The 56,892-nt window shown below is 73.5% G+C and carries 52 protein-coding genes and 1 pseudogene (1 of these 53 only partly in view); 27 read left to right on the forward strand and 26 right to left on the reverse strand.

Features of this window, described 5'->3' with window-relative positions; all coding sequences use genetic code 11:
* Together G5C62_RS04655 and G5C62_RS04660 are read left to right on the forward strand one after the other, a co-directional pair.
* The coding region (locus G5C62_RS04655; protein ID WP_164700096.1) for a DUF2237 family protein at positions 1-274 on the forward strand (274 nt) is incomplete at its 5' end.
* A 26-nt stretch (positions 275-300) separates the two neighbouring features.
* The gene (locus tag G5C62_RS04660; RefSeq protein WP_164700097.1) at positions 301-753 is read left to right on the forward strand and encodes a nuclear transport factor 2 family protein; all 453 of its coding nucleotides are present in this window, start codon (positions 301-303) and stop codon (positions 751-753) included.
* Positions 754-764: 11 nt separating this feature from the next.
* Here G5C62_RS04660 and G5C62_RS04665 read toward each other — a convergent pair whose 3' ends face one another.
* Entirely contained in the window at positions 765-1,553 is a 789-nt protein-coding gene (locus G5C62_RS04665; RefSeq protein ID WP_164700098.1) for an alpha/beta fold hydrolase, read from the reverse strand.
* A gap of 165 nt (positions 1,554-1,718) precedes the next feature.
* Between G5C62_RS04665 and G5C62_RS04670 the strand changes: the two genes are divergently transcribed.
* The 3 genes from G5C62_RS04670 (at position 1,719) to G5C62_RS04680 (ending at position 4,730) form a co-directional block, all read left to right on the forward strand.
* Positions 1,719-2,147: a hypothetical protein gene (locus G5C62_RS04670; RefSeq protein WP_156119136.1), complete on the forward strand. Its 429-nt coding sequence runs from the start codon at positions 1,719-1,721 to the stop codon at positions 2,145-2,147.
* Entirely contained in the window at positions 2,144-3,406 is a 1,263-nt protein-coding gene (locus G5C62_RS04675; protein WP_164700099.1) for a glutathionylspermidine synthase family protein, read from the forward strand. Before G5C62_RS04670 ends, G5C62_RS04675 begins: the two co-directional genes overlap by 4 nt.
* Positions 3,407-3,731: 325 nt before the next feature.
* Positions 3,732-4,730, forward strand: a complete 999-nt coding sequence (locus G5C62_RS04680) for a hypothetical protein (protein ID WP_164700100.1) — start codon at positions 3,732-3,734, stop codon at positions 4,728-4,730.
* 682 nt (positions 4,731-5,412) lie between these two features.
* Here the strand turns inward: G5C62_RS04680 and G5C62_RS04685 are convergent.
* The 3 genes from G5C62_RS04685 to nhaA (G5C62_RS04695) form a co-directional block, all read right to left on the reverse strand.
* Positions 5,413-6,030 (reverse strand): hypothetical protein, encoded by a 618-nt coding sequence (locus G5C62_RS04685; RefSeq protein ID WP_164700101.1) that lies wholly within the window; start codon positions 6,028-6,030, stop codon positions 5,413-5,415.
* A 454-nt stretch (positions 6,031-6,484) separates the two neighbouring features.
* A complete protein-coding gene (locus tag G5C62_RS04690; RefSeq protein WP_164700102.1) occupies positions 6,485-7,480 on the reverse strand; it encodes a DUF2332 domain-containing protein in 996 nt (331 codons plus the stop codon).
* Positions 7,477-10,134, reverse strand: coding sequence for a Na+/H+ antiporter NhaA (gene nhaA / locus G5C62_RS04695; RefSeq protein ID WP_164700103.1), 2,658 nt, complete (start codon positions 10,132-10,134; stop codon positions 7,477-7,479). Before nhaA (G5C62_RS04695) ends, G5C62_RS04690 begins: the two co-directional genes overlap by 4 nt.
* 116 nt (positions 10,135-10,250) lie before the next feature.
* Here nhaA (G5C62_RS04695) and G5C62_RS04700 point away from each other — a divergent pair, with 116 nt between their 5' ends.
* Positions 10,251-11,015 carry an SDR family NAD(P)-dependent oxidoreductase gene (locus G5C62_RS04700; RefSeq protein WP_164700104.1) on the forward strand — a complete coding sequence of 255 codons (765 nt, stop codon included), beginning with the start codon at positions 10,251-10,253 and terminating at the stop codon, positions 11,013-11,015.
* 57 nt (positions 11,016-11,072) lie between these two features.
* Here G5C62_RS04700 and G5C62_RS04705 read toward each other — a convergent pair whose 3' ends face one another.
* Entirely contained in the window at positions 11,073-14,447 is a 3,375-nt protein-coding gene (locus tag G5C62_RS04705; RefSeq protein WP_164700105.1) for a pyruvate carboxylase, read from the reverse strand.
* Between the two features lie 113 nt (positions 14,448-14,560).
* Here G5C62_RS04705 and G5C62_RS04710 point away from each other — a divergent pair, with 113 nt between their 5' ends.
* A complete protein-coding gene (locus tag G5C62_RS04710; RefSeq protein ID WP_164700106.1) occupies positions 14,561-15,481 on the forward strand; it encodes an SDR family oxidoreductase in 921 nt (306 codons plus the stop codon).
* A 22-nt stretch (positions 15,482-15,503) separates the two neighbouring features.
* Here G5C62_RS04710 and G5C62_RS28985 read toward each other — a convergent pair whose 3' ends face one another.
* The 3 genes from G5C62_RS28985 to G5C62_RS04720 are packed head-to-tail and all read right to left on the reverse strand — an operon-like array spanning position 15,504 to position 17,406.
* Positions 15,504-15,785, reverse strand: coding sequence for a response regulator transcription factor (locus tag G5C62_RS28985; protein WP_346774111.1), 282 nt, complete (start codon positions 15,783-15,785; stop codon positions 15,504-15,506).
* Positions 15,755-16,174 (reverse strand): response regulator transcription factor, encoded by a 420-nt coding sequence (locus G5C62_RS28990; protein WP_346774112.1) that lies wholly within the window; start codon positions 16,172-16,174, stop codon positions 15,755-15,757. The genes G5C62_RS28985 and G5C62_RS28990 overlap by 31 nt, the downstream gene beginning before the upstream one ends.
* On the reverse strand, positions 16,171-17,406 hold the full coding sequence (locus G5C62_RS04720) for a sensor histidine kinase (protein ID WP_164700107.1): 1,236 nt from the start codon (positions 17,404-17,406) through the stop codon (positions 16,171-16,173). Before G5C62_RS04720 ends, G5C62_RS28990 begins: the two co-directional genes overlap by 4 nt.
* A 142-nt stretch (positions 17,407-17,548) precedes the next feature.
* Here G5C62_RS04720 and G5C62_RS04725 point away from each other — a divergent pair, with 142 nt between their 5' ends.
* Genes G5C62_RS04725 through ilvA (G5C62_RS04735) form a run of 3 tightly spaced genes read left to right on the forward strand, consistent with a single transcriptional unit; the run spans position 17,549 to position 19,325 of the window.
* Complete coding sequence (locus tag G5C62_RS04725) at positions 17,549-17,821, forward strand: DUF4190 domain-containing protein (RefSeq protein ID WP_164700108.1); 273 nt, start codon at positions 17,549-17,551, stop codon at positions 17,819-17,821.
* Complete coding sequence (locus G5C62_RS04730; RefSeq protein WP_164700109.1) at positions 17,821-18,027, forward strand: hypothetical protein; 207 nt, start codon at positions 17,821-17,823, stop codon at positions 18,025-18,027. The genes G5C62_RS04725 and G5C62_RS04730 overlap by 1 nt, the downstream gene beginning before the upstream one ends.
* A 38-nt stretch (positions 18,028-18,065) precedes the next feature.
* Positions 18,066-19,325: a threonine ammonia-lyase IlvA gene (gene ilvA, locus G5C62_RS04735; RefSeq protein WP_036335882.1), complete on the forward strand. Its 1,260-nt coding sequence runs from the start codon at positions 18,066-18,068 to the stop codon at positions 19,323-19,325.
* On the opposite strand, the gene G5C62_RS04740 is transcribed toward ilvA (G5C62_RS04735), so the two are convergent.
* Together G5C62_RS04740 and G5C62_RS04745 are read right to left on the reverse strand one after the other, a co-directional pair.
* The gene (locus G5C62_RS04740; protein WP_036335883.1) at positions 19,322-19,591 is read right to left on the reverse strand and encodes a DUF2277 domain-containing protein; all 270 of its coding nucleotides are present in this window, start codon (positions 19,589-19,591) and stop codon (positions 19,322-19,324) included. The genes ilvA (G5C62_RS04735) and G5C62_RS04740 overlap by 4 nt on opposite strands.
* A 148-nt stretch (positions 19,592-19,739) precedes the next feature.
* The gene (locus G5C62_RS04745; RefSeq protein ID WP_206330463.1) at positions 19,740-20,915 is read right to left on the reverse strand and encodes an acyl-CoA dehydrogenase family protein; all 1,176 of its coding nucleotides are present in this window, start codon (positions 20,913-20,915) and stop codon (positions 19,740-19,742) included.
* A 146-nt stretch (positions 20,916-21,061) separates the two neighbouring features.
* Here G5C62_RS04745 and G5C62_RS04750 point away from each other — a divergent pair, with 146 nt between their 5' ends.
* From G5C62_RS04750 to G5C62_RS04765, 4 genes are all read left to right on the forward strand, one after another.
* Positions 21,062-21,652 carry a TetR/AcrR family transcriptional regulator gene (locus G5C62_RS04750; RefSeq protein ID WP_164700111.1) on the forward strand — a complete coding sequence of 197 codons (591 nt, stop codon included), beginning with the start codon at positions 21,062-21,064 and terminating at the stop codon, positions 21,650-21,652.
* Positions 21,653-21,797: 145 nt separating this feature from the next.
* Positions 21,798-22,865, forward strand: coding sequence for an iron ABC transporter permease (locus tag G5C62_RS04755; protein ID WP_206330462.1), 1,068 nt, complete (start codon positions 21,798-21,800; stop codon positions 22,863-22,865).
* Entirely contained in the window at positions 22,862-23,956 is a 1,095-nt protein-coding gene (locus tag G5C62_RS04760; RefSeq protein ID WP_164700112.1) for an iron chelate uptake ABC transporter family permease subunit, read from the forward strand. Before G5C62_RS04755 ends, G5C62_RS04760 begins: the two co-directional genes overlap by 4 nt.
* Positions 23,957-23,958: 2 nt before the next feature.
* Complete coding sequence (locus G5C62_RS04765; RefSeq protein ID WP_277424755.1) at positions 23,959-24,792, forward strand: ABC transporter ATP-binding protein; 834 nt, start codon at positions 23,959-23,961, stop codon at positions 24,790-24,792.
* Positions 24,793-24,890: 98 nt separating this feature from the next.
* Here G5C62_RS04765 and G5C62_RS04770 read toward each other — a convergent pair whose 3' ends face one another.
* Positions 24,891-25,787 (reverse strand): hypothetical protein, encoded by an 897-nt coding sequence (locus G5C62_RS04770; protein ID WP_164700113.1) that lies wholly within the window; start codon positions 25,785-25,787, stop codon positions 24,891-24,893.
* Between the two features lie 148 nt (positions 25,788-25,935).
* Complete coding sequence (locus G5C62_RS04775; RefSeq protein WP_241175699.1) at positions 25,936-27,804, reverse strand: BCCT family transporter; 1,869 nt, start codon at positions 27,802-27,804, stop codon at positions 25,936-25,938.
* 211 nt (positions 27,805-28,015) lie between these two features.
* Here G5C62_RS04775 and G5C62_RS04780 point away from each other — a divergent pair.
* Positions 28,016-28,522, forward strand: a pseudogene (locus G5C62_RS04780) (mechanosensitive ion channel domain-containing protein); the annotation flags it as partial.
* Between the two features lie 166 nt (positions 28,523-28,688).
* On the opposite strand, the gene G5C62_RS04785 reads toward G5C62_RS04780, so the two are convergent.
* Positions 28,689-29,618 carry a mechanosensitive ion channel family protein gene (locus G5C62_RS04785; RefSeq protein ID WP_164700114.1) on the reverse strand — a complete coding sequence of 310 codons (930 nt, stop codon included), beginning with the start codon at positions 29,616-29,618 and terminating at the stop codon, positions 28,689-28,691.
* Between the two features lie 211 nt (positions 29,619-29,829).
* On the opposite strand from G5C62_RS04785, the gene G5C62_RS04790 reads away from it, so the two are divergent.
* Entirely contained in the window at positions 29,830-31,698 is a 1,869-nt protein-coding gene (locus G5C62_RS04790; RefSeq protein ID WP_241175699.1) for a BCCT family transporter, read from the forward strand.
* Between the two features lie 148 nt (positions 31,699-31,846).
* Positions 31,847-32,743 (forward strand): hypothetical protein, encoded by an 897-nt coding sequence (locus tag G5C62_RS04795; protein WP_164700113.1) that lies wholly within the window; start codon positions 31,847-31,849, stop codon positions 32,741-32,743.
* Positions 32,744-32,841: 98 nt separating this feature from the next.
* Here the strand turns inward: G5C62_RS04795 and G5C62_RS04800 are convergent, their stop codons facing one another.
* From G5C62_RS04800 to G5C62_RS04815, 4 genes are all read right to left on the reverse strand, one after another.
* Positions 32,842-33,675: an ABC transporter ATP-binding protein gene (locus G5C62_RS04800; RefSeq protein WP_277424755.1), complete on the reverse strand. Its 834-nt coding sequence runs from the start codon at positions 33,673-33,675 to the stop codon at positions 32,842-32,844.
* 2 nt (positions 33,676-33,677) lie between these two features.
* Complete coding sequence (locus G5C62_RS04805; protein WP_164700112.1) at positions 33,678-34,772, reverse strand: iron chelate uptake ABC transporter family permease subunit; 1,095 nt, start codon at positions 34,770-34,772, stop codon at positions 33,678-33,680.
* The gene (locus G5C62_RS04810) at positions 34,769-35,836 is read right to left on the reverse strand and encodes an iron ABC transporter permease (protein ID WP_206330462.1); all 1,068 of its coding nucleotides are present in this window, start codon (positions 35,834-35,836) and stop codon (positions 34,769-34,771) included. Before G5C62_RS04810 ends, G5C62_RS04805 begins: the two co-directional genes overlap by 4 nt.
* Positions 35,837-35,981: 145 nt before the next feature.
* Positions 35,982-36,572 (reverse strand): TetR/AcrR family transcriptional regulator, encoded by a 591-nt coding sequence (locus G5C62_RS04815; RefSeq protein WP_164700111.1) that lies wholly within the window; start codon positions 36,570-36,572, stop codon positions 35,982-35,984.
* 146 nt (positions 36,573-36,718) lie between these two features.
* Between G5C62_RS04815 and G5C62_RS04820 the strand changes: the two genes are divergently transcribed.
* Together G5C62_RS04820 and G5C62_RS04825 are read left to right on the forward strand one after the other, a co-directional pair.
* Positions 36,719-37,894, forward strand: a complete 1,176-nt coding sequence (locus G5C62_RS04820; protein WP_206330463.1) for an acyl-CoA dehydrogenase family protein — start codon at positions 36,719-36,721, stop codon at positions 37,892-37,894.
* 148 nt (positions 37,895-38,042) lie between these two features.
* Positions 38,043-38,312 carry a DUF2277 domain-containing protein gene (locus G5C62_RS04825; protein WP_036335883.1) on the forward strand — a complete coding sequence of 90 codons (270 nt, stop codon included), beginning with the start codon at positions 38,043-38,045 and terminating at the stop codon, positions 38,310-38,312.
* On the opposite strand, the gene ilvA (G5C62_RS04830) is transcribed toward G5C62_RS04825, so the two are convergent.
* The 3 genes from ilvA (G5C62_RS04830) to G5C62_RS04840 are packed head-to-tail and all read right to left on the reverse strand — an operon-like array spanning position 38,309 to position 40,085.
* Complete coding sequence (gene ilvA, locus G5C62_RS04830; RefSeq protein WP_036335882.1) at positions 38,309-39,568, reverse strand: threonine ammonia-lyase IlvA; 1,260 nt, start codon at positions 39,566-39,568, stop codon at positions 38,309-38,311. The genes G5C62_RS04825 and ilvA (G5C62_RS04830) overlap by 4 nt on opposite strands.
* Positions 39,569-39,606: 38 nt before the next feature.
* Positions 39,607-39,813: a hypothetical protein gene (locus G5C62_RS04835; RefSeq protein WP_164700109.1), complete on the reverse strand. Its 207-nt coding sequence runs from the start codon at positions 39,811-39,813 to the stop codon at positions 39,607-39,609.
* On the reverse strand, positions 39,813-40,085 hold the full coding sequence (locus G5C62_RS04840; protein WP_164700108.1) for a DUF4190 domain-containing protein: 273 nt from the start codon (positions 40,083-40,085) through the stop codon (positions 39,813-39,815). Before G5C62_RS04840 ends, G5C62_RS04835 begins: the two co-directional genes overlap by 1 nt.
* 142 nt (positions 40,086-40,227) lie before the next feature.
* On the opposite strand from G5C62_RS04840, the gene G5C62_RS04845 reads away from it, so the two are divergent.
* The 3 genes from G5C62_RS04845 to G5C62_RS29000 are packed head-to-tail and all read left to right on the forward strand — an operon-like array spanning position 40,228 to position 42,130.
* Complete coding sequence (locus tag G5C62_RS04845; protein WP_164700107.1) at positions 40,228-41,463, forward strand: sensor histidine kinase; 1,236 nt, start codon at positions 40,228-40,230, stop codon at positions 41,461-41,463.
* Positions 41,460-41,879, forward strand: a complete 420-nt coding sequence (locus G5C62_RS28995) for a response regulator transcription factor (protein ID WP_346774112.1) — start codon at positions 41,460-41,462, stop codon at positions 41,877-41,879. The genes G5C62_RS04845 and G5C62_RS28995 overlap by 4 nt, the downstream gene beginning before the upstream one ends.
* Positions 41,849-42,130: a response regulator transcription factor gene (locus G5C62_RS29000; RefSeq protein WP_346774111.1), complete on the forward strand. Its 282-nt coding sequence runs from the start codon at positions 41,849-41,851 to the stop codon at positions 42,128-42,130. The genes G5C62_RS28995 and G5C62_RS29000 overlap by 31 nt, the downstream gene beginning before the upstream one ends.
* Positions 42,131-42,152: 22 nt before the next feature.
* Here G5C62_RS29000 and G5C62_RS04855 read toward each other — a convergent pair whose 3' ends face one another.
* Complete coding sequence (locus G5C62_RS04855) at positions 42,153-43,073, reverse strand: SDR family oxidoreductase (RefSeq protein ID WP_164700106.1); 921 nt, start codon at positions 43,071-43,073, stop codon at positions 42,153-42,155.
* A 113-nt stretch (positions 43,074-43,186) separates the two neighbouring features.
* Between G5C62_RS04855 and G5C62_RS04860 the strand changes: the two genes are divergently transcribed.
* Positions 43,187-46,561, forward strand: a complete 3,375-nt coding sequence (locus tag G5C62_RS04860) for a pyruvate carboxylase (protein ID WP_164700105.1) — start codon at positions 43,187-43,189, stop codon at positions 46,559-46,561.
* A gap of 57 nt (positions 46,562-46,618) precedes the next feature.
* Here the strand turns inward: G5C62_RS04860 and G5C62_RS04865 are convergent, their stop codons facing one another.
* Complete coding sequence (locus tag G5C62_RS04865) at positions 46,619-47,383, reverse strand: SDR family NAD(P)-dependent oxidoreductase (RefSeq protein WP_164700104.1); 765 nt, start codon at positions 47,381-47,383, stop codon at positions 46,619-46,621.
* A 116-nt stretch (positions 47,384-47,499) separates the two neighbouring features.
* Between G5C62_RS04865 and nhaA (G5C62_RS04870) the strand changes: the two genes are divergently transcribed.
* The 3 genes from nhaA (G5C62_RS04870) (at position 47,500) to G5C62_RS04880 (ending at position 52,221) form a co-directional block, all read left to right on the forward strand.
* Entirely contained in the window at positions 47,500-50,157 is a 2,658-nt protein-coding gene (gene nhaA / locus G5C62_RS04870; protein WP_164700103.1) for a Na+/H+ antiporter NhaA, read from the forward strand.
* Positions 50,154-51,149 (forward strand): DUF2332 domain-containing protein, encoded by a 996-nt coding sequence (locus tag G5C62_RS04875; protein ID WP_164700102.1) that lies wholly within the window; start codon positions 50,154-50,156, stop codon positions 51,147-51,149. Before nhaA (G5C62_RS04870) ends, G5C62_RS04875 begins: the two co-directional genes overlap by 4 nt.
* Positions 51,150-51,603: 454 nt before the next feature.
* On the forward strand, positions 51,604-52,221 hold the full coding sequence (locus tag G5C62_RS04880) for a hypothetical protein (RefSeq protein WP_164700101.1): 618 nt from the start codon (positions 51,604-51,606) through the stop codon (positions 52,219-52,221).
* Positions 52,222-52,903: 682 nt separating this feature from the next.
* On the opposite strand, the gene G5C62_RS04885 is transcribed toward G5C62_RS04880, so the two are convergent.
* The 3 genes from G5C62_RS04885 to G5C62_RS04895 form a co-directional block, all read right to left on the reverse strand.
* Positions 52,904-53,902 (reverse strand): hypothetical protein, encoded by a 999-nt coding sequence (locus G5C62_RS04885; RefSeq protein ID WP_164700100.1) that lies wholly within the window; start codon positions 53,900-53,902, stop codon positions 52,904-52,906.
* Positions 53,903-54,227: 325 nt separating this feature from the next.
* Positions 54,228-55,490, reverse strand: a complete 1,263-nt coding sequence (locus tag G5C62_RS04890; RefSeq protein WP_164700099.1) for a glutathionylspermidine synthase family protein — start codon at positions 55,488-55,490, stop codon at positions 54,228-54,230.
* Entirely contained in the window at positions 55,487-55,915 is a 429-nt protein-coding gene (locus G5C62_RS04895; RefSeq protein WP_156119136.1) for a hypothetical protein, read from the reverse strand. The genes G5C62_RS04890 and G5C62_RS04895 overlap by 4 nt, the downstream gene beginning before the upstream one ends.
* Before the next feature lie 165 nt (positions 55,916-56,080).
* Between G5C62_RS04895 and G5C62_RS04900 the strand changes: the two genes are divergently transcribed.
* Positions 56,081-56,869 carry an alpha/beta fold hydrolase gene (locus tag G5C62_RS04900; protein WP_164700098.1) on the forward strand — a complete coding sequence of 263 codons (789 nt, stop codon included), beginning with the start codon at positions 56,081-56,083 and terminating at the stop codon, positions 56,867-56,869.
* Positions 56,870-56,880: 11 nt separating this feature from the next.
* On the opposite strand, the gene G5C62_RS04905 is transcribed toward G5C62_RS04900, so the two are convergent.
* Positions 56,881-56,892 carry the 3' portion of a nuclear transport factor 2 family protein gene (locus G5C62_RS04905; RefSeq protein WP_164700097.1) on the reverse strand. It continues 441 nt past the right edge of the window, so 12 of the gene's 453 nt are visible here — the last part of the coding sequence; its start codon lies beyond the right edge, outside the window; the stop codon is at positions 56,881-56,883.

A 56,892-nucleotide genomic window follows, 5' to 3' on the forward strand; every position in this document is an offset into this window, starting at 1 on the left:
CACGGTCTGTGCCGTGGTCTCCGCCGAGTTCCTGGAGATGCAGCGCGAGCTGGGCAACGACCTGGTCACCCCACGCCCGGAGTACGACTTCCCCGGGCTGCGCCCCGGCGACCGCTGGTGCATGGTCGCCGTCCGCTGGCTCCAGGCGCTCCAGGCGGGCGCACCGGCCGGGGTGGTGCTGGCCGCGACCAACGCCCGCGCCCTGGAGGTGGTGCCGCTGGAGGCGCTGCGGTCCCAGGCCGTCGACGTCCCGGACGACCTCTCCTCGCTCTGAGCTGCAGCCCGGGCCAGGATGGGCGGGTGACCGACCGCCCGCCGCTGCCCCCGTTCACCGCCGAGACCGCCGCCGCGAAGGTGCAGGCCGCCGAGGACGCCTGGAACAGCCGGGACCCCGAGCGGGTGTCACTGGCCTACACCGAGGACTCGGTGTGGCGGAACCGGGACACCTTCGTCACCGGCCGCGCCGAGATCGTCGACTTCCTCACCGCCAAGTGGGCCCGCGAGCTGGACTACGTGCTGCGCAAGTCGCTGTGGGCGTTCACCGACGACCGGATCGCCGTCCGGTTCCAGTACGAGTGGCACGACGCCGACGGGCAGTGGTGGCGCAGCTACGGCAACGAGAACTGGGAGTTCGACGGGCACGGGCTGATGCGACGGCGGGAGGCCAGCATCAACGACGTCCCGATCACCGAGGCCGAGCGGCGGCTGACCGGCCCCCGCACGCCGGACGAGCCGGAGGTCCCGCTGCACTGAGCCACCGACTGTCAGCGGCGCGCGGTCGCGGCGAGCACCAGGGCGACGGTCTCGCCGGGCACGTCCCACATCGGGAAGTGACCGGAGCCGTCGAACCAGTGCAGCTCGGCGTCGGGGAAGGCCGCCAGCGCCCGCGCCGCCTGGCGGGCCAGGGTCACCCGGTCTCGCCGTCCCCAGCCGATGGTCAGCCGGCCGGGCAGCGACCCGGCCGGGGCACCCTGCTGGCGGGGCCCGCGGGCGAGGTCGGTGAGCACGGCGTCGAAGGACGGCGAGTCCGCGTACCCGGTGAGCTCACGGGTCACCACCTCGCCGTCCAGGGCCCACGGGCGGGCGGAGAACTGGGCCAGCAGCGCCGTCCGCCCGGCCGGGTTGCCCAGCACGGCGGGGAGCGCCGGCCGGATCCGGCGGACCAGCGCGATCGAGGCGCGCAGGCTGGCCAGGAACACCGCGGCCTCCCGGTCGGTCCAGAACCCGCCCGGGTCGAGGGCCACGGCGTCCCCGCCCAGCCCTCGCCGGGACAGCTCCAGCACCATCCGGGCGCCGAGCGAGCTGCCGACCAGCGGAGCGTCGGCCAGCCCCTCGGCCCGCAGCCAGTCGGCCACCGCGTCGGTCAGCGAGCCGAAGCCGGGGTCGGCCAGCGGTGGGGTGTCGCCGGCGAAGCCGGGCAGGTCCACGGCCACCACCTCGCGCGCCGCGGCCAGGCCGGGGAGCACCGGGTCCCAGGAGCGCCACGAACCACCCAGCCCGTGCACGAGGACGAAGGGGTCGCCGGAACCGGTCCGGTGCGCTGCGAGGTCCATCCCCGGCCCCTACCCCCGCCCCGGTCCGGCACCCGCGTGCGGCGGACGCCGCCTGGGCTGCGGATCCGGGGATGATGCGAGGGGTCGGGTGCAGGGCAGGACGCCGGGTCCGACAGCATGTGCGGTCCGGGGACACGGTGGACGCCCAGGTGAGGAGCGCGGACGGTGAGCACGTCGAGGAGCAACCGGGTGCGGGCGGCGATCGGCACGGTCAGCCTGACCGGGGCGGCGATGGGCTTCCTGTCCGCCTGCGGCGTCGCAGGTGAGGACGAGCAGGAGGCCGAGCGGGTCTACTGCGTCGACGAGCAGGACCAGGTCGTCGACGAGGAGCAGTGCGAGGAGGCCGAGCGCAACGGCGGCTTCATCGGCGGGGTGCCCTACTTCTTCCTGCTGGGCGGCTTCGGCGGCAACCGGTACGCGGTCGGCCAGACCATCCCGCAGCAGTACACCGGCGCGGCGACCCGGGTGAACCCCGCCGACACCACGGCGCGGTCCCGGGCCGGGCTGCCCGGCAGCGGCCGGGTCACCTCCGGCACCCGGATCTCCGGCGGCATCGGCTCGGGCCGGGTCGGGAGCGGGAGCGTCGGCTCGTGAGGCGGCTCTACGGCACGGCCCGGCTCGGCTGGGAGGCCGAGATCGAGAGCCAGGGGCTGGTCTACAACAAGACGACGGTCCCCGGCGGTGAGACCCGCTCGTACTGGCGCGAGGACGTCTTCTACGACTTCACCTCCGCCGAGATCGACCACCTCGCCGACGTCACCGACCAGCTCTTCGCCGCCTGCGTGGAGGCCGGCGACGTGGCGCTGGCCGACGAACGGCTGCTGGACCGGATGCGGATCCCGCACGACGCCCGGGAGGTCATCAAGGCCACCTGGGAGTCCGAGCCGCCCAGCGTCTACGGCCGCTTCGACCTGTGGTGGGACGGCGAGGGCGCGCCGAAGCTGCTGGAGTTCAACGCCGACACCCCGACCTCCCTGGTCGAGGCCGCGGTCGTGCAGTGGGCCTGGCACCTGGAGACCGGCCAGGGCCGCGACCAGTGGAACCAGCTCGACGACCGGCTGGTGGACGCCTGGCGGCGCAACCTGTCCCGCTGGGAGGCCGAGCACGGCCGCCGTCCCCGGGTGCACCTGGCCTGGACCGAGGGCGACCGCAGCGGTGAGGACTGGATGACGGTGGCCTACCTGGCCGACACCGTCCAGCGGGCCGGCTACGAGACGGTGGTGCTGACCACCGAGGAGCTGGCCCTGGACACCGGCGACGCCCGGTTCTACGACGGCAAGGGCAACCGGATCGACGTCGTCTTCAAGCTCTACCCCTGGGAGTGGCTGCTCGACGACGCCTACGGCCCCTCGGTGATCGCCGACCTGTGGACCCCCGACGGCACGACCTGGATCGAGCCGATCTGGAAGATGCTGTGGTCGAACAAGGGGCTGCTGCCGGTGCTCTGGCAGCGCTACGCCGACGACCCGGTGATCGCCAAGCACCTGCTCCCCGCCTACTTCGCCGACGACCCGCGCGCGGCCGAGCTGGAGCGCACCGGGTACGCCCGCAAGCCGCTGTTCGGCCGGGAGGGCAACAACGTCGAGCTGTTCGCCCCCGGCGGCGCGCCGCTGGCCTCGCTCGGCGGGAGGTACGGCGCGGAGGGGTGGGTCGTGCAGCAGCTGTGCGCGCTGCCGGACTTCGCCGGCCCCGACGGCCCGCACCACCCGGTGCTCGGCGCCTGGGTGGTCGACGGGGAGGCGGCGGGCCTGGGCATCCGGGAGTCCGACGGGCTGATCACCGACGACCTGTCCTACTTCGTGCCGCACACCATCGACTTCCGCCGCCCACCGAACACCACCTGGTCGGCCTGAGTCCGACTGCCGTCTCGGTTCGAGTGGGCACGCCTTCAAGGGCACGACGTCAGGCAGAGGCACCCGCAGCTCGAACATCGGCGGAGCACACAGGTTGCATGATTCATCCGCAGGAAAGGGTTCGATGGTCGGTCAGGTGTTGACATCACCGAAGTCGGGACGTCGTCGGGGGGACTGTCAACCCGCATACCGACAGAAAGGGCGCCGCGCCCCCATCGAGGTGGGCCAGGGATCCCACGAGTGACGGGCGCGGTGCACGAGGCGCAGGGGGCGGACCCGGCCCCTGCCTCCCGAAGTTGAACACAGCCCGCTGGGAAGGTCGTCGGTGGCGCGGATGCTGCCGGTTCTCCAGAGGAGCGAGATGTCGTCGACGACCGATCACGGGACAACAGTCCGAAGGCCCACGCGTCCCGACGCGGCCGCGGGCGATGCGATCGATGAAGTACCTGGGGACCCCACGGGCGGCGACGGCGTGCGGTACGAGTTCACGTCGGCGCAGGCGATCCGCGGCAACGTATCCAGGACGATCGCGAAGTGGCAGGAAGCCGGCTGGGAACTCGACAGCCAACGCCAGGGAGCACTGCGGACCGAGCTGACCTTCCGTCGCGTGAAGCCGAAGGGTCCCTGGCAGCAACTCCTGGCGTTCATTGCCACGCACTGGGCCGGCTTCGGCCGTCTGAGGCCGAGGACGCAGCAGCTCCTGCTGGCCGTGTTAGGCGGCCTCGTTGTGCTGACGGTCGTCGTGGGCATGGTCGTCGCGAACCAGGCCAGTGGCGGCACGAACGGTTCGGCCGCGCCAGCGACCGAGCCCGCAGCCGTGCCGAGTGACGTTCCGGTCGAGGTGCCGAGTCAGGCCGCGCTGGGGAGTGAGCCCGTAGGCGCGACGTATGCCTATCAGGGGCCGCAGTACGAGATCGTCGCGATCGACGAGGACCTGGGTCCGGCCGAGCTGGACCAGATCTGGGTGTACACGAGCCGGTTCGACTACTCGACGGATGAGTACAAGGACCAGGTGCGGATGATCTTCGAGGATGTCGCACACACCCGGAGCACGGCCAACCTCATCGTGCAGGTCGTCACCGACCGGGAAGTGGCCGAAATGGAAGCCTTCTCCACCATCGAGGACTTCTATGCGGAGCATGGGGACAGGTACGTCCTGGATGTCGTGCTCCCGAAGGAGGAGCTGCACTGGGTCGCGTGGTACACGGGTGGTTACGACTCCGATGCCGGACGGGCGAGCGAATCCGCCGACGCTTTCGAGATCGTCTGGCGGCCGGCTGCGACCCCAGAATTCGAGACATGGAAGCCGTCGCTTCAGCCTTGAGATAGATCACGGGAATGCGTCGATAAATCCGGGTGAGGCGTCGCCGCATCCCGGTGGTCACCTTCGGCAGGCTTCGCGGCGGAAAGATCGCCGAAAGGTGCACATGGACATCGCGGCCTACCTCGGACAGATCGGGCTGATGCCGGAGCAGGCCGCGGCCCCCGCGAAAGGCTGCACACGCTGAGTACGGGCCATCACGACGACGTGAAGCAGCGGAACGCGGAGCGCAAACCACCGCCCACTACACAAGTTCACTGTAGCCGAGCCCGCGGTCCACGCGGAGCCGGCGACGGGCGGGAACAGCCTGTCTGCTCCGAGCTCGACCAAGACCCGACGTTGGCGCAGGCGCAACGTCGGCCAGGAGTCGGCAGTGCACCATGGAGTCTTCAACACCGCTGCTGGCTCAGCCATATGACGGTCGGCACCTGATAGTTGTCGCCGACGAGGCGAGACCGCCCGAACATGCCAGTGAGCCTGGAGTCGCTGAGTCGATGTTGCGTACCGCCCTTGCGCTTCCCGGCGCGGTATTGCCGATCGCGGGCGGCGGATCTGGTCGCCCCATTGGCCTCGTGATGAGGGAGGTGCGCCAAAAGGAGTGCCTGGTTCTGGCGCAATCGACCTGGTCGTCTACTGGCCTGCGCTACGCGAGTGTCACTGGCCGGGCCATGCCCTATTCAGACCGTCAGGCGATGCCGATGGTCCCGGGCGGAAGGCCGATCGGCTCAACGGCCCTTCTTATCATGCCGAGCCAATCTCCGATTACGGAACCGAAAGCTTCTTGGCCAACACCCGCCAGGTAGACCGTCAGGTACAGCAGTCCTTCACGGGTTTTAGTAACAGCCGCCTGCTTGTCCTTCTTGGGTCGCGCAGTTCTTATCTGCACTAGCCGCCCAAGCAGCTCCTTGAGCTGATTTCGCGCCACGGTGACGTCCGTAGCCTTGAGATGCGCCCTTGAAATTGCACCCCTAGTGTTGCTGAGGATCGTCTGGGCCTTCGGCGGGGGCCGCCATTCGAGCTGCGCCAGCACTTGCCTGGACCTGCTGTCAAACAAGCGTGAGGCGGCAGTAGCCAAATCTAGAGTGGGCTGGAAGGTGAGCATCCCCTCCCGCAACTCGTGAGTTAGCAAAGACTCGAGGGCTTCAATGATTGCATCTAGGGCTTGATCGAGCGCATCGTCGGAAGGGTCCAGTCCGTCGATGACAGCTTCGACAGCGCGCACTGCGCGCTCAAGCTTTAGGCCTGACTCGGTCGCCCGGTAGCGCGGTTCCGTCACACCGACCTCCGGCTCAAGACTGCTCACAATCTAAGGTCCCGTGCATGGTGGGCCTCGCTGGCCACCGCTGCCAGTCGACGAAAAGATCGAGTCGCTAGCCCCAGGTGGGCGCCGGGTCCACGGGCCGGGCGGTGCTGTCGTCGGGGCGGGGTGCTGGGTCAGGTGGCGAGCGCGGGGGCGCCCGTAGCGTTGTGACCTCGTTGACGAGCAGGCTGGCCAGCGGCCGGTGCTGTTCAGGTGCAGCACGGTGCGCCGGCCGCTGCGGGCCAGGCGTCCAGCGGTGCTGAACATGCGTAGCTGGAGCCGCTTGGGGGTTCCCAGCGCCGGGCGGCATGACCGACCAGAGCCAGCATCCGCAGCTATGCGGTGAGCTCGCAGCGCTCACTGAGCCACCGCGGGCTGGCCGCTTGACGTGCCCGCTCCGCATGCTCGCCCGTCCGCAGTCGGCGACCAAAAGTTCGTGGGGTCACGGTCGCGCGATTCAGGTGTGGGCAGCCGCGGAGAGGAGCCAGTCGATGCGGCCGCCGTGGGCGGCGGTGTACGCCAGTGGCTCGCCGTCGAGGGCCAGCAGGAACCGGGCCTCCTCCGGGGCCGGCGGCTCGGTCAACCGCGCCCGGACGGCGGGCAGCACGCCCACGCCCTCCTGGGAGACCCAGCGCACCGGCAGCCCGGTGACCAGCTCGGTGAACGCCTGCTTCGCGGCCGCCGGCAGATAGGCCAGCACCGCGGTGTGGAAGACGACGACGGTGGCCTCCGCCGGCATCGCGGCAACCAGCCCGGGCAGCTGCTCGACCAGGTCGCCCTGCCGGATCTCGGCCGGTTCCCGGGCGGCGATCGCGGCGGCGGCGGTGAGCCGGTCGCGTCGCTCGTCCATGCCCGGCCAGATCAGCGCCTGCAGCCAGGCGACGTCGTCGGGGTCCGCGGGGTCGAGCGGGTTCACGTCGATGCCGGCCCGGCGGACCACGGGTGGCACCTCGGTCGGCACCGGCCCGCGCCCGGTCACCGTGCACCGCAGCTGCACAGTGCTGGGCGGGCCGACCCGGACCCCGGAGTACTCGTAGCCGTAGCGGTCCGGGTACAGGCACAGCCCGGCCGACGCGCCCACCTCGATCAGCGCCAGCGGCCCCGGCAGGCCGGCCAGCACCGGCAGCAGGGCCGCGCAGCGGGCGGCCTCGTTGGTCTGGGTGGCCCGGGCCAGCATCGTCGCCCGCAGCCGGTCGGCGTCGCCGGTGACCCGCTCGCGCAGCTGCCCGCCGTCGGCCGGCGGGCCGCCGTGCAGGTACTGCAGCGCCCCGAGCAGCAGGTTGGCCTGCCGCTTCGGCCGCGGCAGGGTGCCCAGGAAGTCCAGCACCTCGGCGTCCTCGGCGACCTCGGCAGCGAGCTCGGCGTACCGCGGGGAGACCGGCGCGGCCTCCACCTGGGCGAACCACCGGTAGTGGTCGGCCAGGTCGGTCAGCTCCTCGTCCAGCGACCTCATGTGGTGGTCAGGTCGCGCGGGGCGGTGGCGAAGCGGGCCAGGTCGTCGCGGGTCGGCTCCACCAGCACCCGGCCGTCGGGGGTGAGCACCACCGGCGCATCCGCCTCCTCGACCCCGAGCTCGGCGAGCAGCCGGGCGGCGGCGTCGTCCTCGGCCGGGTCCAGCCAGGTGTGCGGGACCCCGTCCTCGGCCAGCTGGGCTCGCAGCTCCGTGCTGGCCGGCCAGCGCCGGTCACCGACCACCCGCAGCCCGCTCGCCTGCCCGATGAGCATCGCCCGGCGCAGCAGGAACGACCGGGTGATGACGTCGGCCAGTCCCCGGTCGCGGGTGAAGACGGCGCGCAGCTGCTCCAGGCTGAGCACCAGCACCTCGCCGTCCTCGGCGGCCACCAGCGAGCGCACCGGCCGCTGCCCGGCCAGCATGTTCAGCCCGCCCAGGAACCGCCCCGGGCCGTGGACCGCCACGACCCGCTTGCCGCCGTCCGGGCCGCCGTCCAGCGGCCCCTCGACCACCGCGACGGTGCCGGCGAGGACGACGAAGAAGTCGAACTCCGCCTGCCCCGAGCGCAGCAGCACCTGCCCGCGGGTGGTGCTCAGCCGGCGCCCCACCCGCCGCAGCACGGCGGTGTGCACGTCGGACAGCCGTGGCGAGGCGCCGTCCTCCGGCGTCTCGGCGAGACGCTCGCCCGGCAGCACGTCGATCGCGGGCAGCTGGGCGGCCGGGGAGAGGGTGACCGACGACCGTGCCGGGGTGACCAGCTCGGCCGACGGGAGCAGGCTGCCGTGGCCGGGCCCGCGCGGGTCGGAGGTGACCAGTGCGGCGGCGAGCGCCTCGGTGGTGGTCGGGCCGTCGTGCCCGACGCCGTTGACGAAGAACGTCGGGGTGCCCTGCACCCCGCTGGCCTCCGCACCGGCGACGTCGGCGCGGACCCGGGCCGCGTGCGTGCCGCTGCCCAGCTCCTCGGCGAAGCGGCCGAGGTCCAGCCCGAGCGCGGCGGCGTGGTCGAGCAGCTGGTCGGCCTCGAGCTGGTCCTGGTGGGCGAAGAGCCGGTCGTGCATCGCCCAGAAGGCGCCCTGGGCACCGGCGGCCTCGGTGGCCTCGGCGGCGAGCTCTGCGTGCGGGTGGACGTCGGGCAGCGGCAGGTGCCGGAAGACGTAGCGCAGGTCGTCGCCGAACCGGCGGCGCAGCTCCTCGACCACCCCGCTCGCCCGGCCGCAGAACGGGCACTCGACGTCGCCGTACTCGACCAGGGTCAGCGGCGCGTCGACCGGGCCGCGGAGGTGGTCGACCTCCGGGTCGACCGGCGAGTCCAGCTGCCGGGGCCCGGCGCTGGCCACCTGGGGCTGACGTCGTCCCAGCGCCCAGAACCAGACCGCGCCCAGCGCTGCCGCCACCACGCCCGCGGCCAGGACGCCGACCATCGCCTCCTCGCGCAGCACCGCGTCGTCGAAGGCCAGGTCGGCGACGAACAGCGACACGGTGAAGCCCAAGCCGGACAACGCCGCCCCGCCCCACACGCTGGCCAGCGACACCCCGGGCGGCAGCGAGCCCATCCCGAACCGGACGGCGAGCGTGGACGCCAGCCCGATGCCGACGAACTTGCCGACGACCAGGCCGACGAAGACGCCGATCGTGATCGGGGAGGTGAGCGCGCGGTCCAGCAGCTCGGTGTTGAACTGCACCCCCGCGTTGGCCAGCGCGAACACCGGGACGACGACGTACCCGCTCCACGGCACCAGCAGCGCGCCGATCCGCTCGTTCGGCGAGATCGCCCGCTCCACCGAGAGCTTCGCCCGTCGGGCGAGAGCGACGTCGGGGGCCTGCCGGAAGGCGCGGGCGAGCGTGCCGGCGGACTCCACCTCGTCCCGGCGCGGCCGGTAGGCGCTGACCAGCAGGCCCAGGACGACGCCGCCGATGGTGGCGTGCACCCCCGAGGCGTGCATCGCCAGCCACATCACCACGCCGACGGCGAAGTAGGCCGGCCCGCGCCACACCTTCAGCCGGGTGAGCAGCCCGAAGGCGACCACGCACAGCGCGGCGACGCCGAGGGCGACGAGGTCGATGTCGTCGGAGTAGAAGACCGCGATCACGGTGAGCGCCCCGATGTCGTCGACGACGGACAGCGAGAGCAGGAAGACCCGCAGCTGGGTGGGGCAGCGGGAGCCGACCAGCGCCAGGGCACCGAGGACGAAGGCGGTGTCGGTGGCCATCGGGATGCCCCAGCCCTGCGCGCCGGGGCCACCGGCGTTGATCGCGAGGTAGAGCCCCGCGGGCACCACCAGCCCGGCGACCGCGCCGAGCGCCGGCACCGAGAGCCGACTGCGCTGGGTCAGCTCCCCCATCGACAGCTCGCGGCGCACCTCCATGCCGATGAGGAAGAAGAAGAACACCATCAGGCCGTCGTTGACCCAGTGCCGCAGGTCCATGGCGACGGCCATGGAGCCCAGTTCCAGGCTGAGCTCGGTGTGCCACACCCGCTCGTAGGAGTCGCCCCACGGGGAGTTGGCCCACAGCAGCGCGAGCAGGGTGCCGACGACGAGCAGCGCCGCGCTGGACGCCTCGGTCTGCAGGAACCGGCGGGCCGGGGTGGACAGCTGGGCGAGCAGGTGACCGGTTCGGGAGGCTCGGCTGGAGGTGCGGGACGGGGACGTCACGCGCTGTTCCTACCCTGCCGATGTGACGGCGCGGAATCCGCCGGACGACCCGTCCGGCGGAACCGGCCTGCCCGCCGGACGACCGTGCGGCGGCACGGACCAGCAGGAGGACCGACATGGCGGACCACGGAGCTCTCGAGGGCAAGGTCGCGGTGGTCACCGGGGCAGCGCGGGGGATCGGCCGGGCGATCGCCCTGGAGCTCGCGTCGACCGGCGCCGACGTCGGTCTGGGGCTCCGGGACGTCGCCTCCGACGGCGGGCTCACCGGGGAGATCGCCGCGCTCGGACGCCGGGTGGTCGCCGTCCCGATGGACGTCACCGACCTGGACCGGAGCCGGGCGGCGATCGACCGGGTGGTCGACGAGCTCGGGTCGGTCGACGTGCTGGTCAACAACGCCGGCGGCGGGGTGATGGCCTCGGCGCTGGAGCTGACCGAGGCGGACTTCGACGCCGTCTGGTCCCGCAACACCCGCTCGACGTTCTTCCTCTCCCAGCACGCCGCCCGGCACATGGCCCGGGCCGGCGGCGGGGCCATCGTCAACGTCGCCTCGCAGGCCGGGTTGGTCGCGCTGCCCGGCGAGTCCGCCTACTGCACCGCCAAGGCCGCCGTCATCCACCTGACCCGGTGCCTGGCCGTCGAGTGGGGCGAGCTGGGCATCCGGGTGAACGCGGTGGCGCCGACCTTCATCGAGACGCCGGGCACCGAGCCGGCGCTGTCCGACCCGGCGTTCCGGGCCGACGTCGTCGACCGGATCGCCGCGCTGCACCGGATCGGCCGGCCGGAGGAGGTCGCCACCGCGGTGGCCTTCCTCGCCTCCCCCGCCGCCTCGCTGGTCACCGGCCACACCCTGACCGTGGACGGCGGCTGGACCGCCCGCTGAAGAAGGACCCCGTCCTCCTCACCTCGCGCGAGCTCGGGGCGAGCCTTTGGAAGGGGCCTAACCCAGGACGACGAGCAGGTCGCCGCCCTCGACCTGCTGGACGGCGCTGATCGCCACCCGGGAGACCGTGCCGGCCCGCGGCGCGGTGATCGCGGCCTCCATCTTCATCGCCTCGATGGTGGCCAGCTGCGCGCCCGCCTCCACGGTGTCGCCCTCGGCGACGGACAGGCTGACCACCCCGGCGAACGGTGCGGCCACCTGCCCGGGGTCGCTGCGGTCGGCCTTCTCGGTGGGCTGGACGTCGGACGTGACGGACCGGTCCCGCACCGACACCGGCCGGAGCTGGCCGTTGAGCGTGCACATCACCGTGCGCATCCCCCGCTCGTCGGCGTCGGAGATCGCCTCGATCGCGATGAGCAGCCGGACGCCGGGTTCCAGGTCGACCGAGTGCTCGACCCCCTGGCGCAGGCCGTAGAGGAACTCCTTGCTCGGCAGCACCGAGGTGTCCCCGTAGGCGTCCCGGTGCTCGGTGAACTCCTTGGTCGGGCCGGGGAACAGCAGCCGGTTCAGCGTCGACCGCGGTTCCTTCGCCAGAGCGTCGAGGTCGTCGTCCGAGAGCTCCGCGGGCGGCTCGGCCGGGCGCCGTCCCTCCAGGGCGCGTGACCGGAACGGCTCCGGCCAGCCACCGGGCGGGTCGCCCAGCTCGCCGCGGAGGAACCCGACCACCGAGTCGGGCAGGTCGAAGCGCCCCGGGTCGGTCGCGAACTCCTCGACGTCCACCCCCGCGCCGACCAGCTGCAGCGCCAGGTCGCCGACCGCCTTCGACGACGGGGTGACCTTGACCAGCCGGCCGAGCAGCCGGTCGGCCGCGGCGTACATCGCCTCGACCTCCTCGAACCGCTGCCCCAACCCGAGGGCGATCGCCTGCTGGCGCAGGTTGGACAGCTGCCCGCCGGGGATCTCGTGGGTGTAGACCCGCCCGGTCGGGGCCGGCAGCCCGGACTCGAACGGCGCGTAGACCCGGCGCACCGACTCCCAGTACGGCTCCAGGTCGTTGACCGCGGTCAGGTCCAGGCCGGTGGCCCGCTCGGTGTGGTCGGTGGCGGCGACGATGCTGCTCAGTGCCGGCTGCGACGTCGTCCCGGCCAGCGCCGCGCTGGCGCCGTCCACCGCGTCCACCCCGGCCTGCCAGGCCGCCATCAGCGTGGCCAGCTGCCCGCCGGGGGTGTCGTGGGTGTGCAGGTGCACCGGCAGGTCGAACCGCTCGCGCAGCGCGGTGACCAGGGTGGCCGCCGCCGGCGGGCGGAGCAGCCCGGCCATGTCCTTGATCGCCAGCACGTGCGCCCCGGCCTCGACGATCTGCTCGGCGAGGCGCAGGTGGTAGTCGAGGTCGTACAGCCGCTCAGCAGGGTCCGACAGGTCGGCGGTGTAGCAGAGCGCGACCTCGGCGATCGCCGTCCCGGTCTCCCGGACGGCGTCGATCGCCGGGCGCATCTGACTGACGTCGTTGAGCGCGTCGAACACCCGGAAGACGTCGATGCCGGTGCGCGCCGCCTCGGCGACGAACGTCGTCGTCACCTGCTCCGGGTAGGGGGTGTAGCCGACGGTGTTGCGGCCGCGCAGCAGCATCTGCAGGCAGATGTTGGGCACCGCTTCGCGCAGCGCGGCCAGCCGCTCCCACGGGTCCTCGTGCAGGAACCGCAGCGCGACGTCGTAGGTCGCCCCGCCCCAGGCCTCGATCGACAGCAGCTGCGGGGTCGCCCGGGCCACGTGCCCGGCCACGGCCAGCAGGTCCTTGGTGCGCACCCGGGTGGCCAGCAGCGACTGGTGCGCGTCCCGGAAGGTGGTGTCGGTGACGGCGAGGGCCTTCTGCGCGCGCAGGTCTGCGGCGAACCGCTCGGGCCCCAGCTCGCGCAGCCGGTCCCGGGAGCCGTCCAGTGGGTGCAGCGCCAGGTCCAGCCGCGGGAGCTTCTGCACCGGGTCGACCAGGTGCGGGCGCTCACCGTGCGGGGCGTTGACCGTGACGTCGGCCAGGTAGGTGAGCATCTTGGTGCCACGGTCGGCGGAACTGCGGGCGGTGAGCAGCTCGGGCCGCTCCTCGATGAACGACGTCGTCACCCGGCCGGCCTGGAAGTCCGGGTCGTCCAGCACCGCCTGCAGGAACGGGATGTTGGTCGACACGCCGCGGATCCGGAACTCCGCCACCGCCCGGCGGGCCCGGGCCACCGCGATGTCCCAGGTCCGGCCGCGGCAGGTGAGCTTGACCAGCATCGAGTCGAAGTGCGCGCCCACCTCGGCGCCCAGGGTGGCGGCGCCGTCCAGCCGCACGCCGGCGCCGCCGGGCGAGCGGTAGGCGGTGATCCGGCCGGTGTCCGGGCGGAAGCCGTTGGCCGGGTCCTCGGTGGTGATCCGGGTCTGCAGCGCCGCCCCGCGGAGCACGATCGACTCCTGGGTCAGCCCCAGGTCGGCGAGGGTCTCTCCGGCCGCGATGCGCAGCTGGCTGCCCACCAGGTCGACGTCGGTGACCTCCTCGGTGACCGTGTGCTCGACCTGGATCCGCGGGTTCATCTCGATGAAGACGTGCCGGCCCTCGCGATCGACCAGGAACTCCACCGTGCCCGCGCAGCTGTAGCCGATCTGCCTGGCGAAGGCGACGGCGTCGGCACAGATCCGCTCGCGCAGGGCCGGGTCCAGGTTCGGCGCCGGGGCGATCTCGATGACCTTCTGGTGCCGGCGCTGCACCGAGCAGTCGCGCTCGTACAGGTGGATGACGTTCCCCTGCCCGTCGGCCAGGATCTGCACCTCGATGTGCCGGGGGTCGATCACCGCCTGCTCGAGGAAGACCGTCGCGTCCCCGAACGCCGACTCCGCCTCCCGCATCGCCGCCTCGATCGCGCTGCGCAGCTGGTCGCGCTGCTCGACCCGGCGCATGCCGCGCCCGCCACCACCGGCGACGGCCTTGACGAAGACCGGGCCCTCGATCGCGTCCGCGGCGGCCAGCAGGGTGTCGACGTCGTCGCTGGGCTCGGTGCCCTGCAGCACCGGCAGCCCGGCCTCGCGGGCCGCGGCGATCGCCCGGGACTTGTCCCCGGTCAGCTCCAGGACGGCGGCGCTCGGGCCGACGAAGGTGATCCCGGCCCGCGCGCACGCCTCGGCCAGGTCGGGGTTCTCCGACAGGAAGCCGTAGCCGGGGTAGACGGCGTCGGCACCGGCCCGCTGGGCGGCCCGGACGATCTCGGCGACGTCGAGGTAGGCCCGCACCGGGTGGCCGGGCTCGCCGATCTCGTAGCTCTCGTCGGCCTTGAGCCGGTGGACGGAGTTCCGGTCCTCGTGGGGGAAGACGGCGACCGTCCCGGCGCCCAGCTCGTAGGCGGCGCGGAAGGCGCGCACGGCGATCTCGCCGCGGTTGGCGACCAGGACCTTGTCGAACACGGGTGCCCCTCTCGGGTCGGTGGGGGGCCGACGCTAGCGGCGCACCCGGCCACCCGGTGCTCCCGTTGTGCACAACGTGCGTGCCCGGCGCAGCACTGGGTAGCCCCCCGGGCGTGACCGCCCAGACCCCGGCAGACGACCTCTCCTCCGCCCGCGAGCTCACGGAGGTCGTGCTCGTCACCGGCGCCTCCAGCGGCATCGGCCGGGCCAGCGCGATCGGGTTCGCCCGACGTGGCGCCTCCCTCGTGCTGGTGTCCCGCAGCGCCACCGCGCTCGCCGAGGCCGCGGCCGACTGCCGGGCCGCCGGCGCCCCGGCGGTCGAGTGCGTGCCGGCCGACGTCCTGGACGCCCCGGCCGTACGGTCCGCCGTCGACCGCGCGACGGGCACCTTCGGCCGGCTGGACGTCGTCGTCCACTCCGCCACCGTGATGGCCTACGGCCGGATCGAGGACATGGACCCCGCCGTCTTCCAGCGCGTGGTCGACACCGCCGTCCAGGGCACCTTCAACGTCGTCCAGGCCGTCCTGCCGGTGCTGCGGGCCCAGCGGCGCGGGCACGTCGTCGTCGTCAGCTCGCTGCTCGCCTCGATCACCGCCCCCACGATGGGCGCCTACGTGGCCGCCAAGTGGGGCCAGCTCGGGTTGATCCGCACCCTGCAGCAGGAGTTGCGCGAACTGCCCGACGTGCACGTCTCCGCTGTCGCCCCGGGTGGCACGACCACGCCGATCTACGGCCAGGCCGCCACCGTGCTGGGCAACACCGGGCACCCGCCGCCGCCGGTCTACACGCCGGAGCGGGTCGCTCGGGCCGTGCTCGACCGGGTGTCCGCCCCGCGCCGGCTCAAGCAGTCCGGCTTCGCCAACCCGGTGATCATCGCCGGGTTCCGACTGTTCCCGCCGGTGTACGACGCCCTGGTCGGCCCGCTGCTCAAGGTCTTCGGCATGGCCCGCGACTCGGTGGCGCCGACGACCGGCAACGTCTTCGCGCCGGTGCCGGAGAAGGAGTCGACGCGGGGCCGCTTCCGGGGCATCTGACGCCCCTGGTCACCCGGCCCGGTCAGAGGAGCCCGGCGACGTGCGCCAGGATCGCCACCTGGACGCGGTTGGCCGTGCCCAGCTTGGTGAAGACCCGCGACACGTGGGACTTCACCGTGGCCTCGCTGAGGAACAGCTCCTTGCCGATCTCGGCGTTGGACAGGCCCCGCCCCACGGCCAGCAGCACCTCGCGCTCCCGGTCGGTGAGGGTCTCGATCCGCCCCCGCGCCTCCTGGCGGCGGACGTCGGCGCCCGTGTCGGTGTAGCGGGTGATCAGCCGCCGGGTGGCGGTCGGGGAGAGCATGGCCTCACCGGCGGCGACCACCCGGACCGCCTGGACCAGCTCCCGCGGTGGCGTGTCCTTCGCAGGAAGCCGCTGGCCCCGGCCTGCAGCGCACCGAAGACGTGCTCGTCCAGGTCGAAGGTGGTCAGCACCAGCACGCGGGGGGCGTCGGGGCGGGCGGTGAGCGCGGCCGTGGCGGCCAGCCCGTCCATCCGCGGCATCCGCACGTCCATCAGCACGACGTCCGGCCGGTGGCGCAGCACGGCGTCGATCGCGTCCGCGCCGTCCCCGGCCTCACCGACCACGCGCAGGTCCGGGGCGCTGGCCAGGACGGCGCGCAGACCGGCGCGCACCAGCGCGTCGTCGTCGACCAGCAACAGGCGCACGGGCTCGGCTGCCGACCCGCTCATGTGAGGTCTCCGTCTCCTCGATCGGGCCAGGGCAGGTCGGCGTGCACCAGGAAGCCGTCGGGCTGCGCTCCCGTGCTGAGCCGGCCACCCACCAGCTCCACCCGTTCCCGCAGCCCCAGCAACCCCGGGCCGGCCCCGGGCACCAACGGTGCCGCCGCCGTCGCCGGGGCGCTGTTGTGCACCCGCACCTGCAGGCCGCCGCCCGGCTCCCCGGCCAGCAGCACCGTGGCCGTGCCACCGGCGGCGTGCTTGTGCACGTTCGTGAGGGCCTCCCGCACGACCCGGTGCGCGGTGCGGCCGACCAGCGGGGGCGGGGTCTGCCCGGTCGGCAGGTCGGTGTGCAGCTGCACGGCGACACCTGCCTCGGCGCTGGCCCGGACCAGCCGGTCGACGTCGGCCAGGGTGGGCTGCGGCAGCAACTCCGCCTCCGCCGGGTCGACCGGCTCGGGCAGGGTGGTGTCGGCGCGCAGGACCCCCAGGACCGTGCGGAGCTCCTCCAGGGCCTGCCGAGCGGTCGTGCGGATGAGCGCGGCCGACTCCTCGACCTCCGCCGGGCCGGCCGCCGGGTTCACCTCCAGGCCGCCGGCGTGCAGCGCCACCAGGGACATGCGGTGCGCCAGCACGTCGTGCATCTCCCGGGCGATGCGGGTGCGCTCGGCCTGCCGGGTCTGCTCGACGCGCAGCCGCTGCTCGGCCTGGGTCTGGGCGACCCGCTCCTGCAGCGACTGGACCAGGTCGCGGCGGGCACCGAGGTAGGCACCCAGCAGCGCCGGGAACCCGATCATGACCACCGCGAAGGCCGCCGTGACGACGGCGTACAGGGGATCGGCGAACACCAGGTCGAGCCCGATCTCGGTCGCGCCGTTCACCACCAGGGCGACCAGCGCCGCGGCCACCACCAGCGCCAGCCACCGGTCGCGGTGCCGGATGGCCACGGTCAACAGGGCCAGCCAGAGCGGCAGCCACGGGCCCCCCACGGCCACGACGACGCAGCCCAGCAGCGCCACGTGCACCGGGTACCGCCGGCGCCACCACAGGGCGACGGCGACCGTCAGCGTGCCCAGGACCTGCAGCCACGTCCAGCTGGGGATGTCCGCCACGGGCCCCTCACCGATGACCAGGGTGGCCGCCCCGAGCACACCGAGCGCCACGAAGGCCAGGTCGCGCAGCCGCGCCCAGGGCCACCGGCGGCCACCGGCCACCTCGACCACCGACCCGTCACCCGTCTCCACGGGCAGTGAGCCTAGAGATCATCCGGCTCCGCGACGTCCCCCGACGGGCTGAGGAATGGGCCGATGACCTGCGACTTTCGTAGCAGAGAGCCGTGTACCTACGGGCGATGCCCGCACCCCCGGCGCCGGACAGGCTCGTGCCATGCACGACACGCAGACGTCCACCGTCCACCTCGACCCGGAGAACTGGCCCGTCCGCGCCGTGGGCACCGACGCCATGGCCGTCCTCGGTCTGGTCTTCGCCTTCGCCCTCTTCCCGCTCGGCATCGTCTTCAGCGCCCTGGGCCTGCGCAACACCCGCCGGGACGGCACCCGCGGCCGCGGTCTCGCCCTCGCCGGGATGACCGTCTCGCTGCTGCAGGTGGTCGCGGTCGTCGGGCTGGTCCTCTGGGCCGCCTTCGGCGCCGGCTCCTGATGGCCGGGTACGACGCGGCCTGGAGCGGCGCCGAGAGCGCCAGCGTCCTGGCCGCCCGCCAGCTCGCCGAGGAGGCCCGGCAGCAGCGGCACCACCCTCGCCGCCGCCCGCCGCGCCGTCGCCCGCTCGGCCGGCCGGGGCTCGGCGAGTGCGCAGCCCTGGTCGTCACCGCCAGTGGGCACGCGGGAGCGGGCAGCCGGTACTGACCGCCCGGCACCGGCGGGACGTCGGGGAGGATGGCCCGGTGACCTCCCTCCGCACCGCCTTCTCCGCCGAGGTCACCGCCGCCGCCAGCCGGCTGGCCGGGGTCGCCGAGCGGACGCCGCTGCAGCGCAACGCCCGGCTGTCCGAGCTCACCGGCGCCGCCGTGTGGGTCAAGCGCGAGGACCTGCAGGTCGGCCGCTCGTACAAGGTGCGCGGCGCCTACAACACGATCAGCCAGCTGGACGCCGCCGGGCGGGCCGCCGGCGCGGTCACCGCCAGCGCCGGCAACCACGGCCAGGGCGTCGCCTACGCCTGCCGGGTGCTCGGCGTCCGGGGCCGGGTCTTCGTGCCCGGGACGACGCCGCGGCAGAAGCGGCAGCGGATCGCCGCGCTCGGCGGGGACATGGTCGAGCTCGTCGTCCACGGCGACACCTACGACGACGCAGCGGCCGCCGCGACCGAGCACGCCACGATGACCGGGGCGACCCTGGTGCCCGCCTTCGACGCGCTGTCGACCGTCGCGGGCCAGGCCACCGTCGCCCTGGAGCTGCTGGAGCAGCTGGACAGCCCGCCGGACGTCGTCGTCCTGCCGGTCGGTGGCGGCGGGCTGCTGGCCGGCTGCGGCACCTGGCTGCGCGAGCACGCGCCCGGCGTCCGGCTGGTGGGGGTCGAACCTGCCGGGGCGGCGAACATGGCCGCGGCACTGGCCGCGGGCCGGCCGGTGGAGCTGGCCGAGATCGACACCTTCGTCGACGGCGCGTCGGTGCGCCGGGCCGGTGACGTGACGTTCCCGCTGGTGCGCGACTCGGGTGCGGAGCTGGTGACGGTGCCCGAGGGGCAGGTCTGCACCGAGATGCTCGACCTCTACCAGGTCGACGGGGTGATCGCCGAGCCCGCCGGCGCCCTGGCCAGCGCCGCGCTGACCGGCGGTTCGGTGCTCGTCGAGCCCGGCCAGACCGTCGTCGTCCTGCTGTCGGGCGGCAACAACGACGTCAGCCGGTACGCCGAGGTGGTCGAGCGGTCACTGGTGCACCGCGGGCTCAAGCACTACTTCCTGGTCGAGTTCCCGCAGGAGCCGGGGGCGCTGCGCCGGTTCCTCGACGAGGTGCTCGGCCCGGACGACGACATCGTGCTGTTCGAGTACGTCAAGCGGGACAACCGGGAGACCGGGGCGGCGCTGACCGGCATCGAGCTGGGCAGCGTCGCGGGCCTGGCGCCGCTGCTGGCTCGGATCGAGGCGGGCCCGCTCAAGATCCAGCACCTCGCCCCCGGCACGACCGCCTACCGCTTCCTGGTCTAGCGGCCGTAGCGGGCGGCGGCGCGCTCGCGGGCCTGCGCGGCGAGCACCTCGCGGTCCTTGGGCGGGGCGGTGGTGACCAGGTCGGCGAGCAGGTGCTCGGTCGCGTGCGCGATCTCCTCGACCGCCCGGTCGAACGCCGCCTGGTTGGCCTGGGAGGGCTTGGTCGACCCGCTCACCTTGCGCACGTACTGCAGCGCCGCCGCCCGGACCTCGTCGGAGGTGGTGGCGGGCTCCAGGTTGTGCAGGACGTGGATGTTCCGACACATGCCCGGCAGCGTAGGCCCGCCCCCCGACCACCAAAATGGCCATTTTGGTGGCCGGGGGCCAAAGTCGCGGTTTTGGCCCCACTCGGCCCCGCTCGACGCCGAGTGGCAGCTGAACGGGCTTCCCGGCGGGCGGATGCCCGCTCGACTGTCACTCGACGAGGCGAGGCCCCTGGGGGACGACGGTGGTGGTGGGGGCGCCGCCGCGGGCCAGGGCGCGGCTGATCACCAGGCGCTGGATCTGGTTGGTGCCCTCGAAGATCTGCATGACCTTGGCCTCGCGCATGTACCGCTCGACCGGGAAGTCGCGGGTGTAGCCGTACCCGCCCAGCACCTGGACGGCGTCGGTGGTCACCTTCATCGCGTTGTCCGTGGCCACCAGCTTGGCGATCGAGGCCTGCTGGCCGTAGGGCTGGCCGGCGTCGCGCAGCCGGGCCGCGGACAGGTACGTCGCCCGCGCGGTCTCGACGGCGGCGGCCATGTCGGCGAGCAGGAAGCCCAGGCCCTGGTGCTCGATGATCGGCTTGCCGAAGGTCTCCCGTTCCTGGGCGTAGGCGACCGCGTCGTCCAGCGCGCCCTGGGCCAGGCCGGTGGCGACGGCGGCGATCCCCAGCCGGCCGGCGTCCAGCCCGGCGAGGGCGATCGACAGCCCCTCGCCCTCCTCGCCCAGCCGGCGGTCGGCGTCGATGCGCACGCCCTCGAACCGCATGGTCGCCGTGGTCGAGCCGGTCAGCCCCATCTTGCGCTCGGCGGTGTCGGCGGACAGCCCGTCGCTGTCGGCGGGCACGAGGAAGCAGGAGATGCCGCGCGCGCCGTCGTCGGAGGTGCGGGCTATGACCTTGTAGAAGTCGGCGTGCCCGCCGTGGGTGGTCCAGGCCTTCTCGCCGGTGAGCACGTAGGAGTCGCCGTCCCGGACGGCGCGGGTGCGCATCGCCGCGGGGTCGGAGCCGGCGTGCGGCTCGGAGAGGCAGTAGGCGCCGAGCAGTTCGCCGCCCAGCATCTCCGGCAGCCACTGCTGCTGCTCGGGCGTGCCCCGGGTGGCGAGCCCGAAGCAGGACAGCCCGTGCACGCTCACCCCCACGCCGACGCTGGCCCAGGCGGCCGCGATCTCCTCGAGCACCTGCAGGTACACCTCGTAGGGCTGCCCCCCGCCGCCCAGCTCCTCGGCGTAGGGCAGGCCCAGCAGCCCGGCCCGGCCCAGGGTGCGGAAGACGTCGCGGGGGAACTCCTCGGCCGCCTCCGCCGCGGCGGCCCGGGGCGCGAGCTCGTCGCGGGCCAGCTGCCGGGTGAGGTCGAGCAGGTCGGCGGCCTCCTGCGTGGGGACCAGGCGACGGACGGGCACGGTGCACCTCCAGGCGGGCCGGGACGACGCCGTCCCGACCGGGTTGCAGTACTCCCGGACGGTACGCAGTACTGGACTCCGTACTCAACCGCAGTGCGTTGTTACTGTCCGGCACTCCCGAGGAGGGCCCGATGACGTCGCTGGAGAACCGCAGCACCCGCACCCGGGTGCGCCGCGAGGAGCTGCTGGACGAGCTGGTCGCGGTCTTCCTGGCCGAGGGGTTCGCCACCTTCACCCTCGACGAACTGGCCCGCCGGCTGCGCTGCTCCAAGAGCACCCTCTACGGGCTGGCTGCGAGCAAGGAACAGCTGGTGGTCGCCGTGGTGAAGCGGTTCTTCCAGCGTGCGACGACGGCGGTGGAGCAGCAGGCCGCCGCGCCGGACGACCACCGGGAGCGGATCACCGCCTACCTCCTCACGGTCGCCGAGCAGCTGCAGCCGGCCTCCCCCGCGTTCTTCGCCGACCTCGCCGCCTTCGCCCCGGCCCGGGAGATCTACCAGCGCAACACCTCCTCCGCCGCCGCCCGCGTCCAGCAACTGGTCAGCGAGGGCGTCACCGCCGGCACCGTCCGGCCGGTGCACGCCTCGTTCGTGGGCGTCGCGGTGGCCTCGGTGATGAGCGCCATCCACCGCGGCGAGGTCACGGCCACCACCGGCCTGGACGACGCCGCCGCCTACCGGGAGCTCGCCGACCTCGTCGTCACGGGCCTCGCTCCCCGCTGAGGAAGGACCCCGTCCTCCGCACCCCTCGCGCGCCTCGGGACGGGCCGCGAAGGGCGACGGTGCCGAGGTGGGCCAACGCTGGGTAAGGTGAGCCTCACCTGCTCGGCCGGCGACCCGGCCTGCCCGCCGTCCCCAGGAGTCGCTCGTGGTGCAACGCACGGCGACCCGGCCCGCCGGGGAGGTGAGCCCCCCGCCGCACCGGGGTCTGCTGCGGGGGGCGGCCCCGCGCATGCTGGGGCTGTGGTTGCTGCTGGCCGTCGTCGTCGCGGTCTGCGCACTGAGCATCGCCGTCGGCACCAGGCCGATCGGCCTGGGCACCGTGTGGCAGGCGCTGATCGACCCGAGCACCCCCGGCGACGAGACGGTGATCATCCGCGAGTTGCGGGTACCGCGGACCCTGCTCGGCGTGCTCGCCGGCTCGGCCCTGGCCGTCTCCGGGGCGCTCATGCAGGGCCACACCCGCAACCCGCTGGGCGACCCCGGCCTGCTCGGCGTCACCGCCGGCGCCTCGTTCGCCGTCGTCCACTCGATCTGGCTGCTCGGCATCACCACGGCCGGCGGGTACGTCTGGTTCGCCTTCGCCGGCGCACTGCTGGGCAGCGTGGCGGTCTTCCTGATCGGTTCGGCCGGCCGCGGGGCGCCGAGCCCGGTGAGCCTGGCCCTCGCGGGGGCGGCGATCACCTACCTGCTCTACGCCCTCGTGCAGGCGATCACCATCCGCGAGACGACGGCGCTGGACGCCTACCGGTTCTGGGTCGTGGGTGCACTGGCCGGGCGGGACGTCCAGGTCGTCACCCAGGTCGCCCCGTTCATCGTGGTCGGCCTGGCGCTCGCCCTGGTCAACGCGCCCGCCCTGAACCTGCTGGGCCTCGGGGAGGACGTCGCCCGGGGGCTGGGCCAGCGGGTCTGGCTGGCCCGCGTGGTCGGGCTCGCCGCGATCACCCTGCTCACCGGGGCCGCCACCGCCGCGTGCGGCCCGATCGCCTTCGTCGGACTGGTGGTGCCGCACGTCGCCCGGGCGATCACCGGCCCCGACCACCGCTGGCTGATCCCGTACTCGGCGCTGCTGGGCGTGGTCTTCCTGCTGCTCGCCGACGTCCTGGGCCGGGTGCTGGCCCGGCCGGGTGAGCTGCAGGTCGGCATCGTGCTCGCCGTCGTCGGTGCGCCGTTCTTCATCGCGCTGATCCGCCGCCGCCGGCTGGTGCAGCTGTGAGCACCACGGCGCCCACCCGGGCCACCGCCCCCCGGTCGCGGCCCCGTCGGCCGCTGCGGATCGGCCCCGCCTCCACCACCTACCGGCTGCGCGACGTGCTGGTGCCGATCGCGGTCTTCTCGGTGCTGGTGCTGGCCGCCGCGGCCAGCCTCGGCCGCGGCGACTACCCGATCGGCGTGCTCGACGTGCTCGGCACGCTGGTCGGGCTGGGCGACGAGACCCAGCGGTTGATCGTGTTCGAGCTGCGCGCACCGCGGATCGCGGTGGCCGTGCTCGTCGGGGTGGCCCTCGGTCTGTCCGGCGCGCTCATCCAGACCTTCGCCCGCAACCCGCTCGCCAGCCCCGACATCCTGGGCGTCACCGGTGGGGCGGCGATCGGCGCGGTGAGCGTGATCGTGCTGGGCGGCACCGGCACCACCGCCGCCGGGCTGCTCGGCGGGATCGGCGTCCCGGCCGCGGCCCTGCTCGGCGGCATGGTCGTGGCCTTCCTGGTCTTCGGGCTCGCCTGGCGGTCGGGGGTCGACGGCTACCGGCTGGTGCTCATCGGCATCGGGTTGTCCGCGATGGCCCACGCGATCGTCAACTACCTGCTCACCCGCAGCGCCATCTGGGACGCCGCCGCCGCCAACGTGTGGATCACCGGGTCGCTGAACGGACGGGGCTGGGAGCAGGCGATGCCCCTGGCCCTGGCGCTGCTGGTGCTGCTCCCCGCGGCCCTCGCGCTGAGCCGGGTGCTCGGCGTCCTGCAGTTCGGGGACGAGACGGCGCGGGCGCTCGGGGTGCGGGTCCCCCTGGCCCAGGGCGTCGTCGTCGTGGTCGCGGTCTGCCTGGCCGCGTTCGCCGTCTCCGCGGCCGGGCCGATCCAGTTCGTCGCCCTCGTCGTCCCCCAGATCGCCGTCCGGCTGACCGGCGGGTCACGCCCACCGCTGGTCACCTCCGCCCTGCTGGGCGCACTGTTGCTGGTCAGCAGCGACCTGGTCGCCCGCACCGCGCTGCCCGAGTCGTTCCCGGTCGGCGTGATCACCGCGATCGTCGGCGCCCCGTACCTGCTCTGGCTCCTCGTCCGCGGAAGGCGGCGATCCACCCTGTGACCGTGACCGAGCACCGCACCTCCTCCGCCGCCGGTGTCGAGCGGCCCCCGTCGGTGCGGCTGGCCGCCGAGGGCGTCCGGCTCGCCTACGGCGACAAGGTCGTCGTCGACGGCCTGGACCTGCAGCTCCTCGACGGGTCGTTCACCGCGATCGTCGGCCCCAACGGGTGCGGCAAGTCCACCGTGCTGAAGGCGCTGGGCAGGTTGCTGCGCCCGACGTCCGGCACCGTCCTGCTCGACGGTCGGGCGATCGGCGCCACCTCGACCCGCGAGGTCGCCAAGGTGCTGGGGCTGCTGCCGCAGACGCCGCTGGCACCCGAGGGGCTCACCGTGGCCGACCTGGTCGCCCGGGGGCGGCACCCGCACCAGAGCTGGCTGCGCCAGTGGTCCTCCGACGACGAGGCCGTGGTCACCGAGGCACTGAGCTGGACCGACATGGCCGAGCTCGCCGACTCCCCGGTCGACGCGCTGTCCGGCGGGCAGCGCCAGCGGGCCTGGATCTCCATGGCGCTGGCCCAGGGCACCGACCTGCTGCTGCTCGACGAGCCGACGACCTACCTCGACCTCGCCCACCAGGTCGACGTGCTGGAGCTGGTGGGCCGGCTGCACGCGGAGAAGGGCCGCACCGTGGTGGTCGTGCTGCACGACCTCAACCTGGCCGCCCGGTACGCGAAGCGGCTGGTCGCGATGAAGGACGGCGTCCTGGTCGCCTCCGGGACCCCGCAGGAGGTGCTCACCGAGCAACTGCTGGCCGACGTCTTCGAGCTGGAGGCCCGGGTGGTGCCCGACCCGGTGACCGGCACCCCGATGGTGGTCCCGGTCCGCCGCCTCCGCTGACCTCGCCGCCTCCCCACCCGCCTGCGCGGACGATCATGGAACTGGCGGGGCGACACGCCGCGTGAGGTTGGCGTGTCGGCCCGCTGGCTCCGTGATCGTCACGGGCAGGGCAACCTGAGCGCCCTCGCCACGGTGATGATCATCTGGTGGGGACGGCGGTAGACGTCGACGTCGGTGAAGTGCAGCAGCGTCCACCGGGTCTGCGTCAGCTGGTTGGCGCGGTGGCGGTCGGACCGCAGTTGCTCCCGCGAGCCGTGGGCGACGAGCCCGTCGTACTCGGCGCCCACTCGCTGCTGCCGCCAGCCGGTGTCCAGGTGGCGGCGCATCCCGTCGACCGGCACCTCGACCTGCAGGTCCGGTGCGGGCAGTCCGCCGGCGACGAAGCGCCACCGCATCCGGGACTCCATCGGCGACTCTGCCCGGTGGTCCGCGAGCGGCACCAGCTCCCGCAGCCGCACGACCCCGCGCAGCCCGGACTGGGCCGCCGCGGCGGCGACCAGCTCGTCACGGGTGCACGCTCGGGCGCGCAGTGCCGCGTGGAGGGTGGCCAGCCCGTGGATCGGTGCGGTCAGCCGGACGACGTCGCAAGCGGTACGCGCCGCCGGGGTCACCCAGACGCCGTCCACGAGGACCGCGTCGTCCGTGCCGAGGCTCGAGGGGTGGACCTGGATGCCCGGCCGGCTGCGGTTGGCCAGCTGCGGCGGACCGAGGAAGTGCAGCGTCTCCGGGCCGAGGACGTCGAACCCCCAGAGCGCGGCCGTCGTGCTGGAGCAGGCGACCAGGTCGGGTCCGACCGCCAGCGCCGCAGCCCGGACGTGGAGCGCCGGGGAGTCGGGCAGGTCGCCGTCCACCAGCACGCCCCGCCACGGCGACCGCCGCCACCGCCCTGCGGCCACCAGCACCCGGATCTCCCACTCGGAGTGGCTCTCCCGGGCCTGGGCGGTGGTGAAGACGCCACCCTGCGCGGCGATCGTGCGGTAGAGCGCGAAGTCCACCCCCGCAGCATCCGAGCCAGGAGCCCGCAACTCCCACCACGCGCAGCATCTGTGGACAGCCCCTCAACCGGTGGATGCGCGGACGATCATGGGGCTGCGGTGGCGACCCGCCGGAGTGCACCGGCGGGTCGCCACGCCAGCTCCATGATCAGCGCGGCTCGGGCTTGGTGGGCTCGGGGTGCGCCTCGGTGTGGCCGTCGGGGCTCTGGCGCACGACCAGCTCGAAGTCGTCGCCGTGCCGGGTGATCCCGTCGACGACCGCCGCCTCGACCGCCTCGCTGGCGTACGCGCGGCGCAGCACCATCGGGTCCGAGCGCAGGTCCTTGGTCAACGCGACCGCCAGCCCGATCATCACCACCGCGAACGGCAGCGCGGCGATGATCGTCAGGTTCCGCAGCCCCTGCAGCGCCTCGTCCCCACCGACGAGCAGCATCACGGCGGCCACGCCACCGGTCAGCAGCCCCCAGAAGACGACCATCTTCGAGGTCGGCTCACGGGTGCCGCGCTCGGAGAGCGACGCCATCACGATCGAGGCGGAGTCGGCGCCGGTGACGAAGAAGATCCCGACCAGCAGCATCACGATCACGCTGGTGACCGTGGCGAACGGCAGCTCCTGGAGCAGCCCGAAGAGCTGACCCTCCGCCGTCGCCTGCCCGGCGAGGTCCTGGCCCGACCGCTGGGCGTCGATCCCGGCACCGCCGAAGACCGCGAACCAGAGCAGCGTCACGACGCTGGGCACGAGCAGCACGCCGGTGATGAACTCGCGGATCGTGCGGCCCCGGCTGATCCGGGCGAGGAAGACGCCGACGAACGGCGTCCAGGAGATCCACCAGGCCCAGTAGAAGACCGTCCAGCCGGACAGCCACTCCGCCACGAGGTCGCCGCCCGAGGCGTTCGTGCGGGCGGCCAGCTCGGGGAGGTCGGCCAGGTAGGAGCCCAGCGCGGTCGGCACCAGGTTGAGGATGAGCACCGTGGGGCCCACCACGAAGACGAACAGCGCCAGCACGAACGCCAGGACGACGTTGATGTTGGACAGCCACTGGATGCCGCGGGCGATGCCGGAGAACGCCGACGCCACGAACGCCGCGGTCAGCACCGCGATGATGCCGACCGTGGCGGCGTTGCCCACCGGGCCGAGCCAGCCGAGGATCTCCAGCCCGCTGCCGATCTGGAGGGCGCCGAGCCCGAGGGAGGCGGCGGTGCCGAACAGCGTCGCGAAGATGGCCAGGACGTCGATCACCTTGCCGGCCGGCCCCTCGGCGACGCCGCGGCCGAACAGCGAGGTGAACGCCGAGGAGAGCAGCTGACCCCGGCCCCGACGGTAGGTGCCGTAGGCGACCGCCAGCCCGACCAGGGCGTACAGCGCCCACGGGTGCAGGGTCCAGTGGAACAGCGTGGTGGCCAGCGCGGTGGTCACGGCTGCGTCGGTCTCGCCCGCGACGGTGCCCGGCGGCGGCGACACGTAGTGCGACAGGGGCTCGGAGACGCCGAAGAACATCAGCCCGATGCCCATCCCGGCGCTGAACATCATCGCGATCCAGCTGATCGTCCGGAACTCCGGCCGTTCGCCGTCCCCACCGAGGGGGATGCGGCCGTAGGCGCTGGCGGCGATCCAGAGCACGAAGATCACCACGGCGGAGGCGAGCAGCACGAAGAACCAGCCGAGGTTGCCCTCGATCCAGCCGAGCGCGCTGCCGCTGGCCGAGCCCAGGCCGGTGGGGCTGAGGAAGCCCCAGGCGAGGAAGGCCAGCGTGACGACGGCGGCGATGCCGAAGACCGTGCGGTCCAGCTTCGGGCGGCGCTCGTGCTCCTGGCTCGGCGGCTGGGCGATCGCCGGGTGGGTGTGGCTGGGGACGTCGGGGTCGAGCACGTCGTCGATCGTCTGGCCGGTCGTGCCGGCGTCGTCGACGCCCGGGGCCTGGTCGGCAGCCGGTGCCTGGTCGACGCCCGGGGCCTCGCCGCTGCGGGTGGAGCCGGACGACGGCTGCCCGGGTGGGTTGTTCGGTGGGTTCGTCACGTGGCGTGGCGCCTGATCGGCGCCCCTCCCTTCGGGTCGGCGCGCAGGTCGAGCGAGCTGCCCCACGCTCGGGGCCAGCTCGTTGTACGGACCACCGTCCTTGCCTCCGGGCCCGGATGCAAATCCGTGGCGCGGGCACCAGCGGCCCCACCCACCCCGCACACACCACCCGCGCACCCCACGCACAGGTCCACCGGCCACACTGGGGGTGATGAACGTGCTCGCCGCCGGCCCGGTCACCGACTTCCTCTACTGGCTCCGTGGACCCGCCCTCGACGCGCTCCTGATCGTGCTGGGCGCGCTGCTGGTGGCCCGGCTGGTCAGCTGGGCCGGGAACCGGATCACCGACCGGATCGACGCCGCCGCGACCGACTCCGACGCCCTCGTGCGCTCCGAGGCGGCCAAGCACCGGCACTCGCTGACCCAGGTGCTGACCTGGGCGGCGATCGTGCTGATCTGGTCGATCGCGGTCATCTTCGCCCTCGACCGGCTGGGGCTCCCGGTCACCGGCCTGGTCGCCCCGGCCACCGTGCTCGGCGTCGGGCTGGGCTTCGGCGCCCAGCGGGTCGTCGGCGACGTGCTGGCCGGCTTCTTCCTGATCACCGAGCGGCAGTACGGCTTCGGCGACGTCGTCTCCATCCAGGTGGTCGGCGGCATGGAGCCCGCATCCGGGACGGTCGAGGACGTCACCCTTCGGATCACCCGGGTGCGCTCGGTCGACGGTGAGGTGGTGATCGTGCCCAACGGCCAGATCGTCAAGGTCACCAACCTCTCGCGCGACTGGGCCCGGGCCGTCGTCGACGTGCCGGTGCCCGCGACCGCGGACGGTTGTTCGGGGGCTGCCTGCGGCAGGACCTTGGTGGGCTGGTCGTCCGGCGACGTGCTCATGCGGCCCCTCCGGTGCGTGCCCGGTCCTCGGCCAGCGCCTCGTCCTGGATGCTCACGCCGTCCTGCACGTTGGTGGCGCGGAGCGACACGCCCTCCCGGGACAGCGCCAGCGCCACCCGGGCCCGGAGGTCGCGGCCCACGTCGAACTGCTTGCCCGGCAGCGTCCGGGCGACGACCCGCAGGTTGACCTCGTCCAGGCCGAGGCTCTCCACGCCCATCACGGTGGGCTCGTCGAGCAGCAGCTTGTGCAGCCGCGGGTCGGCGAAGGCGCGTTGGCCGACCTCCCGCAGCACCTCCTGCACCCGGGTCACGTCCGCGGTCGCGGGCACCGGCACGTCGACGACGGCCCGGGCCCAGTCGCGCGAGAGGTTGGTGACCTTGACGATCTGGCCGTTGGGCACGATCACCACCTCACCGTCGACCGAGCGCACCCGGGTGATCCGAAGGGTGACGTCCTCGACCGTCCCGGATGCGGGCTCCATGCCGCCGACCACCTGGATGGAGACGACGTCGCCGAAGCCGTACTGCCGCTCGGTGATCAGGAAGAAGCCGGCCAGCACGTCGCCGACGACCCGCTGGGCGCCGAAGCCCAGCCCGACGCCGAGCACGGTGGCCGGGGCGACCAGGCCGGTGACCGGGAGCCCCAGCCGGTCGAGGGCGAAGATGACCGCGATCGACCAGATCAGCACGATCGCCGCCCAGGTCAGCACCTGGGTCAGCGAGTGCCGGTGCTTGGCCGCCTCGGAGCGCACGAGGGCGTCGGAGTCGGTCGCGGCGGCGTCGATCCGGTCGGTGATCCGGTTCCCGGCCCAGCTGACCAGCCGGGCCACCAGCAGCGCGCCCAGCACGATCAGGAGCGCGTCGAGGGCGGGTCCACGGAGCCAGTAGAGGAAGTCGGTGACCGGGCCGGCGGCGAGCACGTTCATCACCCCCAGTGTGGCCGGTGGACCTGTGCGTGGGGTGCGCGGGTGGTGTGTGCGGGGTGGGTGGGGCCGCTGGTGCCCGCGCCACGGATTTGCATCCGGGCCCGGAGGCAAGGACGGTGGTCCGTACAACGAGCTGGCCCCGAGCGTGGGGCAGCTCGCTCGACCTGCGCGCCGACCCGAAGGGAGGGGCGCCGATCAGGCGCCACGCCACGTGACGAACCCACCGAACAACCCACCCGGGCAGCCGTCGTCCGGCTCCACCCGCAGCGGCGAGGCCCCGGGCGTCGACCAGGCACCGGCTGCCGACCAGGCCCCGGGCGTCGACGACGCCGGCACGACCGGCCAGACGATCGACGACGTGCTCGACCCCGACGTCCCCAGCCACACCCACCCGGCGATCGCCCAGCCGCCGAGCCAGGAGCACGAGCGCCGCCCGAAGCTGGACCGCACGGTCTTCGGCATCGCCGCCGTCGTCACGCTGGCCTTCCTCGCCTGGGGCTTCCTCAGCCCCACCGGCCTGGGCTCGGCCAGCGGCAGCGCGCTCGGCTGGATCGAGGGCAACCTCGGCTGGTTCTTCGTGCTGCTCGCCTCCGCCGTGGTGATCTTCGTGCTCTGGATCGCCGCCAGCGCCTACGGCCGCATCCCCCTCGGTGGGGACGGCGAACGGCCGGAGTTCCGGACGATCAGCTGGATCGCGATGATGTTCAGCGCCGGGATGGGCATCGGGCTGATGTTCTTCGGCGTCTCCGAGCCCCTGTCGCACTACGTGTCGCCGCCGCCGGGCACCGTCGCGGGCGAGACCGACGCAGCCGTGACCACCGCGCTGGCCACCACGCTGTTCCACTGGACCCTGCACCCGTGGGCGCTGTACGCCCTGGTCGGGCTGGCGGTCGCCTACGGCACCTACCGTCGGGGCCGGGGTCAGCTGCTCTCCTCGGCGTTCACCTCGCTGTTCGGCCGCGGCGTCGCCGAGGGGCCGGCCGGCAAGGTGATCGACGTCCTGGCCATCTTCGCGACGCTGTTCGGCACCGCCGCCTCCCTCGGGCTCGGCGCCCTCCAGATCGGCAGCGGGCTGGAGATCCTCGGCTGGCTCGGCCCGGTGGGCAACGCCGCCACGGTCGGCATCATCGCGGTGCTGACCGCGGCGTTCGTGGCGTCGGCGTTCTCCGGCATCGCCCGCGGCATCCAGTGGCTGTCCAACATCAACGTCGTCCTGGCGTTCGTGCTGGCGCTGTTCGTCTTCGTGGTGGGCCCCACGGTGCTCATCCTCAACCTGGTGCCGACCGCGCTGGGCTCCTACCTGGCCGACCTCCCCGAGCTGGCCGCCCGCACGAACGCCTCGGGCGGCGACCTCGTGGCGGAGTGGCTGTCCGGCTGGACGGTCTTCTACTGGGCCTGGTGGATCTCCTGGACGCCGTTCGTCGGCGTCTTCCTCGCCCGGATCAGCCGGGGCCGCACGATCCGCGAGTTCATCACCGGCGTGCTGCTCGTGCCCAGCGTCGTGACGCTGCTCTGGTTCGCGGTCTTCGGCGGTGCCGGGATCGACGCCCAGCGGTCGGGCCAGGACCTCGCCGGGCAGGCGACGGCGGAGGGTCAGCTCTTCGGGCTGCTCCAGGAGCTGCCGTTCGCCACGGTCACCAGCGTGATCGTGATGCTGCTGGTCGGGATCTTCTTCGTCACCGGCGCCGACTCCGCCTCGATCGTGATGGCGTCGCTCTCCGAGCGCGGCACCCGTGAGCCGACCTCGAAGATGGTCGTCTTCTGGGGGCTGCTGACCGGTGGCGTGGCCGCCGTGATGCTGCTCGTCGGTGGGGACGAGGCGCTGCAGGGGCTGCGGAACCTGACGATCATCGCCGCGCTGCCGTTCGCGGTGGTGATGATCGGGCTGGCGGTCGCGTTGACCAAGGACCTGCGCTCGGACCCGATGGTGCTGCGCCGCGCGTACGCCAGCGAGGCGGTCGAGGCGGCGGTCGTCGACGGGATCACCCGGCACGGCGACGACTTCGAGCTGGTCGTGCGCCAGAGCCCCGACGGCCACACCGAGGCGCACCCCGAGCCCACCAAGCCCGAGCCGCGCTGATCATGGAGCTGGCGTGGCGACCCGCCGGTGCACTCCGGCGGGTCGCCACCGCAGCCCCATGATCGTCCGCGCATCCACCGGTTGAGGGGCTGTCCACAGATGCTGCGCGTGGTGGGAGTTGCGGGCTCCTGGCTCGGATGCTGCGGGGGTGGACTTCGCGCTCTACCGCACGATCGCCGCGCAGGGTGGCGTCTTCACCACCGCCCAGGCCCGGGAGAGCCACTCCGAGTGGGAGATCCGGGTGCTGGTGGCCGCAGGGCGGTGGCGGCGGTCGCCGTGGCGGGGCGTGCTGGTGGACGGCGACCTGCCCGACTCCCCGGCGCTCCACGTCCGGGCTGCGGCGCTGGCGGTCGGACCCGACCTGGTCGCCTGCTCCAGCACGACGGCCGCGCTCTGGGGGTTCGACGTCCTCGGCCCGGAGACGCTGCACTTCCTCGGTCCGCCGCAGCTGGCCAACCGCAGCCGGCCGGGCATCCAGGTCCACCCCTCGAGCCTCGGCACGGACGACGCGGTCCTCGTGGACGGCGTCTGGGTGACCCCGGCGGCGCGTACCGCTTGCGACGTCGTCCGGCTGACCGCACCGATCCACGGGCTGGCCACCCTCCACGCGGCACTGCGCGCCCGAGCGTGCACCCGTGACGAGCTGGTCGCCGCCGCGGCGGCCCAGTCCGGGCTGCGCGGGGTCGTGCGGCTGCGGGAGCTGGTGCCGCTCGCGGACCACCGGGCAGAGTCGCCGATGGAGTCCCGGATGCGGTGGCGCTTCGTCGCCGGCGGACTGCCCGCACCGGACCTGCAGGTCGAGGTGCCGGTCGACGGGATGCGCCGCCACCTGGACACCGGCTGGCGGCAGCAGCGAGTGGGCGCCGAGTACGACGGGCTCGTCGCCCACGGCTCGCGGGAGCAACTGCGGTCCGACCGCCACCGCGCCAACCAGCTGACGCAGACCCGGTGGACGCTGCTGCACTTCACCGACGTCGACGTCTACCGCCGTCCCCACCAGATGATCATCACCGTGGCGAGGGCGCTCAGGTTGCCCTGCCCGTGACGATCACGGAGCCAGCGGGCCGACACGCCAACCTCACGCGGCGTGTCGCCCCGCCAGTTCCATGATCGTCCGCGCAGGCGGGTGGGGAGGCGGCGAGGTCAGCGGAGGCGGCGGACCGGGACCACCATCGGGGTGCCGGTCACCGGGTCGGGCACCACCCGGGCCTCCAGCTCGAAGACGTCGGCCAGCAGTTGCTCGGTGAGCACCTCCTGCGGGGTCCCGGAGGCGACCAGGACGCCGTCCTTCATCGCGACCAGCCGCTTCGCGTACCGGGCGGCCAGGTTGAGGTCGTGCAGCACGACCACCACGGTGCGGCCCTTCTCCGCGTGCAGCCGGCCCACCAGCTCCAGCACGTCGACCTGGTGGGCGAGGTCGAGGTAGGTCGTCGGCTCGTCGAGCAGCAGCAGGTCGGTGCCCTGGGCCAGCGCCATGGAGATCCAGGCCCGCTGGCGCTGCCCGCCGGACAGCGCGTCGACCGGGGAGTCGGCGAGCTCGGCCATGTCGGTCCAGCTCAGTGCCTCGGTGACCACGGCCTCGTCGTCGGAGGACCACTGGCGCAGCCAGCTCTGGTGCGGGTGCCGCCCCCGGGCGACCAGGTCGGCCACGGTGAGCCCCTCGGGTGCCAGCGGCGTCTGCGGCAGCAGCCCCAGCACCTTGGCGACCTCGCGGGTCGAGGTGGCGCCGATCGCCCGACCGTCGAGCAGGACGGTGCCGGACGTCGGGCGCAGCAACCTGCCCAGCGCCTTCAGCACGGTGGACTTGCCGCACCCGTTGGGGCCGACGATCGCGGTGAACGACCCGTCGAGGAGCTGCAGGTCCAGGCCGTCGACGACGACCTTGTCGCCGTAGGCGAGCCGGACGCCCTCGGCGGCCAGCCGCACCGACGGGGGCCGCTCGACACCGGCGGCGGAGGAGGTGCGGTGCTCGGTCACGGTCACAGGGTGGATCGCCGCCTTCCGCGGACGAGGAGCCAGAGCAGGTACGGGGCGCCGACGATCGCGGTGATCACGCCGACCGGGAACGACTCGGGCAGCGCGGTGCGGGCGACCAGGTCGCTGCTGACCAGCAACAGTGCGCCCAGCAGGGCGGAGGTGACCAGCGGTGGGCGTGACCCGCCGGTCAGCCGGACGGCGATCTGGGGGACGACGAGGGCGACGAACTGGATCGGCCCGGCCGCGGAGACGGCGAACGCGGCCAGGCAGACCGCGACCACGACGACGACGCCCTGGGCCAGGGGGACCCGCACCCCGAGCGCCCGCGCCGTCTCGTCCCCGAACTGCAGGACGCCGAGCACCCGGCTCAGCGCGAGGGCCGCGGGGAGCAGCACCAGCAGCGCCAGGGCCAGGGGCATCGCCTGCTCCCAGCCCCGTCCGTTCAGCGACCCGGTGATCCACACGTTGGCGGCGGCGGCGTCCCAGATGGCGCTGCGGGTGAGCAGGTAGTTGACGATCGCGTGGGCCATCGCGGACAACCCGATGCCGATGAGCACCAGCCGGTAGCCGTCGACCCCCGACCGCCAGGCGAGCCCGAAGACCAGGAAGGCCACGACCATGCCGCCGAGCAGGGCCGCGGCCGGGACGCCGATCCCGCCGAGCAGCCCGGCGGCGGTGGTGCCGGTGCCGCCCAGCACGATCACGCTCACCGCGCCGATCGCCGCCCCACCGGTGACGCCCAGGATGTCGGGGCTGGCGAGCGGGTTGCGGGCGAAGGTCTGGATGAGCGCGCCGGACAGACCGAGGGCCACCCCGACGAGCACGGCCACCGCGATCCGCGGTGCGCGCAGCTCGAACACGATCAACCGCTGGGTCTCGTCGCCCAGCCCGACCAGCGTGCCGAGCACGTCGAGCACGCCGATCGGGTAGTCGCCGCGGCCGAGGCTGGCCGCGGCGGCCAGCACCAGCACCGAGAAGACCGCGATCGGCACCAGCACGTCGCGCAGCCGGTAGGTGGTGGAGGCGGGGCCGATCCGCAGCGGCCGACGGGGCCGCGACCGGGGGGCGGTGGCCCGGGTGGGCGCCGTGGTGCTCACAGCTGCACCAGCCGGCGGCGGCGGATCAGCGCGATGAAGAACGGCGCACCGACGACGGCGAGCACGATGCCGACCTGCAGCTCACCCGGCCGGGCCAGCACCCGGCCCAGGACGTCGGCGAGCAGCAGGAAGACCACGCCCAGCAGCGCCGAGTACGGGATCAGCCAGCGGTGGTCGGGGCCGGTGATCGCCCGGGCGACGTGCGGCACCACCAGTCCGACGAAGGCGATCGGGCCGCACGCGGCGGTGGCGGCCCCGGTGAGCAGGGTGATCGCGGCGAGCCCGACCACGCGGGCCAGCCAGACCCGCTGGCCCAGCCCCCGGGCGACGTCCTCCCCGAGGCCCAGCAGGTTCAGGGCGGGCGCGTTGACCAGGGCGAGCGCCAGGCCGACCACGATGAACGGGGCGACCTGGGTGACGACCTGGACGTCCCGCCCGGCCAGTGCACCCACGACCCAGAACCGGTAGGCGTCCAGCGCCGTCGTCTCGCGGATGGTGATCGCCTGCACGAGGGCGTAGAGCAGGTAGGTGATCGCCGCCCCCGCGAGGGCCAGGCTCACCGGGCTCGGCGCCCCGCGGCCGGCCGAACCGATCAGGAAGACCGCCACGCTGCCCAGCAGTGCGCCGGCGAAGGCGAACCAGACGTACCCGCCGGCCGTGGTGATGCCGAGCAGCCAGATCGAGTGGACGACGGCGAACGAGGCGCCGGCGGTGACGCCGAGCAGGCCGGGGTCGCCCAGCGGGTTGCGGGTGTGGCCCTGCATGAGCGCCCCGGAGACGGCCAGGGCCGAGCCGGCGAGCACGCCGAGCAGGGTCCGCGGTACCCGCAACTCGCGGATGATCACCGTCTCGTCGCCGGGGGTGCTCGGGTCGATCAGCGCCTGCCACACGGTGCCCAGGCCGATCGGCCTGGTGCCGACGGCGATGCTCAGTGCGCAGACCGCGACGACGACGGCCAGCAGCAACCACAGCCCCAGCATGCGCGGGGCCGCCCCCCGCAGCAGACCCCGGTGCGGCGGGGGGCTCACCTCCCCGGCGGGCCGGGTCGCCGTGCGTTGCACCACGAGCGACTCCTGGGGACGGCGGGCAGGCCGGGTCGCCGGCCGAGCAGGTGAGGCTCACCTTACCCAGCGTTGGCCCACCTCGGCACCGTCGCCCTTCGCGGCCCGTCCCGAGGCGCGCGAGGGGTGCGGAGGACGGGGTCCTTCCTCAGCGGGGAGCGAGGCCCGTGACGACGAGGTCGGCGAGCTCCCGGTAGGCGGCGGCGTCGTCCAGGCCGGTGGTGGCCGTGACCTCGCCGCGGTGGATGGCGCTCATCACCGAGGCCACCGCGACGCCCACGAACGAGGCGTGCACCGGCCGGACGGTGCCGGCGGTGACGCCCTCGCTGACCAGTTGCTGGACGCGGGCGGCGGCGGAGGAGGTGTTGCGCTGGTAGATCTCCCGGGCCGGGGCGAAGGCGGCGAGGTCGGCGAAGAACGCGGGGGAGGCCGGCTGCAGCTGCTCGGCGACCGTGAGGAGGTAGGCGGTGATCCGCTCCCGGTGGTCGTCCGGCGCGGCGGCCTGCTGCTCCACCGCCGTCGTCGCACGCTGGAAGAACCGCTTCACCACGGCGACCACCAGCTGTTCCTTGCTCGCAGCCAGCCCGTAGAGGGTGCTCTTGGAGCAGCGCAGCCGGCGGGCCAGTTCGTCGAGGGTGAAGGTGGCGAACCCCTCGGCCAGGAAGACCGCGACCAGCTCGTCCAGCAGCTCCTCGCGGCGCACCCGGGTGCGGGTGCTGCGGTTCTCCAGCGACGTCATCGGGCCCTCCTCGGGAGTGCCGGACAGTAACAACGCACTGCGGTTGAGTACGGAGTCCAGTACTGCGTACCGTCCGGGAGTACTGCAACCCGGTCGGGACGGCGTCGTCCCGGCCCGCCTGGAGGTGCACCGTGCCCGTCCGTCGCCTGGTCCCCACGCAGGAGGCCGCCGACCTGCTCGACCTCACCCGGCAGCTGGCCCGCGACGAGCTCGCGCCCCGGGCCGCCGCGGCGGAGGCGGCCGAGGAGTTCCCCCGCGACGTCTTCCGCACCCTGGGCCGGGCCGGGCTGCTGGGCCTGCCCTACGCCGAGGAGCTGGGCGGCGGGGGGCAGCCCTACGAGGTGTACCTGCAGGTGCTCGAGGAGATCGCGGCCGCCTGGGCCAGCGTCGGCGTGGGGGTGAGCGTGCACGGGCTGTCCTGCTTCGGGCTCGCCACCCGGGGCACGCCCGAGCAGCAGCAGTGGCTGCCGGAGATGCTGGGCGGCGAACTGCTCGGCGCCTACTGCCTCTCCGAGCCGCACGCCGGCTCCGACCCCGCGGCGATGCGCACCCGCGCCGTCCGGGACGGCGACTCCTACGTGCTCACCGGCGAGAAGGCCTGGACCACCCACGGCGGGCACGCCGACTTCTACAAGGTCATAGCCCGCACCTCCGACGACGGCGCGCGCGGCATCTCCTGCTTCCTCGTGCCCGCCGACAGCGACGGGCTGTCCGCCGACACCGCCGAGCGCAAGATGGGGCTGACCGGCTCGACCACGGCGACCATGCGGTTCGAGGGCGTGCGCATCGACGCCGACCGCCGGCTGGGCGAGGAGGGCGAGGGGCTGTCGATCGCCCTCGCCGGGCTGGACGCCGGCCGGCTGGGGATCGCCGCCGTCGCCACCGGCCTGGCCCAGGGCGCGCTGGACGACGCGGTCGCCTACGCCCAGGAACGGGAGACCTTCGGCAAGCCGATCATCGAGCACCAGGGCCTGGGCTTCCTGCTCGCCGACATGGCCGCCGCCGTCGAGACCGCGCGGGCGACGTACCTGTCCGCGGCCCGGCTGCGCGACGCCGGCCAGCCCTACGGCCAGCAGGCCTCGATCGCCAAGCTGGTGGCCACGGACAACGCGATGAAGGTGACCACCGACGCCGTCCAGGTGCTGGGCGGGTACGGCTACACCCGCGACTTCCCGGTCGAGCGGTACATGCGCGAGGCCAAGGTCATGCAGATCTTCGAGGGCACCAACCAGATCCAGCGCCTGGTGATCAGCCGCGCCCTGGCCCGCGGCGGCGCCCCCACCACCACCGTCGTCCCCCAGGGGCCTCGCCTCGTCGAGTGACAGTCGAGCGGGCATCCGCCCGCCGGGAAGCCCGTTCAGCTGCCACTCGGCGTCGAGCGGGGCCGAGTGGGGCCAAAACCGCGACTTTGGCCCCCGGCCACCAAAATGGCCATTTTGGTGGTCGGGGGGCGGGCCTACGCTGCCGGGCATGTGTCGGAACATCCACGTCCTGCACAACCTGGAGCCCGCCACCACCTCCGACGAGGTCCGGGCGGCGGCGCTGCAGTACGTGCGCAAGGTGAGCGGGTCGACCAAGCCCTCCCAGGCCAACCAGGCGGCGTTCGACCGGGCGGTCGAGGAGATCGCGCACGCGACCGAGCACCTGCTCGCCGACCTGGTCACCACCGCCCCGCCCAAGGACCGCGAGGTGCTCGCCGCGCAGGCCCGCGAGCGCGCCGCCGCCCGCTACGGCCGCTAGACCAGGAAGCGGTAGGCGGTCGTGCCGGGGGCGAGGTGCTGGATCTTGAGCGGGCCCGCCTCGATCCGAGCCAGCAGCGGCGCCAGGCCCGCGACGCTGCCCAGCTCGATGCCGGTCAGCGCCGCCCCGGTCTCCCGGTTGTCCCGCTTGACGTACTCGAACAGCACGATGTCGTCGTCCGGGCCGAGCACCTCGTCGAGGAACCGGCGCAGCGCCCCCGGCTCCTGCGGGAACTCGACCAGGAAGTAGTGCTTGAGCCCGCGGTGCACCAGTGACCGCTCGACCACCTCGGCGTACCGGCTGACGTCGTTGTTGCCGCCCGACAGCAGGACGACGACGGTCTGGCCGGGCTCGACGAGCACCGAACCGCCGGTCAGCGCGGCGCTGGCCAGGGCGCCGGCGGGCTCGGCGATCACCCCGTCGACCTGGTAGAGGTCGAGCATCTCGGTGCAGACCTGCCCCTCGGGCACCGTCACCAGCTCCGCACCCGAGTCGCGCACCAGCGGGAACGTCACGTCACCGGCCCGGCGCACCGACGCGCCGTCGACGAAGGTGTCGATCTCGGCCAGCTCCACCGGCCGGCCCGCGGCCAGTGCCGCGGCCATGTTCGCCGCCCCGGCAGGTTCGACCCCCACCAGCCGGACGCCGGGCGCGTGCTCGCGCAGCCAGGTGCCGCAGCCGGCCAGCAGCCCGCCGCCACCGACCGGCAGGACGACGACGTCCGGCGGGCTGTCCAGCTGCTCCAGCAGCTCCAGGGCGACGGTGGCCTGGCCCGCGACGGTCGACAGCGCGTCGAAGGCGGGCACCAGGGTCGCCCCGGTCATCGTGGCGTGCTCGGTCGCGGCGGCCGCTGCGTCGTCGTAGGTGTCGCCGTGGACGACGAGCTCGACCATGTCCCCGCCGAGCGCGGCGATCCGCTGCCGCTTCTGCCGCGGCGTCGTCCCGGGCACGAAGACCCGGCCCCGGACGCCGAGCACCCGGCAGGCGTAGGCGACGCCCTGGCCGTGGTTGCCGGCGCTGGCGGTGACCGCGCCGGCGGCCCGCCCGGCGGCGTCCAGCTGGCTGATCGTGTTGTAGGCGCCGCGCACCTTGTACGAGCGGCCGACCTGCAGGTCCTCGCGCTTGACCCACACGGCGGCGCCGGTGAGCTCGGACAGCCGGGCGTTGCGCTGCAGCGGCGTCCGCTCGGCGACCCCGGCCAGCCGGCTGGCGGCGGCGGTGACCTCGGCGGAGAAGGCGGTGCGGAGGGAGGTCACCGGGCCATCCTCCCCGACGTCCCGCCGGTGCCGGGCGGTCAGTACCGGCTGCCCGCTCCCGCGTGCCCACTGGCGGTGACGACCAGGGCTGCGCACTCGCCGAGCCCCGGCCGGCCGAGCGGGCGACGGCGCGGCGGGCGGCGGCGAGGGTGGTGCCGCTGCTGCCGGGCCTCCTCGGCGAGCTGGCGGGCGGCCAGGACGCTGGCGCTCTCGGCGCCGCTCCAGGCCGCGTCGTACCCGGCCATCAGGAGCCGGCGCCGAAGGCGGCCCAGAGGACCAGCCCGACGACCGCGACCACCTGCAGCAGCGAGACGGTCATCCCGGCGAGGGCGAGACCGCGGCCGCGGGTGCCGTCCCGGCGGGTGTTGCGCAGGCCCAGGGCGCTGAAGACGATGCCGAGCGGGAAGAGGGCGAAGGCGAAGACCAGACCGAGGACGGCCATGGCGTCGGTGCCCACGGCGCGGACGGGCCAGTTCTCCGGGTCGAGGTGGACGGTGGACGTCTGCGTGTCGTGCATGGCACGAGCCTGTCCGGCGCCGGGGGTGCGGGCATCGCCCGTAGGTACACGGCTCTCTGCTACGAAAGTCGCAGGTCATCGGCCCATTCCTCAGCCCGTCGGGGGACGTCGCGGAGCCGGATGATCTCTAGGCTCACTGCCCGTGGAGACGGGTGACGGGTCGGTGGTCGAGGTGGCCGGTGGCCGCCGGTGGCCCTGGGCGCGGCTGCGCGACCTGGCCTTCGTGGCGCTCGGTGTGCTCGGGGCGGCCACCCTGGTCATCGGTGAGGGGCCCGTGGCGGACATCCCCAGCTGGACGTGGCTGCAGGTCCTGGGCACGCTGACGGTCGCCGTCGCCCTGTGGTGGCGCCGGCGGTACCCGGTGCACGTGGCGCTGCTGGGCTGCGTCGTCGTGGCCGTGGGGGGCCCGTGGCTGCCGCTCTGGCTGGCCCTGTTGACCGTGGCCATCCGGCACCGCGACCGGTGGCTGGCGCTGGTGGTGGCCGCGGCGCTGGTCGCCCTGGTGGTGAACGGCGCGACCGAGATCGGGCTCGACCTGGTGTTCGCCGATCCCCTGTACGCCGTCGTCACGGCGGCCTTCGCGGTGGTCATGATCGGGTTCCCGGCGCTGCTGGGTGCCTACCTCGGTGCCCGCCGCGACCTGGTCCAGTCGCTGCAGGAGCGGGTCGCCCAGACCCAGGCCGAGCAGCGGCTGCGCGTCGAGCAGACCCGGCAGGCCGAGCGCACCCGCATCGCCCGGGAGATGCACGACGTGCTGGCGCACCGCATGTCCCTGGTGGCGCTGCACGCCGGCGGCCTGGAGGTGAACCCGGCGGCCGGCCCGGCGGAGGTCGAGGAGTCGGCCGCGCTCATCCGCACGACCGCTCGGCAGGCCCTGGAGGAGCTCCGCACGGTCCTGGGGGTCCTGCGCGCCGACACCACCCTGCCCGAGCCGGTCGACCCGGCGGAGGCGGAGTTGCTGCCGCAGCCCACCCTGGCCGACGTCGACCGGCTGGTCCGGGCCAGCGCCGAGGCAGGTGTCGCCGTGCAGCTGCACACCGACCTGCCGACCGGGCAGACCCCGCCCCCGCTGGTCGGCCGCACCGCGCACCGGGTCGTGCGGGAGGCCCTCACGAACGTGCACAAGCACGCCGCCGGTGGCACGGCCACGGTGCTGCTGGCCGGGGAGCCGGGCGGCGGCCTGCAGGTGCGGGTGCACAACAGCGCCCCGGCGACGGCGGCGGCACCGTTGGTGCCCGGGGCCGGCCCGGGGTTGCTGGGGCTGCGGGAACGGGTGGAGCTGGTGGGTGGCCGGCTCAGCACGGGAGCGCAGCCCGACGGCTTCCTGGTGCACGCCGACCTGCCCTGGCCCGATCGAGGAGACGGAGACCTCACATGAGCGGGTCGGCAGCCGAGCCCGTGCGCCTGTTGCTGGTCGACGACGACGCGCTGGTGCGCGCCGGTCTGCGCGCCGTCCTGGCCAGCGCCCCGGACCTGCGCGTGGTCGGTGAGGCCGGGGACGGCGCGGACGCGATCGACGCCGTGCTGCGCCACCGGCCGGACGTCGTGCTGATGGACGTGCGGATGCCGCGGATGGACGGGCTGGCCGCCACGGCCGCGCTCACCGCCCGCCCCGACGCCCCCCGCGTGCTGGTGCTGACCACCTTCGACCTGGACGAGCACGTCTTCGGTGCGCTGCAGGCCGGGGCCAGCGGCTTCCTGCGAAGGACACGCCACCGCGGGAGCTGGTCCAGGCGGTCCGGGTGGTCGCCGCCGGTGAGGCCATGCTCTCCCCGACCGCCACCCGGCGGCTGATCACCCGCTACACCGACACGGGCGCCGACGTCCGCCGCCAGGAGGCGCGGGGGCGGATCGAGACCCTCACCGACCGGGAGCGCGAGGTGCTGCTGGCCGTGGGGCGGGGCCTGTCCAACGCCGAGATCGGCAAGGAGCTGTTCCTCAGCGAGGCCACGGTGAAGTCCCACGTGTCGCGGGTCTTCACCAAGCTGGGCACGGCCAACCGCGTCCAGGTGGCGATCCTGGCGCACGTCGCCGGGCTCCTCTGACCGGGCCGGGTGACCAGGGGCGTCAGATGCCCCGGAAGCGGCCCCGCGTCGACTCCTTCTCCGGCACCGGCGCGAAGACGTTGCCGGTCGTCGGCGCCACCGAGTCGCGGGCCATGCCGAAGACCTTGAGCAGCGGGCCGACCAGGGCGTCGTACACCGGCGGGAACAGTCGGAACCCGGCGATGATCACCGGGTTGGCGAAGCCGGACTGCTTGAGCCGGCGCGGGGCGGACACCCGGTCGAGCACGGCCCGAGCGACCCGCTCCGGCGTGTAGACCGGCGGCGGCGGGTGCCCGGTGTTGCCCAGCACGGTGGCGGCCTGGCCGTAGATCGGCGTGGTCGTGCCACCCGGGGCGACAGCGGAGACGTGCACGTCGGGCAGTTCGCGCAACTCCTGCTGCAGGGTGCGGATCAACCCGAGCTGGCCCCACTTGGCGGCCACGTAGGCGCCCATCGTGGGGGCGGTGATCGAGGCGAGCAGCGAGCTGACGACGACGACGTGCCCGCGCCGCTGGGCCCGCAGCACCGGCAGGACGGCCTGGACGACGTTGAAGGTGCCCTGGACGGCGGTGTCGACCACGCGCTGGAAGACGGCGGGGTCCATGTCCTCGATCCGGCCGTAGGCCATCACGGTGGCGGAGTGGACGACGACGTCCAGCCGGCCGAAGGTGCCCGTCGCGCGGTCGACGGCGGACCGTACGGCCGGGGCGTCCAGGACGTCGGCCGGCACGCACTCGACCGCCGGGGCGCCGGCGGCCCGGCAGTCGGCCGCGGCCTCGGCGAGCGCGGTGGCGCTGCGGGACACCAGCACGAGGGAGGCGCCACGTCGGGCGAACCCGATCGCGCTGGCCCGGCCGATGCCGCTGGAGGCGCCGGTGACGAGCACGACCTCCGTGAGCTCGCGGGCGGAGGAGAGGTCGTCTGCCGGGGTCTGGGCGGTCACGCCCGGGGGGCTACCCAGTGCTGCGCCGGGCACGCACGTTGTGCACAACGGGAGCACCGGGTGGCCGGGTGCGCCGCTAGCGTCGGCCCCCCACCGACCCGAGAGGGGCACCCGTGTTCGACAAGGTCCTGGTCGCCAACCGCGGCGAGATCGCCGTGCGCGCCTTCCGCGCCGCCTACGAGCTGGGCGCCGGGACGGTCGCCGTCTTCCCCCACGAGGACCGGAACTCCGTCCACCGGCTCAAGGCCGACGAGAGCTACGAGATCGGCGAGCCCGGCCACCCGGTGCGGGCCTACCTCGACGTCGCCGAGATCGTCCGGGCCGCCCAGCGGGCCGGTGCCGACGCCGTCTACCCCGGCTACGGCTTCCTGTCGGAGAACCCCGACCTGGCCGAGGCGTGCGCGCGGGCCGGGATCACCTTCGTCGGCCCGAGCGCCGCCGTCCTGGAGCTGACCGGGGACAAGTCCCGGGCGATCGCCGCGGCCCGCGAGGCCGGGCTGCCGGTGCTGCAGGGCACCGAGCCCAGCGACGACGTCGACACCCTGCTGGCCGCCGCGGACGCGATCGAGGGCCCGGTCTTCGTCAAGGCCGTCGCCGGTGGTGGCGGGCGCGGCATGCGCCGGGTCGAGCAGCGCGACCAGCTGCGCAGCGCGATCGAGGCGGCGATGCGGGAGGCGGAGTCGGCGTTCGGGGACGCGACGGTCTTCCTCGAGCAGGCGGTGATCGACCCCCGGCACATCGAGGTGCAGATCCTGGCCGACGGGCAGGGGAACGTCATCCACCTGTACGAGCGCGACTGCTCGGTGCAGCGCCGGCACCAGAAGGTCATCGAGATCGCCCCGGCGCCGAACCTGGACCCGGCCCTGCGCGAGCGGATCTGTGCCGACGCCGTCGCCTTCGCCAGGCAGATCGGCTACAGCTGCGCGGGCACGGTGGAGTTCCTGGTCGATCGCGAGGGCCGGCACGTCTTCATCGAGATGAACCCGCGGATCCAGGTCGAGCACACGGTCACCGAGGAGGTCACCGACGTCGACCTGGTGGGCAGCCAGCTGCGCATCGCGGCCGGAGAGACCCTCGCCGACCTGGGGCTGACCCAGGAGTCGATCGTGCTCCGCGGGGCGGCGCTGCAGACCCGGATCACCACCGAGGACCCGGCCAACGGCTTCCGCCCGGACACCGGCCGGATCACCGCCTACCGCTCGCCCGGCGGCGCCGGCGTGCGGCTGGACGGCGCCGCCACCCTGGGCGCCGAGGTGGGCGCGCACTTCGACTCGATGCTGGTCAAGCTCACCTGCCGCGGCCGGACCTGGGACATCGCGGTGGCCCGGGCCCGCCGGGCGGTGGCGGAGTTCCGGATCCGCGGCGTGTCGACCAACATCCCGTTCCTGCAGGCGGTGCTGGACGACCCGGACTTCCAGGCCGGCCGGGTGACGACGTCGTTCATCGAGGAGCGGCCCGAGCTGCTCACCGCCCGCAGTTCCGCCGACCGTGGCACCAAGATGCTCACCTACCTGGCCGACGTCACGGTCAACGCCCCGCACGGTGAGCGCCCGCACCTGGTCGACCCGGTGCAGAAGCTCCCGCGGCTGGACCTGGCGCTGCACCCACTGGACGGCTCCCGGGACCGGCTGCGCGAGCTGGGGCCCGAGCGGTTCGCCGCAGACCTGCGCGCGCAGAAGGCCCTCGCCGTCACCGACACCACCTTCCGGGACGCGCACCAGTCGCTGCTGGCCACCCGGGTGCGCACCAAGGACCTGCTGGCCGTGGCCGGGCACGTGGCCCGGGCGACCCCGCAGCTGCTGTCGATCGAGGCCTGGGGCGGGGCGACCTACGACGTCGCGCTGCGGTTCCTGCACGAGGACCCGTGGGAGCGGCTGGCCGCGCTGCGCGAAGCGGTGCCCAACATCTGCCTGCAGATGCTGCTGCGCGGCCGCAACACCGTCGGCTACACCCCCTACCCGGAGCAGGTGACGACGACGTTCGTCGCCGAGGCGGCGCGCACCGGCATCGACGTCTTCCGGGTGTTCGACGCGCTCAACGACGTCAGTCAGATGCGCCCGGCGATCGACGCCGTCCGGGAGACCGGGACGGCGATCGCCGAGGTCGCGCTCTGCTACACCGCCGACCTGTCGGACCCTGCTGAGCGGCTGTACGACCTCGACTACCACCTGCGCCTCGCCGAGCAGATCGTCGAGGCCGGGGCGCACGTGCTGGCGATCAAGGACATGGCCGGGCTGCTCCGCCCGCCGGCGGCGGCCACCCTGGTCACCGCGCTGCGCGAGCGGTTCGACCTGCCGGTGCACCTGCACACCCACGACACCCCCGGCGGGCAGCTGGCCACGCTGATGGCGGCCTGGCAGGCCGGGGTGGACGCGGTGGACGGCGCCAGCGCGGCGCTGGCCGGGACGACGTCGCAGCCGGCACTGAGCAGCATCGTCGCCGCCACCGACCACACCGAGCGGGCCACCGGCCTGGACCTGACCGCGGTCAACGACCTGGAGCCGTACTGGGAGTCGGTGCGCCGGGTCTACGCGCCGTTCGAGTCCGGGCTGCCGGCCCCGACCGGGCGGGTCTACACCCACGAGATCCCCGGCGGGCAGCTGTCCAACCTGCGCCAGCAGGCGATCGCCCTCGGGTTGGGGCAGCGGTTCGAGGAGGTCGAGGCGATGTACGCCGCGGCCGACCGGCTGCTCGGCCGGCTGGTCAAGGTCACCCCGTCGTCGAAGGCGGTCGGCGACCTGGCGCTGCAGCTGGTCGGCGCGGGGGTGGACGTCGAGGAGTTCGCGACCGACCCGGGGCGCTTCGACCTGCCCGACTCGGTGGTCGGGTTCCTCCGCGGCGAGCTGGGCGACCCGCCCGGTGGCTGGCCGGAGCCGTTCCGGTCACGCGCCCTGGAGGGACGGCGCCCGGCCGAGCCGCCCGCGGAGCTCTCGGACGACGACCTCGACGCTCTGGCGAAGGAACCGCGGTCGACGCTGAACCGGCTGCTGTTCCCCGGCCCGACCAAGGAGTTCACCGAGCACCGGGACGCCTACGGGGACACCTCGGTGCTGCCGAGCAAGGAGTTCCTCTACGGCCTGCGCCAGGGGGTCGAGCACTCGGTCGACCTGGAACCCGGCGTCCGGCTGCTCATCGCGATCGAGGCGATCTCCGACGCCGACGAGCGGGGGATGCGCACGGTGATGTGCACGCTCAACGGCCAGCTCCGGCCGGTGTCGGTGCGGGACCGGTCCGTCACGTCCGACGTCCAGCCCACCGAGAAGGCCGACCGCAGCGACCCCGGGCAGGTGGCCGCACCGTTCGCCGGGGTGGTCAGCCTGTCCGTCGCCGAGGGCGACACCGTGGAGGCGGGCGCGCAGCTGGCCACCATCGAGGCGATGAAGATGGAGGCCGCGATCACCGCGCCGCGGGCCGGCACGGTCTCCCGGGTGGCGATCAGCGCCGTCCAGCAGGTCGAGGGCGGCGACCTGCTCGTCGTCCTGGGTTAGGCCCCTTCCAAAGGCTCGCCCCGAGCTCGCGCGAGGTGAGGAGGACGGGGTCCTTCTTCAGCGGGCGGTCCAGCCGCCGTCCACGGTCAGGGTGTGGCCGGTGACCAGCGAGGCGGCGGGGGAGGCGAGGAAGGCCACCGCGGTGGCGACCTCCTCCGGCCGGCCGATCCGGTGCAGCGCGGCGATCCGGTCGACGACGTCGGCCCGGAACGCCGGGTCGGACAGCGCCGGCTCGGTGCCCGGCGTCTCGATGAAGGTCGGCGCCACCGCGTTCACCCGGATGCCCAGCTCGCCCCACTCGACGGCCAGGCACCGGGTCAGGTGGATGACGGCGGCCTTGGCGGTGCAGTAGGCGGACTCGCCGGGCAGCGCGACCAACCCGGCCTGCGAGGCGACGTTGACGATGGCCCCGCCGCCGGCCCGGGCCATGTGCCGGGCGGCGTGCTGGGAGAGGAAGAACGTCGAGCGGGTGTTGCGGGACCAGACGGCGTCGAAGTCCGCCTCGGTCAGCTCCAGCGCCGAGGCCATCACCCCGCCGCCGGCGTTGTTGACCAGCACGTCGACCGACCCGAGCTCGTCGACCACCCGGTCGATCGCCGCCCGGCTCCGGTCCAGGTCGGTGACGTCCATCGGGACGGCGACCACCCGGCGTCCGAGCGCGGCGATCTCCCCGGTGAGCCCGCCGTCGGAGGCGACGTCCCGGAGCCCCAGACCGACGTCGGCGCCGGTCGACGCGAGCTCCAGGGCGATCGCCCGGCCGATCCCCCGCGCTGCCCCGGTGACCACCGCGACCTTGCCCTCGAGAGCTCCGTGGTCCGCCATGTCGGTCCTCCTGCTGGTCCGTGCCGCCGCACGGTCGTCCGGCGGGCAGGCCGGTTCCGCCGGACGGGTCGTCCGGCGGATTCCGCGCCGTCACATCGGCAGGGTAGGAACAGCGCGTGACGTCCCCGTCCCGCACCTCCAGCCGAGCCTCCCGAACCGGTCACCTGCTCGCCCAGCTGTCCACCCCGGCCCGCCGGTTCCTGCAGACCGAGGCGTCCAGCGCGGCGCTGCTCGTCGTCGGCACCCTGCTCGCGCTGCTGTGGGCCAACTCCCCGTGGGGCGACTCCTACGAGCGGGTGTGGCACACCGAGCTCAGCCTGGAACTGGGCTCCATGGCCGTCGCCATGGACCTGCGGCACTGGGTCAACGACGGCCTGATGGTGTTCTTCTTCTTCCTCATCGGCATGGAGGTGCGCCGCGAGCTGTCGATGGGGGAGCTGACCCAGCGCAGTCGGCTCTCGGTGCCGGCGCTCGGCGCGGTCGCCGGGCTGGTGGTGCCCGCGGGGCTCTACCTCGCGATCAACGCCGGTGGCCCCGGCGCGCAGGGCTGGGGCATCCCGATGGCCACCGACACCGCCTTCGTCCTCGGTGCCCTGGCGCTGGTCGGCTCCCGCTGCCCCACCCAGCTGCGGGTCTTCCTGCTCTCGCTGTCCGTCGTCGACGACATCGGGGCGCTCACCGTGATCGCGGTCTTCTACTCCGACGACATCGACCTCGTCGCCCTCGGCGTCGCCGCGCTGTGCGTGGTCGCCTTCGGGCTGCTCACCCGGCTGAAGGTGTGGCGCGGGCCGGCCTACTTCGCCGTCGGCGTGGTGATGTGGCTGGCGATGCACGCCTCGGGGGTGCACGCCACCATCGGCGGCGTCGTCCTGGGCCTGCTGGTCAGCGCCTACCGGCCGCGCCGGGACGAGGTGGAGTCCGCCGGCACGCTCGCCCGCGCCTTCCGGCAGGCCCCCGACGTCGCTCTCGCCCGACGGGCGAAGCTCTCGGTGGAGCGGGCGATCTCGCCGAACGAGCGGATCGGCGCGCTGCTGGTGCCGTGGAGCGGGTACGTCGTCGTCCCGGTGTTCGCGCTGGCCAACGCGGGGGTGCAGTTCAACACCGAGCTGCTGGACCGCGCGCTCACCTCCCCGATCACGATCGGCGTCTTCGTCGGCCTGGTCGTCGGCAAGTTCGTCGGCATCGGGCTGGCGTCCACGCTCGCCGTCCGGTTCGGGATGGGCTCGCTGCCGCCCGGGGTGTCGCTGGCCAGCGTGTGGGGCGGGGCGGCGTTGTCCGGCTTGGGCTTCACCGTGTCGCTGTTCGTCGCCGACCTGGCCTTCGACGACGCGGTGCTGCGCGAGGAGGCGATGGTCGGCGTCCTGGCCGCGGGCGTGGTGGCGGCAGCGCTGGGCGCGGTCTGGTTCTGGGCGCTGGGACGACGTCAGCCCCAGGTGGCCAGCGCCGGGCCCCGGCAGCTGGACTCGCCGGTCGACCCGGAGGTCGACCACCTCCGCGGCCCGGTCGACGCGCCGCTGACCCTGGTCGAGTACGGCGACGTCGAGTGCCCGTTCTGCGGCCGGGCGAGCGGGGTGGTCGAGGAGCTGCGCCGCCGGTTCGGCGACGACCTGCGCTACGTCTTCCGGCACCTGCCGCTGCCCGACGTCCACCCGCACGCAGAGCTCGCCGCCGAGGCCACCGAGGCCGCCGGTGCCCAGGGCGCCTTCTGGGCGATGCACGACCGGCTCTTCGCCCACCAGGACCAGCTCGAGGCCGACCAGCTGCTCGACCACGCCGCCGCGCTCGGGCTGGACCTCGGCCGCTTCGCCGAGGAGCTGGGCAGCGGCACGCACGCGGCCCGGGTCCGCGCCGACGTCGCCGGTGCGGAGGCCAGCGGGGTGCAGGGCACCCCGACGTTCTTCGTCAACGGCGTCGGGCACGACGGCCCGACCACCACCGAGGCGCTCGCCGCCGCACTGGTCACCTCCGACCCGCGCGGGCCCGGCCACGGCAGCCTGCTCCCGTCGGCCGAGCTGGTCACCCCGGCACGGTCGTCGGTCACCCTCTCCCCGGCCGCCCAGCTGCCCGCGATCGACGTGCTGCCGGGCGAGCGTCTCGCCGAGACGCCGGAGGACGGCGCCTCGCCACGGCTGTCCGACGTGCACACCGCCGTGCTGCGGCGGGTGGGGCGCCGGCTGAGCACCACCCGCGGGCAGGTGCTGCTGCGCTCGGGGCAGGCGGAGTTCGACTTCTTCGTCGTCCTCGCCGGCACCGTCGCGGTGGTCGAGGGGCCGCTGGACGGCGGCCCGGACGGCGGCAAGCGGGTCGTGGCGGTCCACGGCCCGGGGCGGTTCCTGGGCGGGCTGAACATGCTGGCCGGGCAGCGGCCGGTGCGCTCGCTGGTGGCCGCCGAGGACGGCGAGGTGCTGGTGCTCAGCCTGGAGCAGCTGCGCGCCGTCTTCACCCGCGACCGGGGACTGGCCGACGTCATCACCCGGTCGTTCCTGCTGCGCCGGGCGATGCTCATCGGGCAGGCGAGCGGGCTGCGGGTGGTCGGTGACCGGCGCTGGCCGGCCAGCACGGAGCTGCGAGCCCAGCTGGCCGAGGACGGGGTCCCGCACACCTGGCTGGACCCGGCCGAGGACGACGCCGCCGCCCGGCTGCTCGCCGAGCTCGGGGTCGAGGAGGCGGATGCGCCGGTGGTGCTCACCCCCGACGGCCGGGTGCTGGTGGAGCCGACCCGCGACGACCTGGCCCGCTTCGCCACCGCCCCGCGCGACCTGACCACCACATGAGGTCGCTGGACGAGGAGCTGACCGACCTGGCCGACCACTACCGGTGGTTCGCCCAGGTGGAGGCCGCGCCGGTCTCCCCGCGGTACGCCGAGCTCGCTGCCGAGGTCGCCGAGGACGCCGAGGTGCTGGACTTCCTGGGCACCCTGCCGCGGCCGAAGCGGCAGGCCAACCTGCTGCTCGGGGCGCTGCAGTACCTGCACGGCGGCCCGCCGGCCGACGGCGGGCAGCTGCGCGAGCGGGTCACCGGCGACGCCGACCGGCTGCGGGCGACGATGCTGGCCCGGGCCACCCAGACCAACGAGGCCGCCCGCTGCGCGGCCCTGCTGCCGGTGCTGGCCGGCCTGCCGGGGCCGCTGGCGCTGATCGAGGTGGGCGCGTCGGCCGGGCTGTGCCTGTACCCGGACCGCTACGGCTACGAGTACTCCGGGGTCCGGGTCGGCCCGCCCAGCACTGTGCAGCTGCGGTGCACGGTGACCGGGCGCGGGCCGGTGCCGACCGAGGTGCCACCCGTGGTCCGCCGGGCCGGCATCGACGTGAACCCGCTCGACCCCGCGGACCCCGACGACGTCGCCTGGCTGCAGGCGCTGATCTGGCCGGGCATGGACGAGCGACGCGACCGGCTCACCGCCGCCGCCGCGATCGCCGCCCGGGAACCGGCCGAGATCCGGCAGGGCGACCTGGTCGAGCAGCTGCCCGGGCTGGTTGCCGCGATGCCGGCGGAGGCCACCGTCGTCGTCTTCCACACCGCGGTGCTGGCCTATCTGCCGGCGGCCGCGAAGCAGGCGTTCACCGAGCTGGTCACCGGGCTGCCGGTGCGCTGGGTCTCCCAGGAGGGCGTGGGCGTGCTGCCCGCCGTCCGGGCGCGGTTGACCGAGCCGCCGGCCCCGGAGGAGGCCCGGTTCCTGCTGGCCCTCGACGGCGAGCCACTGGCGTACACCGCCGCCCACGGCGGCCGCATCGACTGGCTCCTCTCCGCGGCTGCCCACACCTGAATCGCGCGACCGTGACCCCACGAACTTTTGGTCGCCGACTGCGGACGGGCGAGCATGCGGAGCGGGCACGTCAAGCGGCCAGCCCGCGGTGGCTCAGTGAGCGCTGCGAGCTCACCGCATAGCTGCGGATGCTGGCTCTGGTCGGTCATGCCGCCCGGCGCTGGGAACCCCCAAGCGGCTCCAGCTACGCATGTTCAGCACCGCTGGACGCCTGGCCCGCAGCGGCCGGCGCACCGTGCTGCACCTGAACAGCACCGGCCGCTGGCCAGCCTGCTCGTCAACGAGGTCACAACGCTACGGGCGCCCCCGCGCTCGCCACCTGACCCAGCACCCCGCCCCGACGACAGCACCGCCCGGCCCGTGGACCCGGCGCCCACCTGGGGCTAGCGACTCGATCTTTTCGTCGACTGGCAGCGGTGGCCAGCGAGGCCCACCATGCACGGGACCTTAGATTGTGAGCAGTCTTGAGCCGGAGGTCGGTGTGACGGAACCGCGCTACCGGGCGACCGAGTCAGGCCTAAAGCTTGAGCGCGCAGTGCGCGCTGTCGAAGCTGTCATCGACGGACTGGACCCTTCCGACGATGCGCTCGATCAAGCCCTAGATGCAATCATTGAAGCCCTCGAGTCTTTGCTAACTCACGAGTTGCGGGAGGGGATGCTCACCTTCCAGCCCACTCTAGATTTGGCTACTGCCGCCTCACGCTTGTTTGACAGCAGGTCCAGGCAAGTGCTGGCGCAGCTCGAATGGCGGCCCCCGCCGAAGGCCCAGACGATCCTCAGCAACACTAGGGGTGCAATTTCAAGGGCGCATCTCAAGGCTACGGACGTCACCGTGGCGCGAAATCAGCTCAAGGAGCTGCTTGGGCGGCTAGTGCAGATAAGAACTGCGCGACCCAAGAAGGACAAGCAGGCGGCTGTTACTAAAACCCGTGAAGGACTGCTGTACCTGACGGTCTACCTGGCGGGTGTTGGCCAAGAAGCTTTCGGTTCCGTAATCGGAGATTGGCTCGGCATGATAAGAAGGGCCGTTGAGCCGATCGGCCTTCCGCCCGGGACCATCGGCATCGCCTGACGGTCTGAATAGGGCATGGCCCGGCCAGTGACACTCGCGTAGCGCAGGCCAGTAGACGACCAGGTCGATTGCGCCAGAACCAGGCACTCCTTTTGGCGCACCTCCCTCATCACGAGGCCAATGGGGCGACCAGATCCGCCGCCCGCGATCGGCAATACCGCGCCGGGAAGCGCAAGGGCGGTACGCAACATCGACTCAGCGACTCCAGGCTCACTGGCATGTTCGGGCGGTCTCGCCTCGTCGGCGACAACTATCAGGTGCCGACCGTCATATGGCTGAGCCAGCAGCGGTGTTGAAGACTCCATGGTGCACTGCCGACTCCTGGCCGACGTTGCGCCTGCGCCAACGTCGGGTCTTGGTCGAGCTCGGAGCAGACAGGCTGTTCCCGCCCGTCGCCGGCTCCGCGTGGACCGCGGGCTCGGCTACAGTGAACTTGTGTAGTGGGCGGTGGTTTGCGCTCCGCGTTCCGCTGCTTCACGTCGTCGTGATGGCCCGTACTCAGCGTGTGCAGCCTTTCGCGGGGGCCGCGGCCTGCTCCGGCATCAGCCCGATCTGTCCGAGGTAGGCCGCGATGTCCATGTGCACCTTTCGGCGATCTTTCCGCCGCGAAGCCTGCCGAAGGTGACCACCGGGATGCGGCGACGCCTCACCCGGATTTATCGACGCATTCCCGTGATCTATCTCAAGGCTGAAGCGACGGCTTCCATGTCTCGAATTCTGGGGTCGCAGCCGGCCGCCAGACGATCTCGAAAGCGTCGGCGGATTCGCTCGCCCGTCCGGCATCGGAGTCGTAACCACCCGTGTACCACGCGACCCAGTGCAGCTCCTCCTTCGGGAGCACGACATCCAGGACGTACCTGTCCCCATGCTCCGCATAGAAGTCCTCGATGGTGGAGAAGGCTTCCATTTCGGCCACTTCCCGGTCGGTGACGACCTGCACGATGAGGTTGGCCGTGCTCCGGGTGTGTGCGACATCCTCGAAGATCATCCGCACCTGGTCCTTGTACTCATCCGTCGAGTAGTCGAACCGGCTCGTGTACACCCAGATCTGGTCCAGCTCGGCCGGACCCAGGTCCTCGTCGATCGCGACGATCTCGTACTGCGGCCCCTGATAGGCATACGTCGCGCCTACGGGCTCACTCCCCAGCGCGGCCTGACTCGGCACCTCGACCGGAACGTCACTCGGCACGGCTGCGGGCTCGGTCGCTGGCGCGGCCGAACCGTTCGTGCCGCCACTGGCCTGGTTCGCGACGACCATGCCCACGACGACCGTCAGCACAACGAGGCCGCCTAACACGGCCAGCAGGAGCTGCTGCGTCCTCGGCCTCAGACGGCCGAAGCCGGCCCAGTGCGTGGCAATGAACGCCAGGAGTTGCTGCCAGGGACCCTTCGGCTTCACGCGACGGAAGGTCAGCTCGGTCCGCAGTGCTCCCTGGCGTTGGCTGTCGAGTTCCCAGCCGGCTTCCTGCCACTTCGCGATCGTCCTGGATACGTTGCCGCGGATCGCCTGCGCCGACGTGAACTCGTACCGCACGCCGTCGCCGCCCGTGGGGTCCCCAGGTACTTCATCGATCGCATCGCCCGCGGCCGCGTCGGGACGCGTGGGCCTTCGGACTGTTGTCCCGTGATCGGTCGTCGACGACATCTCGCTCCTCTGGAGAACCGGCAGCATCCGCGCCACCGACGACCTTCCCAGCGGGCTGTGTTCAACTTCGGGAGGCAGGGGCCGGGTCCGCCCCCTGCGCCTCGTGCACCGCGCCCGTCACTCGTGGGATCCCTGGCCCACCTCGATGGGGGCGCGGCGCCCTTTCTGTCGGTATGCGGGTTGACAGTCCCCCCGACGACGTCCCGACTTCGGTGATGTCAACACCTGACCGACCATCGAACCCTTTCCTGCGGATGAATCATGCAACCTGTGTGCTCCGCCGATGTTCGAGCTGCGGGTGCCTCTGCCTGACGTCGTGCCCTTGAAGGCGTGCCCACTCGAACCGAGACGGCAGTCGGACTCAGGCCGACCAGGTGGTGTTCGGTGGGCGGCGGAAGTCGATGGTGTGCGGCACGAAGTAGGACAGGTCGTCGGTGATCAGCCCGTCGGACTCCCGGATGCCCAGGCCCGCCGCCTCCCCGTCGACCACCCAGGCGCCGAGCACCGGGTGGTGCGGGCCGTCGGGGCCGGCGAAGTCCGGCAGCGCGCACAGCTGCTGCACGACCCACCCCTCCGCGCCGTACCTCCCGCCGAGCGAGGCCAGCGGCGCGCCGCCGGGGGCGAACAGCTCGACGTTGTTGCCCTCCCGGCCGAACAGCGGCTTGCGGGCGTACCCGGTGCGCTCCAGCTCGGCCGCGCGCGGGTCGTCGGCGAAGTAGGCGGGGAGCAGGTGCTTGGCGATCACCGGGTCGTCGGCGTAGCGCTGCCAGAGCACCGGCAGCAGCCCCTTGTTCGACCACAGCATCTTCCAGATCGGCTCGATCCAGGTCGTGCCGTCGGGGGTCCACAGGTCGGCGATCACCGAGGGGCCGTAGGCGTCGTCGAGCAGCCACTCCCAGGGGTAGAGCTTGAAGACGACGTCGATCCGGTTGCCCTTGCCGTCGTAGAACCGGGCGTCGCCGGTGTCCAGGGCCAGCTCCTCGGTGGTCAGCACCACCGTCTCGTAGCCGGCCCGCTGGACGGTGTCGGCCAGGTAGGCCACCGTCATCCAGTCCTCACCGCTGCGGTCGCCCTCGGTCCAGGCCAGGTGCACCCGGGGACGGCGGCCGTGCTCGGCCTCCCAGCGGGACAGGTTGCGCCGCCAGGCGTCCACCAGCCGGTCGTCGAGCTGGTTCCACTGGTCGCGGCCCTGGCCGGTCTCCAGGTGCCAGGCCCACTGCACGACCGCGGCCTCGACCAGGGAGGTCGGGGTGTCGGCGTTGAACTCCAGCAGCTTCGGCGCGCCCTCGCCGTCCCACCACAGGTCGAAGCGGCCGTAGACGCTGGGCGGCTCGGACTCCCAGGTGGCCTTGATGACCTCCCGGGCGTCGTGCGGGATCCGCATCCGGTCCAGCAGCCGTTCGTCGGCCAGCGCCACGTCGCCGGCCTCCACGCAGGCGGCGAAGAGCTGGTCGGTGACGTCGGCGAGGTGGTCGATCTCGGCGGAGGTGAAGTCGTAGAAGACGTCCTCGCGCCAGTACGAGCGGGTCTCACCGCCGGGGACCGTCGTCTTGTTGTAGACCAGCCCCTGGCTCTCGATCTCGGCCTCCCAGCCGAGCCGGGCCGTGCCGTAGAGCCGCCTCACGAGCCGACGCTCCCGCTCCCGACCCGGCCCGAGCCGATGCCGCCGGAGATCCGGGTGCCGGAGGTGACCCGGCCGCTGCCGGGCAGCCCGGCCCGGGACCGCGCCGTGGTGTCGGCGGGGTTCACCCGGGTCGCCGCGCCGGTGTACTGCTGCGGGATGGTCTGGCCGACCGCGTACCGGTTGCCGCCGAAGCCGCCCAGCAGGAAGAAGTAGGGCACCCCGCCGATGAAGCCGCCGTTGCGCTCGGCCTCCTCGCACTGCTCCTCGTCGACGACCTGGTCCTGCTCGTCGACGCAGTAGACCCGCTCGGCCTCCTGCTCGTCCTCACCTGCGACGCCGCAGGCGGACAGGAAGCCCATCGCCGCCCCGGTCAGGCTGACCGTGCCGATCGCCGCCCGCACCCGGTTGCTCCTCGACGTGCTCACCGTCCGCGCTCCTCACCTGGGCGTCCACCGTGTCCCCGGACCGCACATGCTGTCGGACCCGGCGTCCTGCCCTGCACCCGACCCCTCGCATCATCCCCGGATCCGCAGCCCAGGCGGCGTCCGCCGCACGCGGGTGCCGGACCGGGGCGGGGGTAGGGGCCGGGGATGGACCTCGCAGCGCACCGGACCGGTTCCGGCGACCCCTTCGTCCTCGTGCACGGGCTGGGTGGTTCGTGGCGCTCCTGGGACCCGGTGCTCCCCGGCCTGGCCGCGGCGCGCGAGGTGGTGGCCGTGGACCTGCCCGGCTTCGCCGGCGACACCCCACCGCTGGCCGACCCCGGCTTCGGCTCGCTGACCGACGCGGTGGCCGACTGGCTGCGGGCCGAGGGGCTGGCCGACGCTCCGCTGGTCGGCAGCTCGCTCGGCGCCCGGATGGTGCTGGAGCTGTCCCGGCGAGGGCTGGGCGGGGACGCCGTGGCCCTCGACCCGGGCGGGTTCTGGACCGACCGGGAGGCCGCGGTGTTCCTGGCCAGCCTGCGCGCCTCGATCGCGCTGGTCCGCCGGATCCGGCCGGCGCTCCCCGCCGTGCTGGGCAACCCGGCCGGGCGGACGGCGCTGCTGGCCCAGTTCTCCGCCCGCCCGTGGGCCCTGGACGGCGAGGTGGTGACCCGTGAGCTCACCGGGTACGCGGACTCGCCGTCCTTCGACGCCGTGCTCACCGACCTCGCCCGCGGGCCCCGCCAGCAGGGTGCCCCGGCCGGGTCGCTGCCCGGCCGGCTGACCATCGGCTGGGGACGGCGAGACCGGGTGACCCTGGCCCGCCAGGCGGCGCGGGCGCTGGCGGCCTTCCCCGACGCCGAGCTGCACTGGTTCGACGGCTCCGGTCACTTCCCGATGTGGGACGTGCCCGGCGAGACCGTCGCCCTGGTGCTCGCCGCGACCGCGCGCCGCTGACAGTCGGTGGCTCAGTGCAGCGG

The organism is Modestobacter sp. KNN46-3, assembly GCF_011039295.1.

Coding starts and splice junctions, on each gene's coding strand:
- G5C62_RS28990 (WP_346774112.1), bottom strand. CDS start 16,174: ATGAGCGGGTCGGCAGCCGAGCCCGTGCGCCTGTTGCTGGTCGACGAC.
- G5C62_RS04815 (WP_164700111.1), bottom strand. CDS start 36,572: ATGACGTCGCTGGAGAACCGCAGCACCCGCACCCGGGTGCGCCGCGAG.
- G5C62_RS04865 (WP_164700104.1), bottom strand. CDS start 47,383: ATGGCGGACCACGGAGCTCTCGAGGGCAAGGTCGCGGTGGTCACCGGG.
- G5C62_RS04840 (WP_164700108.1), bottom strand. CDS start 40,085: ATGCACGACACGCAGACGTCCACCGTCCACCTCGACCCGGAGAACTGG.
- G5C62_RS04785 (WP_164700114.1), bottom strand. CDS start 29,618: ATGAACGTGCTCGCCGCCGGCCCGGTCACCGACTTCCTCTACTGGCTC.
- G5C62_RS29000 (WP_346774111.1), top strand. CDS start 41,849: ATGCTCTCCCCGACCGCCACCCGGCGGCTGATCACCCGCTACACCGAC.
- G5C62_RS04750 (WP_164700111.1), top strand. CDS start 21,062: ATGACGTCGCTGGAGAACCGCAGCACCCGCACCCGGGTGCGCCGCGAG.
- G5C62_RS28995 (WP_346774112.1), top strand. CDS start 41,460: ATGAGCGGGTCGGCAGCCGAGCCCGTGCGCCTGTTGCTGGTCGACGAC.
- G5C62_RS04725 (WP_164700108.1), top strand. CDS start 17,549: ATGCACGACACGCAGACGTCCACCGTCCACCTCGACCCGGAGAACTGG.
- G5C62_RS04875 (WP_164700102.1), top strand. CDS start 50,154: ATGAGGTCGCTGGACGAGGAGCTGACCGACCTGGCCGACCACTACCGG.
- G5C62_RS04835 (WP_164700109.1), bottom strand. CDS start 39,813: ATGGCCGGGTACGACGCGGCCTGGAGCGGCGCCGAGAGCGCCAGCGTC.
- G5C62_RS04740 (WP_036335883.1), bottom strand. CDS start 19,591: ATGTGTCGGAACATCCACGTCCTGCACAACCTGGAGCCCGCCACCACC.
- G5C62_RS04665 (WP_164700098.1), bottom strand. CDS start 1,553: ATGGACCTCGCAGCGCACCGGACCGGTTCCGGCGACCCCTTCGTCCTC.
- G5C62_RS04825 (WP_036335883.1), top strand. CDS start 38,043: ATGTGTCGGAACATCCACGTCCTGCACAACCTGGAGCCCGCCACCACC.
- G5C62_RS04690 (WP_164700102.1), bottom strand. CDS start 7,480: ATGAGGTCGCTGGACGAGGAGCTGACCGACCTGGCCGACCACTACCGG.
- G5C62_RS28985 (WP_346774111.1), bottom strand. CDS start 15,785: ATGCTCTCCCCGACCGCCACCCGGCGGCTGATCACCCGCTACACCGAC.
- G5C62_RS04700 (WP_164700104.1), top strand. CDS start 10,251: ATGGCGGACCACGGAGCTCTCGAGGGCAAGGTCGCGGTGGTCACCGGG.
- G5C62_RS04730 (WP_164700109.1), top strand. CDS start 17,821: ATGGCCGGGTACGACGCGGCCTGGAGCGGCGCCGAGAGCGCCAGCGTC.
- G5C62_RS04900 (WP_164700098.1), top strand. CDS start 56,081: ATGGACCTCGCAGCGCACCGGACCGGTTCCGGCGACCCCTTCGTCCTC.